The sequence below is a fragment of the Curtobacterium flaccumfaciens UCD-AKU genome, assembly GCF_000349565.1.
Taxonomy (GTDB): Bacteria; Actinomycetota; Actinomycetes; order Actinomycetales; family Microbacteriaceae; genus Curtobacterium; species Curtobacterium poinsettiae.
This window is the reverse complement of sequence record NZ_KB714631.1, coordinates 430683-475064: the sequence shown is the minus strand read 5'-3', so window position 1 is coordinate 475064 and position 44382 is coordinate 430683. Positions and strand designations below refer to the sequence as shown.

General features: G+C 70.1%; 40 protein-coding genes and 2 tRNA genes. 11 read left to right on the top strand and 31 right to left on the bottom strand.

All coding sequences use genetic code 11. The features are described 5' to 3' along the window. Positions 1 to 218: 218 nt before the first annotated feature. Both H489_RS35845 and H489_RS35840 read left to right on the top strand, forming a co-directional pair. Complete coding sequence (locus H489_RS35845) at positions 219 to 434, top strand: helix-turn-helix domain-containing protein (protein ID WP_017888718.1); 216 nt, start codon at positions 219 to 221, stop codon at positions 432 to 434. A 7-nt stretch (positions 435 to 441) separates the two neighbouring features. After that, positions 442 to 2295 carry an ABC transporter ATP-binding protein gene (locus H489_RS35840; protein WP_017888717.1) on the top strand — a complete coding sequence of 618 codons (1854 nt, stop codon included), beginning with the start codon at positions 442 to 444 and terminating at the stop codon, positions 2293 to 2295. A gap of 52 nt (positions 2296 to 2347) precedes the next feature. Here the strand turns inward: H489_RS35840 and H489_RS35835 are convergent, their stop codons facing one another. The 16 genes from H489_RS35835 to H489_RS35765 form a co-directional block, all read right to left on the bottom strand. Then, entirely contained in the window at positions 2348 to 3826 is a 1479-nt protein-coding gene (locus H489_RS35835; RefSeq protein ID WP_031260549.1) for an NAD-dependent succinate-semialdehyde dehydrogenase, read from the bottom strand. A gap of 56 nt (positions 3827 to 3882) precedes the next feature. Beyond that, positions 3883 to 4503 (bottom strand): isochorismatase family protein, encoded by a 621-nt coding sequence (locus tag H489_RS35830; protein ID WP_040420065.1) that lies wholly within the window; start codon positions 4501 to 4503, stop codon positions 3883 to 3885. A gap of 23 nt (positions 4504 to 4526) precedes the next feature. Further along, positions 4527 to 6038, bottom strand: coding sequence for a D-alanyl-D-alanine carboxypeptidase/D-alanyl-D-alanine-endopeptidase (dacB, locus tag H489_RS35825; RefSeq protein ID WP_017888714.1), 1512 nt, complete (start codon positions 6036 to 6038; stop codon positions 4527 to 4529). 73 nt (positions 6039 to 6111) lie between these two features. Beyond that, positions 6112 to 7107, bottom strand: a complete 996-nt coding sequence (locus H489_RS35820; protein WP_017888713.1) for a Gfo/Idh/MocA family protein — start codon at positions 7105 to 7107, stop codon at positions 6112 to 6114. 113 nt (positions 7108 to 7220) lie between these two features. Continuing rightward, positions 7221 to 7781: a BLUF domain-containing protein gene (locus H489_RS0119995; protein ID WP_139179790.1), complete on the bottom strand. Its 561-nt coding sequence runs from the start codon at positions 7779 to 7781 to the stop codon at positions 7221 to 7223. 68 nt (positions 7782 to 7849) lie between these two features. Then, the gene (locus H489_RS35815; RefSeq protein WP_017888711.1) at positions 7850 to 8647 is read right to left on the bottom strand and encodes a glycoside hydrolase family 16 protein; all 798 of its coding nucleotides are present in this window, start codon (positions 8645 to 8647) and stop codon (positions 7850 to 7852) included. Positions 8648 to 8828: 181 nt separating this feature from the next. Then, positions 8829 to 8901: transfer RNA gene (locus tag H489_RS35810), tRNA-Thr, on the bottom strand. A gap of 44 nt (positions 8902 to 8945) precedes the next feature. Next, positions 8946 to 9581 (bottom strand): TetR/AcrR family transcriptional regulator, encoded by a 636-nt coding sequence (locus tag H489_RS35805; RefSeq protein ID WP_017888710.1) that lies wholly within the window; start codon positions 9579 to 9581, stop codon positions 8946 to 8948. A gap of 24 nt (positions 9582 to 9605) precedes the next feature. Next, a complete protein-coding gene (locus H489_RS35800; protein WP_017888709.1) occupies positions 9606 to 10748 on the bottom strand; it encodes a DNA polymerase III subunit delta' in 1143 nt (380 codons plus the stop codon). Positions 10749 to 10773: 25 nt separating this feature from the next. After that, a complete protein-coding gene (tmk, locus tag H489_RS35795; protein ID WP_017888708.1) occupies positions 10774 to 11409 on the bottom strand; it encodes a dTMP kinase in 636 nt (211 codons plus the stop codon). Next, the gene (topA, locus tag H489_RS35790; protein WP_017888707.1) at positions 11406 to 14228 is read right to left on the bottom strand and encodes a type I DNA topoisomerase; all 2823 of its coding nucleotides are present in this window, start codon (positions 14226 to 14228) and stop codon (positions 11406 to 11408) included. The genes tmk and topA overlap by 4 nt, the downstream gene beginning before the upstream one ends. Further along, positions 14204 to 14683 (bottom strand): Rv3654c family TadE-like protein, encoded by a 480-nt coding sequence (locus H489_RS35785; RefSeq protein WP_017888706.1) that lies wholly within the window; start codon positions 14681 to 14683, stop codon positions 14204 to 14206. Before H489_RS35785 ends, topA begins: the two co-directional genes overlap by 25 nt. A 1-nt stretch (position 14684) precedes the next feature. Beyond that, positions 14685 to 14990 carry a TadE family type IV pilus minor pilin gene (locus H489_RS35780; RefSeq protein WP_017888705.1) on the bottom strand — a complete coding sequence of 102 codons (306 nt, stop codon included), beginning with the start codon at positions 14988 to 14990 and terminating at the stop codon, positions 14685 to 14687. Positions 14991 to 15000: 10 nt separating this feature from the next. Then, positions 15001 to 15240 (bottom strand): DUF4244 domain-containing protein, encoded by a 240-nt coding sequence (locus H489_RS35775; protein WP_017888704.1) that lies wholly within the window; start codon positions 15238 to 15240, stop codon positions 15001 to 15003. An 84-nt stretch (positions 15241 to 15324) separates the two neighbouring features. Next, positions 15325 to 16158, bottom strand: coding sequence for a type II secretion system F family protein (locus tag H489_RS35770; protein WP_031260537.1), 834 nt, complete (start codon positions 16156 to 16158; stop codon positions 15325 to 15327). Beyond that, complete coding sequence (locus H489_RS35765) at positions 16155 to 17084, bottom strand: CpaF family protein (RefSeq protein WP_017888702.1); 930 nt, start codon at positions 17082 to 17084, stop codon at positions 16155 to 16157. The genes H489_RS35770 and H489_RS35765 overlap by 4 nt, the downstream gene beginning before the upstream one ends. Before the next feature lie 760 nt (positions 17085 to 17844). On the opposite strand from H489_RS35765, the gene acs reads away from it, so the two are divergent. Next, positions 17845 to 19797: an acetate--CoA ligase gene (acs, locus tag H489_RS35760; RefSeq protein WP_017888701.1), complete on the top strand. Its 1953-nt coding sequence runs from the start codon at positions 17845 to 17847 to the stop codon at positions 19795 to 19797. A gap of 79 nt (positions 19798 to 19876) precedes the next feature. Here acs and H489_RS35755 read toward each other — a convergent pair whose 3' ends face one another. After that, positions 19877 to 20338, bottom strand: coding sequence for a RidA family protein (locus tag H489_RS35755; RefSeq protein ID WP_017888700.1), 462 nt, complete (start codon positions 20336 to 20338; stop codon positions 19877 to 19879). Next, positions 20335 to 20493, bottom strand: a complete 159-nt coding sequence (locus H489_RS37925; RefSeq protein WP_017888699.1) for a DUF4177 domain-containing protein — start codon at positions 20491 to 20493, stop codon at positions 20335 to 20337. Before H489_RS37925 ends, H489_RS35755 begins: the two co-directional genes overlap by 4 nt. 50 nt (positions 20494 to 20543) lie before the next feature. Here H489_RS37925 and H489_RS35750 point away from each other — a divergent pair, with 50 nt between their 5' ends. The 3 genes from H489_RS35750 (at position 20544) to H489_RS35740 (ending at position 24225) form a co-directional block, all read left to right on the top strand. Further along, on the top strand, positions 20544 to 23105 hold the full coding sequence (locus tag H489_RS35750) for a transglycosylase domain-containing protein (RefSeq protein ID WP_017888698.1): 2562 nt from the start codon (positions 20544 to 20546) through the stop codon (positions 23103 to 23105). Next, complete coding sequence (locus tag H489_RS35745; RefSeq protein ID WP_017888697.1) at positions 23102 to 24058, top strand: metallophosphoesterase; 957 nt, start codon at positions 23102 to 23104, stop codon at positions 24056 to 24058. The genes H489_RS35750 and H489_RS35745 overlap by 4 nt, the downstream gene beginning before the upstream one ends. Positions 24059 to 24151: 93 nt before the next feature. Beyond that, positions 24152 to 24225 (top strand) — tRNA-Pro (locus H489_RS35740). A 263-nt stretch (positions 24226 to 24488) separates the two neighbouring features. Here the strand turns inward: H489_RS35740 and H489_RS35735 are convergent. After that, positions 24489 to 24938 (bottom strand): hypothetical protein, encoded by a 450-nt coding sequence (locus H489_RS35735; protein ID WP_152427353.1) that lies wholly within the window; start codon positions 24936 to 24938, stop codon positions 24489 to 24491. Between the two features lie 177 nt (positions 24939 to 25115). Continuing rightward, positions 25116 to 25655 carry a hypothetical protein gene (locus tag H489_RS35730; protein WP_152427352.1) on the bottom strand — a complete coding sequence of 180 codons (540 nt, stop codon included), beginning with the start codon at positions 25653 to 25655 and terminating at the stop codon, positions 25116 to 25118. Positions 25656 to 26258: 603 nt separating this feature from the next. Between H489_RS35730 and H489_RS35725 the strand changes: the two genes are divergently transcribed. The 5 genes from H489_RS35725 (at position 26259) to H489_RS38425 (ending at position 32727) form a co-directional block, all read left to right on the top strand. Beyond that, entirely contained in the window at positions 26259 to 30023 is a 3765-nt protein-coding gene (locus tag H489_RS35725) for a GDSL-type esterase/lipase family protein (protein WP_152427351.1), read from the top strand. A gap of 98 nt (positions 30024 to 30121) precedes the next feature. Beyond that, positions 30122 to 30520 carry a hypothetical protein gene (locus H489_RS35720; RefSeq protein ID WP_017888693.1) on the top strand — a complete coding sequence of 133 codons (399 nt, stop codon included), beginning with the start codon at positions 30122 to 30124 and terminating at the stop codon, positions 30518 to 30520. A gap of 264 nt (positions 30521 to 30784) precedes the next feature. Next, positions 30785 to 30991 (top strand): hypothetical protein, encoded by a 207-nt coding sequence (locus H489_RS35715; protein ID WP_017888692.1) that lies wholly within the window; start codon positions 30785 to 30787, stop codon positions 30989 to 30991. Between the two features lie 96 nt (positions 30992 to 31087). Beyond that, complete coding sequence (locus H489_RS35710) at positions 31088 to 32113, top strand: sensor histidine kinase (protein ID WP_017888691.1); 1026 nt, start codon at positions 31088 to 31090, stop codon at positions 32111 to 32113. Beyond that, positions 32110 to 32727, top strand: a complete 618-nt coding sequence (locus H489_RS38425) for a response regulator (protein ID WP_017888690.1) — start codon at positions 32110 to 32112, stop codon at positions 32725 to 32727. Before H489_RS35710 ends, H489_RS38425 begins: the two co-directional genes overlap by 4 nt. An 85-nt stretch (positions 32728 to 32812) precedes the next feature. Here H489_RS38425 and H489_RS35700 read toward each other — a convergent pair whose 3' ends face one another. The 11 genes from H489_RS35700 to H489_RS38420 all read right to left on the bottom strand — a co-directional run. After that, complete coding sequence (locus H489_RS35700) at positions 32813 to 33874, bottom strand: LLM class flavin-dependent oxidoreductase (protein ID WP_017888689.1); 1062 nt, start codon at positions 33872 to 33874, stop codon at positions 32813 to 32815. A 449-nt stretch (positions 33875 to 34323) separates the two neighbouring features. Beyond that, positions 34324 to 34950, bottom strand: a complete 627-nt coding sequence (locus H489_RS35695; RefSeq protein WP_017888688.1) for a thymidine kinase — start codon at positions 34948 to 34950, stop codon at positions 34324 to 34326. Beyond that, on the bottom strand, positions 34950 to 35576 hold the full coding sequence (locus H489_RS35690) for a response regulator (protein WP_017888687.1): 627 nt from the start codon (positions 35574 to 35576) through the stop codon (positions 34950 to 34952). The genes H489_RS35695 and H489_RS35690 overlap by 1 nt, the downstream gene beginning before the upstream one ends. Before the next feature lie 61 nt (positions 35577 to 35637). Beyond that, positions 35638 to 36891, bottom strand: coding sequence for a hypothetical protein (locus H489_RS35685; protein ID WP_017888686.1), 1254 nt, complete (start codon positions 36889 to 36891; stop codon positions 35638 to 35640). Further along, entirely contained in the window at positions 36888 to 38108 is a 1221-nt protein-coding gene (locus H489_RS37915; protein ID WP_017888685.1) for a sensor histidine kinase, read from the bottom strand. The genes H489_RS35685 and H489_RS37915 overlap by 4 nt, the downstream gene beginning before the upstream one ends. Before the next feature lie 170 nt (positions 38109 to 38278). Beyond that, positions 38279 to 39409 carry an Rv2578c family radical SAM protein gene (locus H489_RS37910; protein ID WP_017888684.1) on the bottom strand — a complete coding sequence of 377 codons (1131 nt, stop codon included), beginning with the start codon at positions 39407 to 39409 and terminating at the stop codon, positions 38279 to 38281. Between the two features lie 58 nt (positions 39410 to 39467). Beyond that, a complete protein-coding gene (locus tag H489_RS35680; protein WP_017888683.1) occupies positions 39468 to 40955 on the bottom strand; it encodes a malate:quinone oxidoreductase in 1488 nt (495 codons plus the stop codon). A 98-nt stretch (positions 40956 to 41053) separates the two neighbouring features. Continuing rightward, on the bottom strand, positions 41054 to 42106 hold the full coding sequence (locus tag H489_RS35675; RefSeq protein ID WP_017888682.1) for an aspartate-semialdehyde dehydrogenase: 1053 nt from the start codon (positions 42104 to 42106) through the stop codon (positions 41054 to 41056). 43 nt (positions 42107 to 42149) lie between these two features. After that, positions 42150 to 43415: an aspartate kinase gene (locus H489_RS35670; RefSeq protein ID WP_017888681.1), complete on the bottom strand. Its 1266-nt coding sequence runs from the start codon at positions 43413 to 43415 to the stop codon at positions 42150 to 42152. A 116-nt stretch (positions 43416 to 43531) separates the two neighbouring features. Then, on the bottom strand, positions 43532 to 44131 hold the full coding sequence (recR, locus tag H489_RS35665; protein WP_017888680.1) for a recombination mediator RecR: 600 nt from the start codon (positions 44129 to 44131) through the stop codon (positions 43532 to 43534). Beyond that, on the bottom strand, positions 44131 to 44382 hold a 252-nt coding region (locus H489_RS38420; protein WP_031260528.1), incomplete at its 5' end, for a hypothetical protein. The genes H489_RS38420 and recR, both read right to left, overlap by 1 nt.

Genomic DNA, 44382 nt, shown 5'->3' with positions numbered 1-44382 from the left:
CGGGCCTCCCGTCCGTCGTGTGCGTGCCTCGCGCCCCCGCCCTGCGCAACACGCCGTCGTACCGGCAAGGCGCCGCAAGCCCGCCGAGACGCCGCCGAATCCGGCGGCGTCTCGCGCGCGTGGCGGCGTCGAACGAAGACGCCGGCGTCTGCGCACCTCACCCGGCACTCGTCAACCCAGATTGACGAGTGTCGGTGCGTCAATGTACGTTGACAGGCGTGGACCGACCGACCATCACGAGCCTCGCGGCCGGAGCCTCGGGGGACGACCCGTTCTCCGCCCTCGCCAGCGTGCGGGAGCTGCGTCGTGAGCTCGACCGGGCCGAGGAACTCGCCGCACGCCGTGCACGCACCGCCGGCGCATCGTGGCAGGAGATCGCGACGCTGCTCGGTGTCAGCCGACAGGCAGTGCACAAGAAGTACGGCAGAAACTAGGAGCACGATGAGCTTCCCCTTCGCACGCCCGAAGACCTCCGACGGCCCCCGCGCCACGTTCGGTCGCCTGCTGTCCTACCTGTTCGAGAACAAGCCCGCGATGGTGGTCATCATCGTGCTGAGCGTCCTCGGCGCGGGGGCGTCGCTCGCCCAGCCGCTGCTGGTCAACCAGGTGATCACGGCGGTGCAGCAGGGCAACACCCTCAGCACGCTCGTGTGGCTGCTGGTCGGGCTCGTCATGATCGCGGGCGTGCTGAACGGCGTGCAGCACTTCCTGCTGCAGCGCGCGGGTGAGGGCGTGGTGCTCTCCACCCGCCGCAAGCTCATCGCGCGCATCCTCAACCTGCCCATCTCGGAGTTCGACACCCGCCGCACCGGCGACCTGGTGTCCCGCGTCGGCAGCGACACCACGCTCCTGCGCGCCGTCCTGACCCAGGGGCTCATCGAGTCGATCGGCGGCGCGCTGACGTTCGTCGGCGCCGTCATCGCGATGGCCGTCATCGACCCGCTGTTGCTCGTGATCGTCGTGGTCATCGTCCTGGTCGCGATCGTCGTCGTCGGCGGACTGAGCCGTCGCATCCGGGTCGCGTCGAAGCGCGCGCAGGAGAAGGTCGGCGACCTCACCGCCGCGGTCGAACGCGGGATCGGCGCGGTCCGCACCATCCGTGCAGCCGGCGCGACCGAGCGCGAGGTGCACGAGGTCGACGGCCACGCGACCGAGGCGTACAAGCGGGGGCTCGACATCGCCAAGATGTCCGCCTTCGTCGTCCCCGTCGCGAGCATCGTCATGCAGGTCGCGTTCATCGCCGTCCTGGGCGTCGGCGGCGCGCAGGTCGCGGCCGGCACCATCACCATCGCGACGCTCATCACGTTCATCCTGCTGCTCTTCATGATGATCATGCCGCTCGGCCAGGCGATGGGCGCGGTCGTCGCCGTCGCCCAGGCGCTCGGCGCCCTCGGCCGCATCGAGGAGATCCTGCACCTGCCGACCGAGTCCCAGGACGACGCGTCCGTCCGGCCGGCTGCGGCGGTCGCGACCGACGACGCCATCGCGTTCGAGCACGTGTCGTTCCGGTACCGCGGCCAGGCGGACGCCTCGGGTGCCGACGGCGCGGTCGCGTCCGACGCCGCGGATCACCCAGGAGGCCCGGATCGCGTCGACGACGAGCGACCGGTCGACGACGTGGTGCTCCACGACGTGTCGTTCCGCGTGCCGCGCGGGTCGCGCGTCGCACTCGTGGGTCCGTCCGGTGCCGGCAAGTCGACGACCCTGGCGCTGATCGAGCGGTTCTACGACCCCACCGACGGCGTCATCCGCCTGGGCGGCATCGACGTGCGCGGCATGGACCGCGACGAGCTCCGTGCCCAGATCGGCTACGTCGAGCAGGACGCACCCGTGCTCGCCGGCACGATCCGCGCCAACCTGCTGCTCGGGTCGCCCGACGCCACCGAGGACGACTGCGTCCGCGTGCTCGAGGCGGTCAACCTCGGCGAGGTCCTGCACCGCGACCCCCGCGGCCTCGACGCGCAGGTCGGTGAGGACGGCGTGATGCTCTCCGGCGGGGAACGGCAGCGCCTGGCCATCGCCCGTGCGCTGCTCGCCGCTCCCCCGATCCTGCTGCTCGACGAGTCGACGTCGTCCCTCGACGGGGTCAACGAGCAGAAGATGCGGCTCGCGATCGACGCCGTCGCCGAAGACCGCACGCTCCTCGTCATCGCCCACCGGCTGTCGACCGTGGTCGACTCCGACGTGATCGTCGTGCTCGAGCGCGGCCGCGTCGTGGGCAGCGGCACGCACTCCGAGCTCGTGCAGTCGACCCCGCTCTACCGCGACCTGGCGAAGCACCAGCTGCTGGTGTGAGCGTCGGTGCGGCCGCGTCCACCGCGGCCGCACCGTGGGACCACGCGCAGGCTCAGGCGGCGAACGGGTCCGGGGTGAGCACGTAGACGGTCTCGAGGTACTCCTCGATGCCCTCGTGTGCCCCCTCACGACCGAGGCCCGACGACTTCACGCCGCCGAACGGGAACGCCGCGTTCGACACGACGCCCGTGTTCAGGCCGAGCATGCCGGTCTCCAGGCGCTCGGCGAGCCGCTGACCACGCCGGAAGTCGGTCGTGAAGGCGTAGGCGACGAGGCCGTACTCGGTGTCGTTCGCGAGCCGGATGCCCTCGTCCTCGGTGCTGAAGCGCGTGACCGACGCGACCGGTCCGAATATCTCCGTCGTCATGATCTCCGAGCCGGGCTGCACGTCGTCGATCACCGTCGCCTCGTAGAACGTGCCCGGACGGTCGATCCGGTGTCCGCCGGTGACGAGCCGCGCACCCCGGCCGACGGCGTCGTCGACGAGCCCGGCGGCCTTGTCCACGGCGCGGTCGTCGATGAGCGGTCCGAGCGTCGTCCCGTCCTCGGTGCCCCGGCCGACGCGCAGTGCGTCGACCTTCGCGGTGAGGGCTGCGACGAACGCGTCGGCGATGCCGTCCTGCACGAAGAACCGGTTCGCAGCGGTGCAGGCCTCGCCCGTGTTCCGGAACTTCGCGAGCATCGCGGCGTCCACAGCCGTGTCGAGGTCGGCGTCGTCGAACACGAGCAACGGGGCGTTGCCGCCGAGCTCCATGCTCGTCTTGAGCACGTTGTCGGCCGCCTGCTTGAGCAGTGCCGACCCGACCGGGGTCGAGCCCGTGAACGTGAGCTTGCGCAGGCGCGGGTCGGCGATGATCGGTCCGGACAGTCCCTTGGCGTCGCTCGACGGGATCACGTTGAGCACACCGTCCGGCAGCCCCGCGCGGCGGAACAGCTCGACCAGGAACAGGGTCGTCAGCGGGGTCAGGTCGGCAGGCTTCGCGACCACGGTGCAACCGGCGGCCAGCGCCGGGCCGATCTTCCGGGTCGCCATCGCGAGCGGGAAGTTCCACGGCGTGATGGCGTAGACGGGGCCGACCGGACGCTTCAGCACGATCGCCCGGCCGGTGCCCTCGGGGTTCGTGCGGTAGTCGCCGGTGATGCGGACGGCCTCCTCCGAGAACCAGCGCAGGAACTCGCCGCCGTAGACGACCTCACCCCGGGCCTCGGCCAGGGGCTTGCCCATCTCGAGCGACATGAGGGCCGCCAGGTCGTCGGTGTGCTCGTGCACCAGGTCGAAGGCCCGGCGGAGGATGTCGGAACGCGTGCGCGGGGCCGTTGCCGCCCAGGACTCCTGCGCTGCGGCCGCGGCGTCGAGCGCGGCGATGCCGTCCTCGGCGCTGGCGTCGGCGACCTCGGCCAGCACGGCGCCGGTCGACGGGTCGTGCACGGCGAAGGTGGACCCGCTCGACGAGGCACGCCAGGTGCCGCCGATGAACAGGCCGGTGGGGACGCCCTGGACGCGGACGTGTTCGTCCGCGACGGTCGTCACGAGACGCGCGTCGTCCGCGGCGTCGGTGGTGGGGGTGTCGTTCGTGGTGGTTTCGGTCACAGTCGTGCTCCTCCTGGGTTCGCGAGGCCCTCGTCCATGTCGCTGCGGTCGACGTGTCCGCCGGCCGCCCGGATCTCGTCCAGCGCCCGGGCACTGCGCTCAGCGTCGACGCCGGCCACCAGGTCCTGGTACACGGCGACGTCGAGGCCCGCGGCACGGGCGTCGAGTGCCGATGCCCGGACACAGTGGTCGGTCGCCATCCCGACGACGTCGACCGTGTGCACGCGGCGTTCGGCGAGTACTGCGGCGAGCGGGACACCCGCCTCGGTCCGGGCCTGGAACGCCGAGTAGTCCGGCGTGCCCTGGCCCTTGAAGACCTCGACGTCGACCAGAGCGGTGTCGAGATCGGGATGGTAGTCAGCACCCGGCGAGCCGGCGACGCAGTGCACCGGCCAGGTGTCCACGAAGTCGGGTCCCTCGGGTCCGGCGAAGTGCCCGCCGTTGTCGTCGTCGCCGTGGTGCCAGTCACGGGACGCCACGATCAGGTCGTACTCGTCCCCGTGCCGACCGAGGAACGCGGTGATGCGCTCCGCGAGCGCCGCTCCCCCGGTGACCGCGAGCGCACCGCCCTCGGTGAAGTCGTTCTGGACGTCCACGACGAGCAGTGCTCTTGCCATGGATCCATCCAACACCCGTCGGCTCAGGAGCCGGTGAGCTTGCTCCCGCACGAGTAGGTGGCGGCCGTCACCGCGTCCAGTGCCGGCAGGGCGGCCGCGCGTGGTGAACCGATGGCGTAGAAGGCGAAGGTCAACCGGGAGCCGTCAGCAGCGTCGATGTAGCCGCCGAGGGTGTTCGCGCTGTCGATCCAGCCGGTCTTCGCGTGCACCTTGCCGCGCGCGACGGCGTTCGCCCCGGTGAACCGGCTGGCGAGGGTGCCGGACTGCCCGGACACCGGCAGGGCGTTCGCGAGCGTCCCGAGGCCCTTCGCGCCCGAGGCGACCTGCACCATGAGGTGCGCGACGAACTCCGGCGACACGGCGTTCGCGGCGCTCTCGCCCGAGCCGTCCTTGATCGTGATGCCGGCCGGGTCGAGGCCGTACGAGCGGAGCGCCGACTGGTACACCGATGTCAGTGAGGCCGCCGAGCCGTTCGACCCCGACTCCTTCGACGAGATCCGGGCGAGCATCTCGGCCAGGGTGTTGTCCGAGTTCGGGATCATCTGCCCGATGAGCGTCGACACCGGCTGCGAGTTCACCGTCGCGATCGTCTCGGTACCCGTGGTCGCACGCTTGACGATCTGCGCGGAGCCCGCGCCCGCGACGCCCGCGTTGGCCAGTGCCGTCCGGAACGCGGCGCCGGCACGACCGACGGGGTCCTCCGACCGGGGCGAGGTCGCCGCGGCGGGGTTCGCCCGGTCACCGTCGACCATCAGCGCGGTGACCTCCGGCTGGTACCCGATGGTGCGCTCGGACACCGGCCACGTGGGGTCCCAGGCGTCGGCGTCGCTCCAGTAGGAGTCGTCGGTGACGATCGTGGTGATCGGGGTGTCGCCGACCTTGGCCTTCACCTGCTGCGCGAGCTGCGCGAGGGTCGGGGCGCCCGGGTAGACGGTGCCACCACCGGCGGACAGGGTGGCGTCCCCGTGGCCGACCAGGGCGACGGTGTTCGCGGACTCCCGTGCGACGGTCGTCGGGATGCGGTGGTCGCCCCCGAGCACCGAGAGCGCGGTCGCCGAGGTGAGGGTCTTCATGACGCTGCCGGTCTGGGCAGCCCGCTCCCCGTTCTTCGAGAACAGGACCTTGCCCGTCTTCGCGTCCATCACGTACCCCTCGAAGTCACCGAGGCCGCTCGCCGACGCGGCGGTGGCGATCGAACAGGTCCGGAGTGCGGACGGGCCGGCCAGGTCCTTCGGCACCGCACGGGCGGCCGCGGTCGGGGTCGGGGACGGCTTCGTCGCCGGGCGCTTCGTGGTGGTCGTCGAGTCCGGCGCCGAGGACCCGCTCCGGGTCGGGCTCGGCGCGGCGGCCGACCGGGAGTCCGAGGTCGTGGCCGCCGCGACGGCGACGGCCCCACCGGAGCCGACCACCAGGAGCGCCGCGAGCCCACCCGCGATCCAGGGCACCGGGCGTCGCGCCGCGGAGGCACGCACCGCGGCGACGGCGGCGCGGAACCGCTCCGGGACGGAAGGCGGGGTGGGCTGCTGCTCGGACATCTCGACCGATCCTACGGAACTGCGGCAGGAGCCTCCAGGCCGGATGCGGGATCCGTGGCGGACGGGAGCCGGATCAGGGCGCCGTGGCGGGACCGTCGGCCGGGTAGTGGACCCCGACCTGGCGACGTGCCTCGTCCAGCACGGCCATGATCGCGACCGTCTCGGCCGGGTCCATCGGGCCGCCGTCGTGGCGGCCGGACGTGATCATCGACTCGAAGGCGTGGGCCTCGTGCGCGTAGCCGGCGAGCTCCTCGCGACCGTCGAACTCCTCGACCACGACGCCGTCTCGATCGCGGATCCGCCAGGTGGTCGGCGTGTACCAGGTGGAGTCGATGTCGATGCGGCCGGTCTCGCCGATGACCGACGCCGTGTTCGGGCTGCGCAGGTCCATGCCGAAGTGGATCACCGACTGTGCGCCGCCCTCGTGCGTCATCACCAGGCCCATCTGCTCGTCGACGCCCTGCTCGCTCAGCGTGCCCGCCGCGACCAGCGCTGTCGGCACCCCGAGCACGTCGACCGCGAAGGACACCGGGTAGATCCCGAGGTCGAGCATCGCTCCCCCACCGAGTGCCGGGTCGCGCAGCCGGTGGTCGGGGTCCGTCGGCAGGGCCTGGTGGTGGGTCGCCTCGACGACCATCGGGCGGCCGATGCGGCCCTCGGCGACGACCTCGCGGATCATCGCCATCTGGGGCAGGAACCGCGTCCACATCGCCTCCATCACCGCGACACCCGCCTGCCTCGCGGCGTCGACGACCGTCCGGGCCTCGGCCGCGGTCATCGTGAAGGCCTTCTCGACCAGGACGTGCTTGCCCGCGCGGATCGCGAGCAGGGCGTCCTCGGCGTGCCGGACGTGCGGGGTCGCGACGTAGACCGCGTCGACCTGGTCGTCCGCGACGAGGTCCGCGTACGACCCGTGCGCCCGCTCGACGCCGAACTCGGCGGCGAAGGCCTCGGCGTGCGCGCCGGTGCGACTGCCCACAGCCGTGAACACGACGCCTGCCGCGGTGCAGTCACCCACGAAGGAGCGTGCGATGCCGCCTGTACCGATGACTCCCCAGCGAACCGTCATGGGTCCTGTCTACCAGCGCCGCGGCGGTGGCGCCTCGCGGTGCTGGGCTGCTGCGCGGGGCTGCCGGTGCTGCGCGGTGCTGGGCTGCTGCGCGGTGCGGCCGGTGCCGTGCGTCAGCGGCGGTGTTTGCCGAGCGCGGCGTCGGGAGCGGCCAGCGGGTGGTTCCGGAACCAGCGCAGGAGCTCGCGCGCGCGGCTGGTGTCCGCACTCGCGTCGCCCTGGGCGAGGAACGTGTCGAAGCCGTCGGGCAGGTCGCCATCGACCTCGCGGTGGAACGCCATCTTCCACTCGCCGAAGCGCCGGGTGTGGATGCGCTCCTCGACCAGCAGGCCGATCTCGGTGTGCCGCGGGTCGTCGGTGATCCGCCGGTAGGTCTCGAGCACGGCCGCTTCGGGACCCTCGAGCAGCTGCATGAACCGGCCGTCCTTGTAGACGAGCAGGCCGGACAGGTCGGACGCGGTGTTGTGCTCCCGCGCGTGCTCGAGCAACGCGTCGAGCAGCTCCTGGTCGAACACCTGGTTCGCCGCGCTCATGTAGACCAGGGACAGCAGCATGACGACCTCTCGGTGACGACGGAACGGGTTCCCACTCATCGTGGACCGCCCCGACGACGACGGGCAGCCCCAGAACGGGGAACGGCCCCACCCGCGCACCCGCGTCGAGGTTCGGGTCATCGACGCGAGCACACGGGTGTCGGGTCGTACGACCGGACTGATTCGGAGCCCCCGTCCGGGGGGTTTGGTCACTCCGCGTCGTAAGTGCGGACCCAGTCGATCTGGACGTGCCCCGGGGCGCCCCAGTTGCCGATCTGGAACATGTAGCGGTGCGGGGTGGTGGGCACGTTCCGCGGCACCGTGAACACGAGCTTGCCGTCGAGGTAGTACCGGATGATCTTCCCCGGCACCCACTCCGTCGTGTAGGTGTGCCAGTCGTTCCAGGACACCCGGGTGTTGTAGTGCTCGGTGCGGCGTTCGAGTCCCTGGAGCATCGAGTGGTGGAAGACCCGCGGGGAGCCGTCGAACTGGCCCTCCGGGTAGTTCAGCTCGCCGTCCGCCCAGGCGTTGGACGTCGGCCAGAGCATCACCGCGATCCCGTTGCCGTCGCCCCCGGTCGCCCGCGCACGGATGCTGAAGGTGCCGCCGACGTGCGACCAGGCGCCGGTGGGGGTGCCGAAGGTGCCGGCGGCGCCCCGCTCACCGTCCAACGCGACGTCCAGGTAGCTGTCGTGCGCGCTGATGAGCTCGTCCGAGTAGTACTTGCCGCCGGCGCCGTCGGGGTAGGGCTGCCACGAGTTCCGGTACGTCTCGGCGAAGGGACCACCGGCCGCAGCGGGGGTGTCGAAGTCTTCCGAGAAGGTCGGCTCACGGTCGGCCAGGTACGCCGGCCCGGTCGAGGACCCCGTCGGCGTCGCGGACGATGGGGCACCCGGCGACGCGGTCGACGCAGATGTCGCCCGCGACTCGGGCACGGCCGCTGCGGTCATCGCAAGCGCTCCGGCGGTGGCGGCGACCAGGACGACGACCAGCACACGCTTCAACACGGCGTCACTGCCGTCGGTGCGATGAGCTGGCGCTCGGTCATGGTGTCCCCCGTATCGCGGACAAGGTTAGTCCGCGCGAACGCCAGGGGTCTGTCCCTCGGGTGAGGGACACGGATTTCGTCCGGAATACGAAAACCCCGGTCAGAGCCACTTCGAGCAGGCCTGACCGGGGTGTTCACGGAGCCGCCTGTCGGAATCGAACCGACGACCTATTCATTACGAGTGAATCGCTCTACCGACTGAGCTAAGGCGGCGCACACTCCATGTCCGGAGTGGCACGAGCAATGACTATACAGGTTCAGACGAGTGAACGCGAAACCAGCACGCCGAGCTCGGAGAAGGACCGTTCGAGTTCGTCGACCAGGTGGGTTCCGGCCTCGGAACCCGACCACTCCCACCACGCGTGGCGCAGGGCGGCGAGGGCGACGATGGCCGCGAGACCGGCGCGGCGACGGAGCGCATCGGCGTCCGCGGCGAGCTCGGGGTCGGCGCGCTCGAGCCGACGTGCGACGGCAGCCTGCAGTTCCGCCTGGAACTCCTTCATCGACGCCATCCGCCGGCTGAACAGCTCCGGGTTGGCGCGGAGGACCTGCTGCCGCTCCTCGATGAGTCCACGTTCCTCGATCAGTTCGCGCGTGGAGTGCACGAGCAGGGTGCCGATGTCAGCGAGCAGTTCACCGTTCGGCCCCCCGGCGACGAACGTCTGCAACGCCTGGTCGTCCGGCAGCTGCGGGTCGTCGCCGAGGATCGCCTGTTCCTTGCTCGGGAAGTAGTTGAAGAACGTCCGGGGCGAGACGTCGGCACGGCGGGAGATCTCGTCCACCGTCACCGCGCCGAGGCCGTCCTCGATGGCGATCCGGAGCGCAGCCTGCTGGATGGCGCGCCGGGTGGCGCGGCGCTTCCGTTCGCGCAGGCCGGGTTCAGCGTCGGGCATGCCGTGATTCTCGCATGCCCGGCCTCAGCGGCGGGCGCGTGCGATCGTGACGAGCAGCGCTTCGAGGGCCAGCAGTGCCGCGACGTTCGCAGCGATGCGCTGACGCGCCAGGGCCACGGCGTCCAGCACCTGGAGCGCGGCGGCGGGCGGGGTCGTCGGCAGTGCGTGCTCGAGCTGCTCACGCATGGCCAGGTTGACCGGTTCCGCCGGAGCACCGAGCCCCATCAGGAGCAGGTCGCGGTACAGGGACGAGACGTCCACCAGGATCCGGTCGAGCCCGTCGCGCAGGCTCCGGGTCGCTCGGCGTTTCTGGTCGTCCTCGAGCGCACGGAGCTGCGACCGGAGTGCCGGCGGGATCGTCCCGCCCGGCTCGACACCGAGCGAGCGCAGGGCCGCGTCGCGTTCTTCCGAGTCGCGCTGCTCGGTGATGGACTTGGCGTCTTCGTCGGCGACGGCGAGGAGCTCGGCGGCAGCCATGACGGCGTCACCGACGCTCCGCACACCGAGCACGGTGGTCAGGGTCCGGCGTCGACGATCACGGGCCGGCTCGCTCGTGGCCAGGCGCTGCGCCATGCCGATGTGGCTCTGCGCCTGACGAGCGGCGTCCATCGCGAGAGCACGGTCGACACCGGTCCGGGCCACGAGCAGGTCGGCGACGGACTCGATGCCGGGCACACGCAGGCGGACCGAACGGACGCGCGACCGGATCGTCGGCAGCAGGTCGGCTTCACTGGGCGCGCAGAGGATCCACACCGTGCGCTCCGGTGGTTCCTCGAGCGCCTTGAGCAGCAGGTTCGAGGTCCGCTCGGTCATGCGGTCGGCGTCCTCGATGATGACGACGCGGTAGCGCCCGACCGACGGCGAGTAGTACGACGAGGTGACGAGCTGCCGGATCTCGTCGATCGTGATGATCACGCGCTGGGTCGTGAGCACCGAGACGTCGGGGTGGGTCTTCGCGGTGATCTGCCGCAGGGTGTGGTCGTCGTCGGGGCCGTTGCCCACGAGCGCAGCCGCGAAGGCGGTCGCCACGTTCGACCGACCGGACCCGGGCGGGCCGGTGATGAGCCACGAGTGGGTCATGCCGCCGGTACCGTCGGTCGACTCGGCTGCATTGCGCAGCGATGCGACCGCTTCTTCCTGCCCGGTCAGGCCGTCCCACACGCTCACGGGACCATCCTGTCAGTGACCACCGTCACGCTGCGTCGATCCCGACGAGCGGGGCGACCGCGCGACGGACTGCGTCCTGCACGGCATCGGTCGGAGCTGCGGCGTCGACCACGAGGAAGCGTGCGGGCTCGGCGTCCGCCATGGCGAGGAACGCCTGCCGGACGGACTCGTGGAACGCCGCGGCCTCGGATTCGAGGCGGTCGAAGGTGTCCCCCCGTGCCGCGGCCACCCGGGCACGCCCGAGCGTGACGTCGAGGTCGAGCAGGATCGTGAGGTCCGGTGCCAGGCCGTCGGCGGCCCATTCCGAGACCGAGCGGACCTGCTCGGCGCCGAGCCCCCGCGCGACACCCTGGTAGGCGACGGACGAGTCGATGTAGCGGTCCTGCAGCACGACGTCACCGCGTGCGATCGCCGGACGGACGACGGTCTCGACGTGCTGGGCGCGATCAGCCGCGTACAGCAGCGCCTCGGCCCGGGGCGCGATGTGGCCCCGCTCGTGCAGGACCATCTGGCGGATCCGGACGCCGAGGTCGGTGCCACCGGGCTCGCGGGTGCGCACCACCGTCCGGCCGTGCGCACCGAGCCACGCCGAGAGCAGCTCCGCCTGGGTCGTCTTGCCCGCGCCGTCGCCGCCCTCGAGCGTGATGAAGCGACCGGTCACTTCTTCTTGGCCGCCGTCCGACGAGCCGGGGTCTTCTTCTTGACGGGCCCCTTGGCGCGCTTGTCCGCGATGAGCTGGACGGCGCGGGCGTGGTCGACGGCCTCGACGTCCTCGCCCTTCGGGATGGTCGCGTTCGTCTCGCCGTCGGTGACGTACGGACCGAACCGGCCGTCCTTCATCTTGATCGCCTTGCCGGACACCGGGTCGGCGTCGAACTCCTTGAGCGCGGCACTGGCGGTGCGGCCGCCGTACTTCGGCTGTGCGAACAGCTCGAGTGCGCCGGGCAGGTCGATGTCGAAGATCGCGTCCTCGCCGGGCAGGGTCCGGGTGTCGGTCCCCTTCTTCAGGTACGGACCGTACCGGCCGTTCTGCGCCGTGATGTCGTTGCCGGTCTCCGGGTCCTGACCGACGACGCGGGGCAGGTCGAGGAGCTTCAGCGCGGTCTCGAGGTCGACCGTCTGCGGGTCCATCGACTTGAAGAGCGAAGCGGTGCGTTCCTTCGGAGCCGCGGCCTTCTTCGTCGTCTTCTTCGCGGGGGCCTTCTTCGGGGGGGCCTTCTTCGCCGTCGCTGTCGCCGTCTCGCTCGTCGCGGTCGCAGCAGCCGCCTCGTCCGCCGGGGCCTCTGCCGGTGCAGGCGACTCGACGACCTCGCCGGTCTTCGGGTCCACGGTGGGCTCGGGCTCCGGGGCGCGCTCGGTGACGTACGGACCGAAGCGGCCGTCCTTCGCCAGGACTTCCTTGCCGGTCTCCGGGTTGATGCCGACGACGCGGTCGCCGATCACCGGAGCGTCGACGAGTTCCTTCGCCTTCGCGACGGTCAGTTCGTCGGGAGCGAGGTCCTCGGGGACGTTGACGCGCCGGGGCTTCTCGGGGTCGTCGCTCGGCACCTCGATGTAGGGACCGTACCGACCGATCCGGAGCGTGAGGCCCGGAGCGAGCTCGACCGAGTTGATCTCGCGAGCGTCGATCTCACCGAGGTTGTCGATGACCGTCCGCAGGCCGCGCTGGTCGTCGTCGCCGCCACCGAAGTAGAAGCCCTTGAGCCAGTCCACCCGGTCGGCGTCGCCGCGGGCGATGCGGTCGAGGTCTTCTTCCATCTCGGCGGTGAAGTCGTACTCCACGAGCTCGCCGAAGTACTCCTCGAGCAGGCGCACCACGCTGAAGGCGATCCAGTTCGGCACGAGCTGCGTGCCGCGGAGCGAGACGTAGCCGCGGTCGATGATCGTCGGGCTGATCGTGGGGTAGGTCGACGGGCGTCCGATCCCCAGCTCTTCCAGCGTCTTGATCAGGCTCGCCTCGGTGAAGCGCGGCGGCGGGGTGGTGTCGTGCCCCTTCGCCTCGACGTCGGTGACGGCGAGGTGCTCGCCCTTGGCCACGTTCGGCAGGGCGACGTCCTGGCCGGCGCGATCGCTGGACTCGTGCCGGTCCTCGTCGCGGCCTTCTTCGTACGCGCTGAGGAAGCCGCGGAAGGTGATGACGGTGCCGGAGGCGGTGAACTCGGCGTCGGTGCCGTTCGCGGTCGACGCGATGCCCTCCACCGACTCGGCGGAGGCGATGCCGAGCACGATCGACGCGGTCGAACCCTTGGCGTCGGCCATCTGTGACGCGATCGTGCGCTTCCAGATGAGGTCGTAGAGACGCCACTCGACACCGGTCAGGGTGCCCTGGAGGTCCTGCGGGGTGCGGAAGGAGTCGCCTGCGGGACGGATCGCCTCGTGCGCCTCTTGCGCGTTCTTGCTCTTGCTCGCGTACAGGCGGGGCTTGTCGGGGACGGTGGCCGAGCCGTACAGGTCGGCCGCCTGCTTGCGGGCCGCGTCGATCGCCTGCTTCGAGAGCGAGACCGAGTCGGTACGGATGTAGGTGATGTACCCGTTCTCGTACAGCGTCTGCGCGGCACGGGCGGTCTGTCGCGGCGACAGACGGAGCTTGCGCGCGGCTTCCTGCTGGAGCGTCGACGTGGTGAACGGAGCGGCCGGGCGTCGCGTGTAGGGCTTCGAGTCGACGCTGCGGACGGTGGCGTCACCGGCGCGCTCGAGGACGGTCGTCAGCGACGCGGCAGCGGCCTCGTCGAGGCGGACGACGTCGCCGCTGAGCGCGCCGCGGTCGTCGAAGTCACGGCCGGAGGCGACGCGGGTGCCGTGGATCCGGGCGAGTCGCGCGGAGAAGGAGGACTCTCCGGCCTTCTCGAACCGGGCGGACAGGTCCCAGTAGTTGGCGGACACGAACGCCAGGCGCTCGCGCTCACGGTCGACCACGAGACGGGTGGCGGCGGACTGCACACGGCCGGCCGACAGTCCGGGGGCGACCTTGCGCCACAGGACCGGCGAGACCTCGTACCCGTAGAGACGGTCGAGGATGCGGCGGGTCTCCTGTGCGTCGACGAGGGCGGTGTCGAGCTCACGGGTGGCTTCCTGCGCGCGCTGGATCGCCTCCTTCGTGATCTCGTGGAAGACCATCCGCTTGACGGGGACCTTCGGCTTCAGGACCTGCAGCAGGTGCCATGCGATGGCTTCGCCCTCGCGGTCTTCATCTGTTGCGAGGTAGAGCTCGTCGGCGTCCTTCAGGGCGCGCTTCAGCTCGGAGACGGTCTTCTTCTTGGCGTCGGACACGACGTAGTACGGCTCGAAGCCGTTGTCGACGTCCACCGAGAACTTGCCGAGGGAGCCCTTCTTGAGCTCGGGCGGCAGGTTCTTCGGCTCGACGAGGTCGCGGATGTGTCCGACAGAGGCCTGGACTTCGTATCCGTCACCGAGGTATTGCGCGATCGTCTTCGCCTTCGCAGGGCTCTCGACGATCACGAGCTTCTTCGTGCCTGGCACGTGTCTCCTTGATCGATGGTGCTGATCGGCCCTGTCCACGAGCGTGTCCGGGTCGACCGGGACATCGGTGACCGCGGGCCGACAGGCACACCATACACATAGTGTTCGGGCGGGTTGCCTGCCGGACCGGCCACCGCGAGCGCGCCGGTGACGAACGGACCGGTGCCCACGACCACGCGGACCCGGGCCGTGGTGGCGAGGAGTTCGCAGGTGTCGAGGGTGGCCCCGTTCGCCGTCGCGATCCGGGTGGCGACCGCGCACGGCTCCCCCGGGACCAGCCCGGTGGCGGCCGCAGCGGTCCCGACGGCCGCGGCGTCGGCGGCACCCTGTGCGCGGAGGGCCTGCGTGCGGTGGCCGGCTGCGGCGAGCGCCGTCGACCCGACGAGGACCCCCACGCCGAGGACCGCCACGAGCAGCACGGTCGCCGAGCCCCGTTGACCGTCGGGACGCACCACGTCAGCCCCCTCGGGCCACGGCGCACCCCGTCGCGGTCAACGGGAGCGCCGCGAAGGGACCGGTCCCGCCGCGCGTGGCGTCGACGCACACCAGGTCGCCGTCGGCCCGGACGACGATCGAGGCCCCCGGGGCGATCCGTTCGGCCGCGGACAGCCCCTGGGAGTCGTCGTCGCGACCGATCGCCCGCGCCGCGGTGGCGGCGGCGAGTTGCAGCCGACCCTGCGCATCGACGACGAGCACCGCCGCGACGAGCGCGGTCAGCACGAGGGCCACCACAGGGAGCGCCACCGCGAACTCGACCGTCACCGAGCCACGCTCACAGCGAGAGCGCGCCACGGACGAGGTCGGTGAGGATGGTCTGGACCTCGCCCGAGCGCATCACCGCGACGAGCACTCCGGCGAAGGCCACGGCGGCGAGGATGACGACCGCGTACTCGGCGGTGGCCGATCCCCGGTCGTCGCGCAGTCGGGCGCGCCACCGTGCGACGAGGGAACGTTGGCGACGGTGGCGGATGGCCCGACGGATGCGGTGGTCGGGAGGTGACGTGGTGCTCATGGAGTCCGTCCTTTCTGTTCGGTGGGACCAGCCTGTCCGGGCTGCGGTGGCGACGACGGCGTTCCGACCGCATCTGTGGAGAGGTCACCCCGATCCGCCCACCGTGGAGGAGAGGACCCCCACCACCACGGGCACCACCCCCACGAGCACGAACGCCGGCAGGACGCACACCCCGAGCGGCAGCACCAGGCGCACGGCCAGGCGTTCCGCCGCCACGAGCCCGTCGGCAGCGGCTTCGTCGCGGACGTCCTCGGCAGCGCGTCGGAGCAGCCCCGCGGCGGGGACCCCAGCGCGCCGGGCGAGGTCGAGCACCTCCCGCAGACGATCGACGTCCCCCGCGGGTGGGACAGCTGCGGCGGACGCCTCGGCGACGGCCTGCCCGGCGGTGGTCCACGATCCGCCTCCGGCCACCGCCACGGCCCAGGCGTCGAGGAGCACCCCGGGGACATGGCCGTCGGGCGTCGCGGAACGGACCAGCCGCGCCGTCCACCGTCGTCCGGCGAGGACGAGGGCTGCGGCGGTGCCCGAGCACACCCAGCCGGCCGGCGAACCGACCAGGACCTCGACGGCGCCCGCACCCCAGGCCGCCCCGAGGCCCAACCCGAAGAGCGGCAGCGCGAGGACGACGCGGGCGCTCGTCCGCGGACCGGCCAGGGCGACCCGGATCGCGCGGTCCGAGGCGGCGGCGCGCCGGAGCGCGCCGGCGAGCCCGCGGAGGGTCTCGGCGACGGGTGCTCCCGTCCGGTCCGCGACGCGCAGGACGACGGTGACGTCCTGCTGGGCCGGTCCGCCGGCGCCGGGCAGCCCGCCGACGAGCTGCCACGCTCGCGGCGGCGGGACACCCGCCGCGACCAGCGTCGCCACCCGGTCGAGCACCCCCGCCACCCGAGCGGGGCCGTCAGCGGTGTGTCGGCTCACCGCAGCCCGTCCACCTGGCGCACCTCGAGCCTCCCGTCCGGACCGACGTGCAACGTGCCCACGCCGCCGAGCCGCCGCTGTCCGGCTCGTCGCTCCACGTGCAGGACCAGGTCGAAGGCGCTGACGGCCTGCCGGGCCAGCGCCTCGGCACCGAGGCCGGCGAGCGCTCCGAGTGCTTCGAGGCGCGCAGCGACGTCGGCGATGCCGTTGGCGTGCACCGTGCCCGCTCCGCCGTCGTGCCCGGTGTTCAGCGCGGAGAGGAGTTCGCGGACCTCGGCGCCACGGCACTCCCCCACGGCGATCCGGTCGGGCCGCATCCGGAGCGCTTCGCGCACGAGTCGGTCGAGACCGAGCGCGCCGACCCCCTCGGCGTTCGCCTGCCGCGCTTCGAGCGCGACGACGTGCGGGTGGGCGATCCGGAGCTCTGCGACGTCCTCCACCGTCACGATGCGCTCGTCGACGGGGACGCTCCCGAGCATCGCCGCGAGCAGGGTGGTCTTGCCGCTGCCGGTCGCACCGGTGACCAGGACGTTCCGGCGCGCGGCGACGGCGTCCTCGACGACCGACCGCGGAACGAACGCGAAGGTCCCGCCGCGTTCGAGGGCGGCGAGCGAGGGTCGGTGGACCTGTGGCAGTCGGATCGACACCGCGGTGCCCCCGACGGACACCGGGGCCAGGACGACGTGGACCCGGACACCGTCACCGTGCCGGACGTCCGCGCACGGCGTGGTCTCGTCGACGTGACGACCACCGAGCGCGACGAGACGGGTCGCGAGTTCGCGGGCACGCGTCTCGGTCAGCCGAGGCTGGACGGCTTCGAGTCCGGTGCCGCGGTCGACCCACGTCCCCACGCCGCCGAGCACCAGGACGTCCGTCACGGCGGCGTCCGCCACCAGGGCCGCGAGTTCCTCGAACTCGACGACCACGGCCGCACGGCGACGTGCCGGCGGTGCGGCGCCGGGCAGGAACGGGGCGGAAGGAGGGGGCGGTGGCGAGAGCGCTGCCGACGCGGACGCAGACGCAGACGACGTCAGCGCGTGCGACGCCGACGTGGACGCGGACGAACCACGAGCAAGCGGAGAAAGCGGAGGAGCACGGTGGAGTGGCATACCGCCGACGGTAGGGAACGCTCGAGGGCGCCGATCGGCCGGTCCCCACTTCTGTGGACAACACCGAGCTGCCCCACCAATGGACCGGTTTGTCCCCCGAAACGGAAAGCCGTACCCCGGTCGATGATCGGACACCGAGGCCACCAGGATCACCCACCACCCCTGCTCCCGGCGTCCGGACTGGACGTAGCACCTGCTACGCAAGAACATGCAGAATGCATGCACGAGCATGGACCGGTCTGTCCACGCGACCGGCGTCCCTGTGCGGATCGGGGCACATGCCAGAGCCCGACGAGCGGCCGATGCTCGAGTCAGACCCCGGGAAACAGAAGAGGCGGCACCGGTTGGGGGGAACAGGTGCCGCCTTGACATCGAGGGATTGGGGGGAATCCGATTCGATGCCGCCGGAAACGAGTCCAGCGAGAACTACTGTACCCCACGATCACCCCTCCGGGGCAACCCCGGACACGACCTCCGGGCGTGCCGCACCCCGACCCGGCCGAGGGGTAGTCTCCGGATGCACGCAGGCACCGGCGACGGATGCCACCAGAGGCCGCAACGACGCGAAAGGACATCGATGTCCACTCCGACCCAGACCGACCCCCGAGGCGACGACGGAGCGACGTTCGCGCCGCCACCCGAGTTCGTGGCCGACGCGGTCGCCGGCGAGGACCTCCACCACGCAGCATCGGCCGACCGCGAGGCGTTCTGGGCCGAACAGTCCCGCTCCCTGCTCGACTGGCGCACCCCGTTCACGCAGACCCTGGACTGGTCCGGCGCCCCGTTCGCGAAGTGGTTCGCCGACGGCACGCTCAACGTCGCCGAGAACTGCCTCGACCGGCACGTGCGGGCGGGCAACGGCGACCGTGTCGCGATCCACTTTGAGGGTGCCCCGGGCGACACGCGCCGGATCACCTACGCCGAGCTCACCGCCGAGGTGCAGCGCGCCGCGAACATGCTCACCGACCTCGGTGTCGGCCAGGGCGACCGCGTGGTCGTCTACCTGCCGCTCATCCCCGAGGCCGTCGTGACGATGCTCGCCGTCGCCCGCATCGGCGCCGTGCACTCGGTCGTCTTCGGTGGGTTCAGTGCCGAGAGCCTCCGTGCCCGCATCGAGGACGCCGGCGCGAAGCTCGTCGTCACCGCGGACGGCGGGTGGCGGCGCGGTGCCGTCTCACCACTCAAGCCCGCAGTCGACGAGGCGCTGACCGGCGAGGGCACCGACACGGTCGAGCACGTCCTGGTCGTCAAGCGCGGCGGCAACGACATCGCGTGGAACGACCGCGACGTGTGGTGGCACGAGGAGCTGGCGAAGGCGGCACCGACCCACGAGGCGCAGGCGTTCCCCGCCGAGACGCCGCTGTTCATCTTGTACACCTCGGGCACGACCGGGAAGCCGAAGGGCATCGTGCACACCTCCGGCGGCTACCTGACCCAGGCGGCGTACACGCACAAGAACGTCTTCGACATGCACCCGGAGAAGGACGTGTACTGGTGCACCGCCGACATCGGCTGGATCACCGGTCACTCCTACGTCGTCTACGGCCCGCTCACCAACGGCGTCACCCAGGTGCTCTACGAAGGCACGCCGGACGAGCCGAAGCCCGGCCGCTGGTGGGACCTGGTCGACGCGTACGGCGTCACCGTCCTGTACACCGCGCCCACCGCGGTCCGTGCGGCGATGAAGGCCGGCCGGCAGATCCCGGAGGCCCGCAGCCTCGAGACCCTCCGCCTGCTCGGCAGCGTCGGCGAGCCGATCAACCCCGAGGCGTGGCAGTGGTACCGGCAGGTCATCGGCCACGACCGCACGCCGATCGTCGACACGTGGTGGCAGACCGAGACCGGCGCGATCATGATCTCCGCCCTGCCCGGCGTCACGAAGCTCAAGCCCGGTGCCGCGCAGACACCACTGCCCGGCATCGTCGCCGAGATCGTCGACGACGACGGCAACCGCGCAGAACCGGGCGAGAGCGGCTACCTCACGATCACCGAGCCGTGGCCCTCGATGGCGCGCGGGATCTGGAACGACCCGGACCGCTTCGTCGAGACCTACTGGTCACGGTTCCCCGGCCGCTACTTCGCCGGCGACGGTGCGCGGCTCGACGGCGAGGGCGACATCTGGGTGCAGGGTCGCGTCGACGACGTCATGAACGTCTCGGGACACCGCCTGTCCACCGCTGAGATCGAGTCCGCCCTGGTCGGCCACGAGGGCGTCGCCGAGGCCGCCGTGGTCGGCGCCGCCGACGAGACCACCGGGCAGGCCGTCGTCGCCTTCGTCATCCTGACCGCCGAGGCCGCCGCCGACGTCGACCGTGACACCGCCGCCGCAGAGCTCCGCAACTGGGTCGGCAAGCGGATCGGCGCGATCGCGAAGCCGCGCCAGGTCGTCATCGTGCCGGAACTGCCGAAGACACGTTCCGGCAAGATCATGCGGCGACTCCTCCGCGACGCAGCCGAGGGCCGTCGCATCGGCGACACGACGACGCTGGCCGACCCGACGATCATGGCGACCATCGCGGAACTCATGTAGTCCGTGTCACGCAGGTGGGGCCTCCAGTCCATGTCGGACGGGAGGCCCCACCTGCGTTCGCTTCACTGCTGACGGTCCGTCAGGACGTCAGTTCCACCACCAGCTCGACCTCGACCGGTGCGTCCAGCGGGAGCACCGCGACGCCCACCGCGCTCCGCGCGTGGACGCCGGCGTCGCCGAAGACCTCGCCGACCAGGGTCGACGCGCCGTTCGCGACACCGGGCTGGCCGGTGAACGACGGGTCCGACGCGACGAAGACGGTGACCTTGACGACCCGGGCAACGCGGTCGAGCGAACCGGCGACCGACTGCACGGCAGCCAGGGCGTTCAGCGCGGCGACGCGTGCCTGGGCGGCAGCGGTCTCCGCGTCGACGTCGGTACCGACCTTGCCGGTCACGGGCAGGGTGCCGTCGACGAAGGGCAGCTGACCCGCCGTGTAGACGTACTGGCCCGTCACGACGGCGGGCACGTAGGCGGCGACGGGCGCGGCGACCGCGGGGATCGTCAGGCCGAGTTCGGCGATTCGGTCCGAGACGGTCATGCGTCGGCCTTGGGGCGCTTCAGGTAGGCGACGAGGCCACCCTCGGGTCCGGTGACGATCTGGACCAGCTCCCAACCCTCGTCCCCGTAGTTGTTGAGGATCGCGGTGGTGTTGTGGATCATCAGCGGCGTGGTGAAGTACTCCCAGCGAGTCATGCGGTTCCTTGCCAGCCTTTCAGTCGGGGGTGTCGTTTAGGCTGCATCCTATGTCTGCCCAGAAGACGTCTGCATCGCGGACCAAGCCCGTCTCAGCAGTCGGCGCCTTCATCGGATTCGTCGGGTTCAGTGCCCTCGCCGGCCTGCTCGTCACGATCGGCGTCACGCCGGCCATCGCCGTCGCCGGTGTCACGACGACGTCCACGATCGGCGTGTTCGAGTCCCTGCCGGAGTACATCGAGATCGGTGACCTGCCGCAGCGCAACGAGCTGTACGCGTACTCGGGCGGCAAGTCCGTGCACTTCGCGACCCTGTACGACCAGAACCGCCAAGAGCTGAAGTTCGACCAGATCAGCGACCAGCTGAAGAACGCGGCGATCGACGGCGAGGACAAGCGCTTCTACGACCACGGCGGCGTCGACATGACGTCGCTCATCCGCGCCGGTGTGGGCAGCATCGCGGGCGGCCTCGGCGACTCGGGCGGTGGGTCGACGCTGACCATGCAGCTCGTCCGCAACATCAAGATGAACGAAGCCCTGAACCTCCCCACCAAGAAGGAGCAGGAGAAGGCCTACAACGAGGCCGTCGAGCAGACCATCCCCCGCAAGCTCGAGGAGATGAAGCTCGCGATCGGGCTGGCGAAGAAGTACTCCAAGAAGGAGATCCTCACCGCCTACCTGAACATCGCCTACTTCGGCGACCAGACGTACGGCGTCCAGGCCGCGGCGCAGCACTACTACAACAAGAGCGCCACCGACCTGACCCCGGCCGAGGCCGCGTCGCTCATCGCGATCGTGCAGTACCCCGAGGCGCGCAACCTGTCGAACCCGAAGAAGTACGACGCCAACGTCGCCAGACGCAACGTCGTGCTCCGATCGATGTACGCCCAGAAGAACCTCACCGAGGCCGAGTACCGCAAGGCCCGCCTGTCGAAGCCGGCGGACTACGTGCACCTGACGCAGCCCTCGCAGGGGTGCCGGTCCTCGGTCGGCGACGGCTCGCAGTTCTTCTGCGACTACGCCAAGAAGGTCGTGCTCGAGATGTCGCAGCTCGGCTCCTCGCAGAAGGCCCGCGACACCGCGTGGCGCAACGGCGGCTACAAGATCCAGACGACGCTGAACATCGATCTGAACGCCGAGCAGAAGCGCCTGCTGAACACCTACGACAACAAGGCCGAGACGAACCTGGCCCTGGGGTCGACGCTCAACTCGATCGAGGCCGGTTCGGGGCGCATCATCACGATGGCGCAGAACAAGGACTTCGACGAGTCGCTGAAGTCCGCACCCACGTCGACCAGCATCAACTACAGCGTCGACTACAAGTACGGCAGCTCGGGCGGCTTCCAGACGGGCTCAACGTACAAGCTGTTCACCCTGCTCGACTGGGTCAAGGCCGGACACGGCTTGAACGAAACCGTGAGCGGCGCGGAACGGACCATTTCCCCTTGGACCATTTGTGGGGAAACCGTTGGAACCCCCTTCCCGGTGTCGAACGACGCTCCGGGCGAGGGCGGCAACTGGAGCGTGATGGGAGCCACTGCTGGCTCGATCAACGGTGCGTTCGCCTCGATGGCCCAGAAGCTCGACCTCTGCGACATCCGTGACATCGCGCAGTCGCTCGGTGTCCACCGGGCGGACGGCGGAGAGCTCCAGTACCAGAACCCTTCCGCGATCCTTGGCACGAACGAGATCGCTCCGATGACCATGGCAGCTGCCTACGCCGCCGTCGCGAACAACGGCATCTACTGCAAGCCGATCGCCATCGACGAGATCACCTCCCCGTCCGGCAAGAAGCTGGGCGGTCAGACCAAGGACTGCCAGCAGGCCGTCGATCCGGCCTTCGCCCAGGCGGCCATCTACGCGATGAAGGGCACGATCAGGAGCGGAACGGCAGTGGGCGCGCAGACGCCCGACGGAACCCAGCTGTTCGGCAAGACGGGTACCACCGACGAGGCTGACCAGATCTGGCTCGTCGGTGCGAGCTCGCGAGTCGCCACCGCCTACTGGCAGGGCAACACCGACGGTAAGAAGAACAACCTCCGTCACTACAGCAACGGTGTCGGCGGTACGTACGCCGGAGACCGCGCCAAGGTGTGGCGCGAGGCCATGACCCCGATCAACGCGATCTACCCCGCTGGCCCGTTCACGGACCCACAGCAGACCGCGATCCGCGGCAACGCCAAGGCCCTGCCGAACCTGCAGGGCAAGACGGCGGACGAGGCCCGCGCGGCGATCTCGGGCGCCGGGTTCACCTACGTCGACGGCGGAGCACGCCCCGGCCCGGGGAACCCCGGTTCCGTGACCTCCACCTCCCCGGCGGCGGGTGCGCTCCTGTCCTCGGGTTCGAGCGTCACCGTCTACACGTCGGACGGCACCCAGGCGACCGTTCCGGAGATCGGCGGCAACTCCCTCGGGGATGCCCGCTCGGCCCTGAACGACGCCGGCTTCACCAACGTCAGCATCACCGATGACTACGCCAAGGGCGGCGGCGGCAAGACCTGCAAGGTCGCCGCGGTCGACCCGGCGATCAGCGCCACGGCGAACAAGGACGACCAGGTGCGGATCAAGCTCTACGGCGACAAGGACGGCAAGGCGCCCAAGGACTGCAAGTGACCCGCAGCCGCGCCGCACTCGGCGTCCTCGCTGCAGGCGCGGCCGTCGGGGCTGCTTCGGCAGCGTGGGGCTCGCTCGTCGAACGTCGCCGCTTCGGGATCCGGTGGGAGACCGTCCCGGTGCTCCCGCCGGGTTCCCGTGACGTGACCGTCCTGCACCTGTCCGACATCCACATGGCCCCGTGGCAGGCCGACAAGCAGCAGTGGCTGCGCGACCTGAGCCTGGTCGAGCCGGACTTCATCGTGAACACCGGCGACAACCTCGGCCACGCGACCGCGAACGCTGCCGTGGAGTACGCGCTCGAGCCGTTCCGCGGGGTCCCCGGGGTGTTCGCCTACGGGTCGAACGACTTCTTCGGGCCGTCCCCGCGCAACCCGCTCAAGTACTTCTCGGGCCCGAGCCGGATGCACAAGGCGGCGGAGCCCGTCGGTCTCGACATCGACCGGCAGACGGCGTTCTTCGAGTCGCTCGGCTGGCTCGACCTGAACGACCAGGCGCACGCGATCGAGCTCCGCGGCTCCCGGTTCGAGCTGTTCGGCACCTCGGACGCGCACCGCGACTGGGACCGCCTCGACCTGCTGCCCACCAACGTCGACGAGATGCGCAGTGACGTGCCGTGGTCCGAGGACGAGGACGGCCCCGCGCCCGTCGCGATCGGTGTCACGCACGCCCCCTACCGTCGCGTGCTCGACGCGTTCGTGACGCAGGGCGCCGACATCATCTTCGCCGGTCACACCCACGGCGGCCAGGTCGCGGTCCCCGGGGTCGGTGCGCTCGTCACGAACAGCGACCTCCCCCGCCGGTACGCCAGCGGGCTGCACAAGTGGGAGCACCGCAACCACTGGTCGTGGCTCGAGGTCTCGGCCGGCCTCGGCACCTCGATCTACGCGCCCGTCCGGTTCGCCTGCCGACCCGAGGCCGTCGTGGTCACCCTCACCGCACGGGCTTCCTGAACCGACGCGCCCGGGAGTTCGCCGGATGGTCGTGAGCACCCTGGATCATCGGATAGTATTGTCTGGTTGCTCCGGTACGGAGTGATCACACCGCGGGGTGTGGCGCAGCTTGGTAGCGCGCCTCGTTCGGGACGAGGAGGTCGCAGGTTCAAATCCTGTCACCCCGACACTGTGTTGAGACAGTGGACAGCGAAGGCCCCGATCCATCAGGATCGGGGCCTTCGCTTGCATGGCTGAAGTTCGAGACCCATAGGGCATCGAGGGGCACCGACTGGTTGCCCAGGAGACTCCACTCGACGGATCCGTTGCGATCAGTCGGAGAACCTCTTCTCGCGGGCTGCAGTAGCGATGATCGGCTCCCCTGTGCTCGGTGCGTGCGGCGTTCCGCCGGCGTTGTGTCGGCCGCCGTAGGAGCACCGCACGCATCAGATCAGGGGGTCCAGCGCACGTTGTAGGTGAACGAAGCCGACCAGGAATGCCCCTGCGCACAAGTCGACGAACCGCAAGCACCATTGATGCCCGCGTTGATGTAGAAGGTTCCCGCTCCCACCCAGTACTTGCCGTTGTCAGCCTTGATGGCGACGGTCTTGCCAGAGTTCGCCGTCCCACGAGCGAAAGTCGAACCGGAAGAGTTGCGGAGAGCAAGCGTCAGCGGTGCTCCGCACCCACCGGTGTTCGTCGGACGGAACGAGACCGCGTTCTGCGCGTTGCTGTTCGTCCGCGCGACGCCGTACTTCAGCGTGAAGTTGCATTCGGAGATCGGCCCACTGAGCGTGGTGGTGGTTGCCTGGGCCGGAGCCGCCGTCAGTACGAGGCCGAGCGTCCCGACGATGGCGGCGAGCGTCATCATTGCCGAACGACGGCCGAATTTCTTGAACATGTTTTCCCCTAGGTGATGGTCGAGGTAGCACTGGTGAGCGATACCTCTTGTACTAGGCGTCGGAGCAGTGGCTCCGACACCTTCCAACCGCTCGATTGGCGGATGCTCTGGCCCGCGAACAGCGGGATGCCGTCGACGAGCACCAACGGCTCATCGTGCCGCCCAGCGGGGCGGCGATTAAGACTCCGGCGTGTAAACTAACTTCCCGCAGTCGAGTTCGTATTCGAGGGCAAATGGGGTCTTGCCCGCTTCGCGAGCTGCCGACGCCATGCGCGCGTCGTAGTCGACGAACGCTTCGTTCCCCCGCATGCCAGGCATGTCGTTCCACTCGTCCACCACCGAACGAGCTTCTTCCGGCGCGACAGTCGCCCTACTGGATCCGGGGTGCAGCGACGCGTCGATCCAGGCGCAACGCCACCACCGAGCTGCGATCTGCGCAGGAAGCATCGGCGAGTAAACCGGTTCAGGGCCGCTCGCTTCGTCGTCAAAGAAGGGCGGCGGGTCCGTCTGGAACTCCATGCCATTGGGCAGCGGCTGCCGGATCGCGGCAGTGGCAGCTGTCCATGCCCCCGTAACGTCGTGCTGAGTGATGATCGACGGCTGGGCTGATGGAGCAGCCTCGGCGGCCGAGCGTTCCTGTGAACGCACCGCACTGAACCCGACCGCGACGACCAACAGCGCTCCGAGCGCGAACATGAGTTTCGTCGATTTCTGCACGCCAACCCCCTGGCCCGGCAACGGTGCGGGAAAGGTTTCCCCGCTCAACCTTGCGTTTTCCTGGGCTCAACCTAGTGAACGGCCGAGGAAGTGCGCTGTCGGTTCTTCGCAGGACTCTCCTGTCCCCCGATCACTCGCCGCATCACGACGAGGCCTCCGGGGGGTCTGCGCCACCGAAGATTCGCGCTTCACCAGAAGCTCGCTTGCGACGCCCTTTGGTCGATGTAATGACCCCGCCGCGCTCGTCGACTGACCTCGAGCCCTTCGCAAATAGAACCGCGGTACCGTCCGCCGAAGAGAGGACAGACATCGCGCTTTGCGCGCCGCTAGCGTGAGCGAGCATCGGAGAATACACAGCGGATTCACACCGCTAACCTGGGGGAAATCTTGCGCTCGACTCGATCGTTATACGCCGCTGCGTTGGTCGCTGCCATCACCGTGAGTACGCTCACCTTGCAGCCCGATACGGCGCAAGCCGTCGCGGATCCATCCGCGGATCTCCCGGTCCCGCGCAGCGACAGCAGCGCAGCCGCACCTTCGGCGCTACCCGAGCGATCCCGTGACTCATTTTCCGGGAAGAGTTGGAAGCGGAGCACCGACGCCGTGGTGACTTCCACCGGGGATGCCGACGGCTTCTCGGTACTGCGGGGCACGGCGAAGAGCGGGTACGCGATGCAAACATTGACCACGCTTGCAGTGCCGGGGGTTGAGACCGACCAGTGGATCGGGAACACGTGCGTCACTGAGAACGGCGAGTACGTCGGCGTGGTTTACGGGCCGCGTGAGTTCACGAACGACGACCACGCGTTTAACGAGGGTGGATGGGCCGCCATCGTCGACACCGCAGACGGCTCTGTCCAGTCGCTCGGTCGGGGCTACTCGATGGCGTACTTCAACCCTGGTTGCAGTTCGACCAGCACCGTGGCGTTCTCACGCTTCGACGGCATCCGCACGCACATCGGTGCCGCCGACGCCGCGACCGGACGGCATCTCCTCGACGTCGCAGTCGATGGTCAGGTGACCTCGCCGATCGCACAGGAAGGCGGGCGCGTGCTCGCCGCTGGCCCTCACGGCATCCTGGACATCAGCGAGGACGGCGCTCGGTCGCTGGTGAAGACGCAGGGTGTTGCGTACGACCTCTCCCTCGCCGAGGACGGTGCCCTCTCCTGGATCGACCGGAAGGGCGACGTCGCCACGGTCCGGCGGCTTCACGACGCCGTCGATCCGTCCGGACCTGCCACACCGGAAGTAGTTGCGTCCGGAACGGTCAATCGAGTCGGCGTCCGTTCCGACGCTGCGGGTCGCACGTGGGTATTGGGCGCATCGAACGACCGACGCTCGGCCACACACACTTCACTGCGTTTCGCTCCTGATGTCGCCCCGACGAGCGAACTGTCCACCGAGGGAGCGGTAGCTTCCGAGACTCCGGAGGCTCTCGAAACGAACGGCGGGGCGCAAGTAGTTGTCCCACTCACGAGCACTGCCAGCGGGGCAACCGCGGAGGTCCGCGCGACCACGACTCCTGACGGGGTCCCAGCAGTCACTCAGAGCATCGACGGCACCCGCATCGACGGTCCGCGCCGCTCCGTCGCAACTCCCGCGCGCACCGCTCGCGTCACGCCGGCGGCAGCCACCGGTCTCGCCGCGACAACTGTCGGTTCGGCGAGCAACCCAGCCGAGGCCGAGCGCACCTGTGCTGTCGCGCGGAACGACGTCCGCATGCAGGCCGCACAACCTATGCCACGGCAGGTGGAGTGGGCGGTGAACCGGGCCGTGCGCGGCGAACTCACCGAAGCACGACCGGCGAACTGGCGTAACCTCGCGATGTCCGCGTACACGCCACAGGGCATGTTTCCCCGCACCGCGTTGACGGGCGGTGGCCAGATCCCGGATCAGGTGCTGCTGGGCGTCCTCATGCAGGAGTCAAACCTGTGGCAAGCATCGAGATACACGAGCCCCGGGGAGACCGGGAACCCGCTCATCGGGAACTTCTACGGTACTGACCGCGACGCCTCGACCAGCGAGGCCTCGTTCTGGAAGGTCGCGTTCGACAATGCCGATTGCGGGTACGGCGTGGGCCAGATCACGGACGGGATGCGCGTCTCGAGCTCGTCGCCGGCGAACAACCCGGCGATGCCCGCAGCGAAGCAGCAGGCGGTCGCGGTGGACTACCAGGCGAACATCGCACGTGCGCAGCAGATGCTGGCGGCCAAGTGGAATCAGCTCCAGGCCAAGGGCATCACGATCAACAACAACGACCCCTCGAAAATCGAGAACTGGTTCGGGGCAGTGTGGATCTACAACACTGGCTACCAGGGCCCGGATGACAAGGGGTATGAGGGTCTCGGCTGGTCGAACAACCCGGGCAACCCCAACTACCCGCAGAACCGACTACCTTTCCTGGACGGACGTCCGTCCGACGCCTCCAAGCCGCAGAACTGGCCGTACCCCGAGAAGGTCATGGGTTTCGCCGCCTTCTCCCAGGGCCTGATCGAACGACAGACGGCGCGCGGTGGCCCTGAGGAGGTCGGTGGGTTTCGGACTGCATCGTGGAACGGTGGCGATGTGGAAGGCCCGCGCAACCGCAGCAAGGTGAAGCCTCCGCTGGATACTTTCTGCAACCCGAAGGTTAACGCGTGCAACACCGGCGCCGCTCCCGGATGCACCCGGGTCGACTCGCACTGCTGGTGGGAGGCCAAGGCGGTCTGGAAGCAGGACTGCGCGACCACCTGCGGCGTCGCGTTCCACCGCTTCTCGCCGGCATCGTCCTATATGACCGAGGCAAGCGCGTCCGTCGGCAAGTCGCCGAGCTTCCCGCCGGCCTGCGCGAGGACCGCCGAGCTGCCGTCCGTGGCAAAGATCGTGGACGACCTCAGTCTCTCGGTCGAGAGTTCGACTATGTCCCAGAAGCCCGTGAACCCAGCATGCGGGAGCCCCGTCGCGTCGCAAGGATCATTCCGGTTCGACTTCGGTCGTGCCTCCGACGGGTCATACCCATCGAAGATCGACACGCATCAGCTCGGCGGCGGCTTCAACGGGCATTTCTTCTTCACGCATACGAGGGCCGACGCCGCTGGTTACCCGTCCCGAGTCAGCGGGACATGGAACCTCGGCGAATCGATGGCTGGGAAGTGGGGACGCGTTTACGTCCATACTCCGGACCATGCCGCCTGGACGCAGCAAGCCGTCTACCAGGTGGACCGCGGGGACGGGAAGCCGGTGAGTCGTGCGCTCCCCCAACGGACCTACGCCAACACGTGGCGGTCCATCGGTGTCTTCCAGTTCAGTGGCACGCCGAAGGTCACACTGACAAATCTGACCGCTGACGGAGAAGACTACCTCGACGACATCGCCTGGGATGCGGTCGCGTTCGAGCCACTCAGCGCCAAGCCGAAGGACATCATCGTCAGCATGGGCGACTCGTTTTCCTCGGGTGAGGGCGCGCGGGGCACGAAGAACGGCAACCCCTACTACGCGGAGACAGACAACTTCGGCACCGAGGAGCGTTCCAGGAACGCCTGCCACCGCTCGGATGCGTCGTGGTCGCGCAAGGCAGCCGTCTCAACGTCGACGATGTCCATTGGTGCCCGGGCTGACGCGAATGACCCCACACTCGACTACCATTTCATCGCCTGCAGCGGCGCTGTCGCAGCCGATGTCAGCGCTAATGCGGCCGGAGAGCGAGGCACGAAGACCAGGGAACTCCCGCAGATCGAACAGGGCTACCTGGACGAGAACACGACCCTCGTCACGATCACGATCGGTGGGAACGACATCGGGTTTTCCGACGTGGTCCGACAGTGCGTCGTCGCGGGCAAGCTTCAGACCCCATGCCGCGAGCTCCCACAGCTATCGAACGGCAAGAGCTTGGAGAACAAGACCAAGGACCTCACGGACGCGTCCGAAGACAAGGTCCTTGAGGTACTTTCCTCGATCCAGCAAGCCGCGCCCAATGCGAAGATCGCAATCCTCGGGTACCCGCCGATGTTCTCGAACGGCGTTTCCTGCGTGAGCATCAAGGCCGTCGACCAAGAGTGGCTCGATGCCGCGGCCGAACACCTCAACGCGACGGTGAAAGCCGCCGCAGCACGGGCTAACCGAGCGGGACATGCCGTCTACTTCGGCGACCCCAAGACCACCTTCTCCGGCCGGAACATCTGTTCGAGCAGCCCTGCGATCAACGGCCTCGTAGAGTACGACGCGAAGAATGGGGGTACCCCTTGGAACGGGGACAAGCCCTTGGTCGACTTCCCTTGGCCCGGTGACAACGTGCAGTGGGGTGTGTCGCAGCAGAGCTTCCACCCAAATACCGTCGGCACAGGGCTGTACGCCACCGTCCTGCAGGACACACTCAGGGGACGCTATTGACAACTCAATCGCAGGCTCGTTCCGCCAGGGCTGGTTTCGCCCTCGCATTCCTCTTGTCCGTGACAGGATGCAGCGCTGAGGCGAAGGTCACTTCTAACATGGACGACGCCGCACGGCAGGTGCGGGAGCGCGTGGCGGTCGTGGCCGACGAGAGTGGGAGCCTCACCGAGCTGCGCCGTCGGGTAATAGCTGGCGAGGCCTACACGCTGCTCCTCCCGGACGCCAACCCCGAAGACATCCGGACGACCGAGCCCTTCCCGACGACGGCCATCACCGCGCTGCACTCAACCGGTGGCCGACTCGAGCTCGAGCTGTTCACCACCGGCCACGGGTCACGCCAGACCGGTTGGTTCGGTGACGAGGCGATCAACGTTTTCGGGTGCGCCCGGGTGACAGCGGAGCCCGGTGGGGGCGCCTCGGCGCGCGGCACGACCTGCGGTCGCACAGTGCTGGAGGTGTTCCCCGAACCATGGGAACAGGTCAGACTTCACCCCTGACGTCGCGAGGACGTGGAAGCCTGCATGCTCCTAGAAGACCGGGCGCCGCACCCCGTCCGGCTCGTGGCCGGTCAGGCCAGGGACCCAACGCCCGTTGCGGATGCTTGAGGCCTTCCAAGGCTCCCCCCTAAAAAAATGTTCAGAGTCAGAGGCTCCGCACGGGCCGTTGGACGACGCTCCGATGGAGAACGTGACCGCACCGGGTCAACGCTGCTCCTGCTCGACACGACTCCGGAGGAGATCCGGACGACGGAATCGTTCCCGGTGACGGTGATTACGGACCTCCGCCGTGACGGCAACCGCGTCAACGTCAACGTCAACGTCAACGTCAAGATGTACACGACCGGGCAGGGCTCGTTCGGCGCGAGCTCGTTCGGCGACGAGTCCGTCAACGCATCGGGCATGCAGCGCGGCGACACCGTGTGGGCGGTGGTCGCCGCCCCCTGGGTCGAGGTCCGACTCCGTCCGTGATCGGGGCGCTCATCGTCGCGGCGATGTGTCCGGTGGCCCATCGTGCGGCGTGCGACACATCCGCGCGGCACCACGGCCGATACGCTCGCGACCGTCATGGACATCCCCGATCGACTCACTGCCCTCCTCGCGCAGATCGCCGCGCAGTTCCCCGACATCGCCGACGACCCGGTGCTGACGCAGAACCTGGTCGAGAACGTGACGTCGATGATCGCCGAGGCGCACGAGCGCTACGCAGCTGGAGCCGAGGCCAGCGTGGTGAGCAACGCCTACCTGGATCCCGACCACCTGGCGACCGGCAGTCTGCACGCCGAGCAGGCGCAGCACCCGGCCGGTGCCATGCTCGCGGCGGAGATGCTGTTCGACGCCTACCTGCCGGTCTTCGTCGACGAGGTCGGTGCGACGTCCACCGCCGAGGTCCTGCGGGCCACGAGGGCCCTGCACGCCGGCATCTGGAGCCGGTTCCCGGCCGGGGCAGTCGCGTACACGGAGGCACTGCGCCAACGCCTCACCACGGCGCACCTGGACTCCCGCACCCGGATCGCGCGGGACCTGCACGACCGCGTCGCCCACGGCATCCTCGCCGGGTTGCAGCGCCTCGACCTCGTCCTGCTGACGGACCCGCCGTCCGACGAGCGCGCCGACCAGCTCGAGGACGCCGCACGGCTGCTCCGGAGCGCCCTCGGCGACGTGCAGGACCTCGCGGTGAGCCTGCACGCCCGGGTCGGGGATGCCCTGCTCGACGATGCGCTCCGACGGCACGTGCGCGACCTGTTCCCCGACGACGACCGGCTGTCCATCGAGTCGACGGGGACGCCCGCTGCGCTGCCGAACTGGCAGGCCGAGGAAGCGCTGACGATCCTGCTCGAGGCGCTCACGAACCGCAGCAAGCACGCCCCGGGCTCGACGACCTCGGTGCGCTTCGCGTGGTCCGCCGCCGCCGTGGTCGTGACGGTCGCCGACGACGGCCCGGGCTTCGACGTGCAGGGCGACGCCGGCGGCCGCCTCGGGCAGCAGACGATGCGCGAGCGCGCCGCGGTGATCGGCGCTCGGCTCGCCGTCGAGAGTTCCCCGGGCACCGGCACCACCGTCCGCCTGACGATCCCGAAGGGCACCCTGTGACCGTCACCCACGTCGCCATCGTCGACGACCACCGGCTGTTCCGCGAAGGACTCGCCACGATCCTGGCCGCCGTCCCCACGATCCGCGTCGTCGCACACGGCGAACGACCGTCCGACGTCCTCGACTCCCCCGAGGCCGCCGCCATCGACGTCCTGCTCCTCGACGTCGAGCTCGACGGCCCGCCGGCGCGCACCACGATCGCCACCGTGCGCCGCACCCGCCCGGACATCCGCGTCGTGGTGCTCACGATGCACCGCGACGCCGTTCTCCGTCGTACCCTGCTCGACGCCGGTGCGGTCGACTTCGTCACGAAGGACACCCCGAGCCGCGAACTCGTCGACCGCATCGCCCGGGCAGCCCAGGCCGATGCGGCACCCGTCACGTTCCCCGTCGACCTGGTCACCGAGGCCCGTGCCGGCTCACCGTTGAGCGACCGCGAGCTCGAGGTCCTGCGACTCCTCGCCGCCGCGCGCACCAACGCCGAGATCGCCGCCGACCTGCAACTCGCGATCGGCACCGTCAAGCGGCACGTCTACAACGTCTTCCGCAAGCTCGACGTCGGGTCCCGCGTCGGGGCGGTCGCTGCAGCCACGCGCCTGGGCCTGCTCACCTGAGGCACCACACGAACGAGTGAGCAGAAGAAGTCGAGTCACGAGCGGTGGCCCGACATCTTCTGCTCACTCGACGAACGAACCCGGACTAGCCGACGGACGACGCCCCGGCGCCAGCTGACGCACCCGCGGGCACGAGCTTGCCGGCGGCGTGCAGCCCGGCCACGACGTCGAGCGCCTGGTGCCGGTACCGCGCCTGCGCAGCGCCGGGCGACACGATCACACCGTTCGCCCCCGTCGACGCCACGAGCGCGTTGATCTTCTCCGCGACCTGTTCGGCGTTGCCGTAGGCCTGACGCTCGGTGCGAGCCGCGATGAACCGACGCTCCAGGTCGTTGAACTCGTACGCACGCGCCTCGTCCATCGACACCGGCTCGGGCTTCCGGCCGGAGCGCATCCGGATGAAGGAGATCATGCCCGGCGCGCTCTGCTCCTCGATCACGGCAGGGTCCTCGTCGGTGACGACCTGCACGCCGATCAGCGCGTTCGGCGTCTGCCGGAAGCGCGACGGACGGAACGAGTCGCGGTACAGGGCGAGCGCCGCCTCGGTGTTGTCCGACGCGAAGTGGTGGGCGAAGGCGAACGAGATGCCGAGCGCACCCGCGACCTGGGCGCTGTAGCCGGAGGACCCGAGCAGCCAGAACTCCGGCACGTCCCCGTACCCGGGCACGGCGCGGATGCGGGACAGCGGGTTCGCCTCGTCCATCCCGGTGAAGAAGCCGATGAGGTCGGCAAGCTGCTGCGGGAAGTCGTCGACGTCGAGTCGGTCGGTTCGGCGCAGCGCCATGGCGGTCGCGCCGTCGGTGCCGGGAGCGCGCCCGAGCCCGAGGTCGACCCGGTCGCCGTACAGGGCACGGAGGGTACCGAACTGCTCGGCGACGACGAGGGGCGCGTGGTTCGGCAGCATGACGCCACCGGATCCGATGCGGATCGTCGAGGTGGCCGCGCCCACGGCGCTCAGCAGCACCGCCGGGGCCGAGGACGTGATGCCCGGCATCCCGTGGTGCTCGGCGACCCAGAACCGCTCGTACCCGAGCTGCTCGGCGTGCACGGCCATGTCGATGGACCCCTGCAGGGCCTCGGTGTTGGACTGGCCGTACTCGCGGGTGGCCAGGTCGAGGACGGACAGGTGCAGGGTGTCGTCGGTCATGTGGTCACCAACGCGCTCCGGCGCACCTGCATTCCACGCGGCACCGGGACCTCGACCGGTCAGGACATGCCGCCGCACCGCCGCCGACCGGTCACCAGGTGACGCTTGGAGGTTGCGGCACCGACAGTCCGCGACCACTCGGCTGACGCACGCGGCGTGCCCTGGACGCGCGATGCGACGGCCGGGAGGCCCGTGGCGGGGCCGCGCCGCGCCTCCCGGCCGGCCTTCGGTTCCGTCTCGGACGCCGAGCGGTCACGACGTGCCGCGCGCGCCTTTCGGACCGGTCACGGACGGTCGCTCGACGGGCGCACCGCCGACGCGGCGTGACCGCGCGGCGAACCCAAGCGGGGTGTCGTGACCGGCAAGTGGACACGATCAGGGCGCATCATCGACGGGACGCGACCACTCGACGAATCCGACGTCGTGTCGTCGCCAGCCGGCACGAGCGGTCAGGCGCCGTCGAGGCGGCCGCCGGACTCCGTCAGGTAGCAGTTGGCGCAGAGCGACTCGTAGGCGACGTCGACACCGTCGATCGCGACCTGGGAGCCGTCGAAGACGAAGCGGCCGTCGACCGTGCGGGCGTTGAAGACCGCCTTGCGGCCACAGCGGCAGATGGTCTTGAGTTCCTCGAGGGAGTGCGCGACCTCGAGCAGGCGGGCGCTGCCGGGGAACGCCTCGGTGCGGAAGTCCGTGCGGATGCCGTAGGTGATCACGGGGACCTGGTCGAGGACCGCGATGCGCAGCAGGTCGTCGACCTGGCGCGGGGTGAGGAACTGCGCCTCGTCGACGAGCACGCAGCTGACCGGACGCACCATGCCGTCCAGGCGGTCCGACTCGGGGTCGACGGCTCCGGCGGCGGTGACGGCGTCGCGGACGTCGGCATCCGGCGAGAACACGATGTCGACGGTCCGGGTGACGCCGAGGCGGGAGACGATCTCACGGTCGCCCTTGGTGTCCACCGCGGGCTTGGCGAGCAGCACCCGGTGCCCGCGCTCCTCGTAGTTGTAGGCGGCCTGCAGCAAGCCCGTGCTCTTGCCGCTGTTCATCGCGCCGTAGCGGAAGTAGAGCTTCGCCACTACGCGAGGAACCCGTCCTCGGCGGCCCGACGGATGAGGTCGGACTTCTTCGAGGCGGGGCGGCCCACCTTGCTGTACTTCTCGCGCACGCGACGCAGGTAGGTCTTCGCGGTCTCGTACTGCACGTTCATCTGCGCGGCGACCTCGTTCGTCGAGTAGCCGGACACGTAGAGCCGCAGCGCCTCTTCCTCACCGGCGCTGAGCTTCGGCCGCTGGTGCGCGGTGGCCCCCGTCGGCAGCGGACGCCACTCGCGGGGCTGCGGGGTCTCGCGGGCGACGCCCATGATCTCGCGCGCGACGTCCATGACCTCGCGCATCGGCAGCGACTTCGACAGGAACGCCGCGGCGCCGGCGGCCAGGGCGCGGTCGCGGGACTCACGGCTGTCGACGCTCGAGAGCACGATCACCTTCGCCCCGGCGGCACGGCAGGTGCGCACGCGGGCTTCGATGGAGACGGGTTCCTTGAGCTGGAAGTCGAGGAACACCAGGTCGGTCGGGAAGCTGTCGCTGTGGACCATCTCGAGCCAGGTGTGCGCGGTCAGGGCCAGGTCGAAGTCGAACGCGTTCACCGCGATCCAGCTCGACAGGCTGTCCAGCAGCACCTCGTGGTCGTCGAGGATGGCCAACCGAACACGTCGTGCTCCCGGGTTCGGGAGGGACGGCGACCCCTCCGAGAGCCTGTTCGGGTCAGTGCTGGTCATAGGAGAACCTTAGTGCGAGGGCGGAAGGACGGACTGCGACGTCGAGGTCGGGGAACGTCACGCGGAGGACGGCGAAGTACGGGTCGAAGGTGCGGTGGATGCCGATGTCGGAGTCCGCGACGGCGAGCTCCATCACGACCTCCACGCGGGCTGGTGGCGTGGCCGGCGTCGGCGCGCCAGCCGGCGACGCGGGGCCCGACGCGGGGCCTGACGCGGGGCCTGACGCGGAGCCTGACGCAGCGTCGGCTCGTCGCACCGTCGTCCGGAACCCGGCGGGGTCGACCGTCGAGGCGCGCAGGGCCGCTCGGACGAAGGTGCGGACCACCGTCCGCTGGTCGGTGTCGAGCGTCGCGATGAGGCCGTCGGGGTCGTCGACCAGCGGTGCTGCACCGCCGTCCACCCGGACGGCGAGCTCGAACCAGGTGCGGTCCGCGTCGGCGACCATCGACGCCCGGATGCCGTCGGCGATCGCACGCGCACGGGCACGGTCGGCGTCGGTGATGACGTCGCGCGTGCGGAGCTCGGCGAAGAACGGGGCGACGTCACGGGACAGGATGGTCGAATGGTCCTGCTGCACGCTCGCCGCGATGCCGTCCCGCTCGGCGCGAGCGACGGAGTACGACCCGGCACGGATCTGCACCCGCTCGGCGAGCCCCGCGAAGGTCCGTGCGAACACCGCCGCAGCAGCGGTCAGCACGAGTGTCGGGGCCGCGGCCAGGAACGCCGCGACGGCGACCGGCACCTCGTGCGGGAACTCCGCTGCGCCCGCCCCCCAGGCGACGGCGTTGACCGCGGCCAGGACGAGCCCGCCGATCGTCAGGTCGGTCCACGGTCGGTACGGGGCGACCATCACGATGCCCGTCGCGGTGAGCAGGGACATGAAGTCGTTCAGGGCGCTGCGGTCCGGCCCCCACTGCGCGGCGATGCTCGCGACCGAGGCCAGGCCGAGCAACCCGACGTGTGCGATGAAGGCCCAACGGGGGAACGGCGCGCGGAACGGACTCGAGGCGGTGAACACCACCACCGCCGAGGCCGCGACGAGCAGCACCGTGAGGGCGCTCAGCGTGGGGCTGCCCACGACGTCGCGGTCGAAGATCGACACGAGCAGGGCCCAGACGACGCTGCCCGCCCCGAGCACGACGACGAGCGGGCGGGACCCCATCGCGCCGAGCGGGTCGTACTGCTGCGCGGTGCGGCGGGGACCAGGGCGGGTCGCCCGGCCCGGACGGACCGCGGTCACCGCACAGCCCCTCGGTCGTCGGCGGCGGCCGGCACGGTGACGGCACCGGTGACCGGCACGTACGGCACCGTCATCATCACGCTCGTCCCGGAACCCGGCGACGACCAGATCTGGACGTCACCCCCGACCCGTCCGATGCGGTCGCGGACCGACCCGCGGAGCCCCATCCGGTCGGCGCCGGTGGCGTCTTCGTCGAACCCACGACCGTCGTCCACGACCATGACGGTGCAGGACGCACTGTCGTCGAACACGCTGACCTCGGCTGCGTCGGTGCCGGCGTGCTTCCGCACGTTCGCCAGGCACTGCGCGACGGCCCGGACGATCGCCGACAGTGCGCGTTGGTCGAGGCGGTCGAGCGCCGAGGTGTCACCGGACACGGTGACGTCGAGTCCGAGCGCACGGTGCTCGTCGACCATGCTGCCGAACGTCTCGGCCGCCGCACCCGGGCGCGGACGGGCGGCCGGGGCGAGCCAGCCCTTGCCGGTGAGCACCGCGACGTCCGCGTCGACGGTCTCGGCGAGGTGCGGGTCCATCGGACCGTCCGGTGCCAGCGCGATGGCACCGAGGTGGTTGAGCACCGTGTCGTGCAGGATCGCGGACGCCTCGGCCTCGACCCCGGCACGGTAGGCGGAGACGTGCTCTTCGCGGGCCGAGCGCAGGAGCTCGGGCTGCACCCGTTCGCTCCGTCCCGTGCTGCGAGTCGTGAAGAGCACGAGCGAGACCACGAAGCCCAGGGTGATCCAGGCCAGGATGAGCGGCCGGGGCGGCGCACCGTCCTGCGCGATGGCGATCCAGGTGGCGAGTCGCCCGGTCAGGAAGCCCACGAAGGACCACAGCACGACGCGGCGCGGCACGGCACCGGCTCCCCCGACCAGGATGAGCGGGATCACCACGAGGGACATCAGGTACGAGGTCACCCAGCCGGTCGGGACCTGCTGCTGGACCCCGACGGCGAACCACCAGGCGCAGACGCCGCCGACCGCCAGGAACGCGATCGCCGAGAGCCGGGTGCCGAACTGCACGTGCACGCCGATCATGGCGAGCATGGGGACGACCGCCAGCGCGGTGCCGACCACCTGCACCCCGGGCTCGGACAGGCCGTAGAGCACGAGCGTGATCACCGCGGCCACCAGGGACCCGACGGCGCCGGCGTGGAAGGCGCGCACGGTCGACCACGCGTTCACTCGCGGCGCGAGGTGCGTGGGGATGCCGAGCACGAGGTGAGTCCTTTCGGGTGGCGAGGGCGCCGTCCACGATCCAACCACCGGAGCAGCGGCCGTGTACCCCGAAACCCGGGCCGTACGGCGACCCGCTCGATGATAGCCACCCGACCTCGGGTCTTGCTGTCCCCCGAACGTGGACCGGCCAGCGCCCGGCGGATCACCGATCAGAAGAGCGTCTGCGACACCTGGGGCCGGAGCAACCGTCGGTCGAACCCGGGGTCGGCACGCTTCAGCGGCGAGACCGTCGGCACCGACTGCTCCTGCGGCGGGCCGTCCGGCACACCCGGCGGCAGCGCACGCGGCCCCGAGAACCCCATCGACCCCGTGGCCGGGTCCACCCGCCCGAGCCCCACCCCGTGCGCCGCCAGGATCGGCCGGATGCGCTCCGACAACCACCGCCGGTAGTCCTTGGGTGCGTAGGTGTTGTCGAGGTACATCGCGCGGTACCGCTGCACCAGGTCGGGCCGTTCACGGCCGAGCCACTCGAACCACCACGGCTTCACACCCGGCCGCAGGTGCAGCGCCGAGTACGTGATGCTCGTCGCTCCGGCCGCGACCGACCGACCGACGGCGTCGTCGAGGTGCGCCCGGGTGTCGGTGATGTAGGGCAGCACGGGCATCAGGAACACGGAGCAGTCGAGCCCCGCGTCACGGATGGCACGCACGGTCGCGAGCCGCGCCGACGTCGTCGGGGTGCCCGCCTCGACCGACTGCTGCAACGAGTCGTCGTACACGGCGATCGACATCGCGAGGTCCACCGGCACGACCTTCGCCGCCTCGGCCAGGAGCGGCAGGTCGCGCCGCAGCAGCGTGCCCTTCGTCAGGATGCTGAACGGGGTGCGCGACTCCGCCAGCGCCTCGATCACCCCGGGCATCAGCCGGTAGCGTCCCTCGGCCCGCTGGTACGGGTCGGTGTTCGTGCCGAGGGCCACCGGGTGGCGGTCCCACGTGGGCTTGCCGAGCTCACGACGCAGCACGTCGGCGACGTTCGTCTTCACCACGATCTGCTGGTCGAAGTCGGCGCCGCCGTCGAACTCCAGGTACGTGTGCGTCGGGCGGGCGAAGCAGTACACGCAGGCGTGGCTGCACCCGCGGTAGGGGTTGATCGTCCAGCCGTACGTGCCGGACCCGTCTGCGCTCGGCACCCGGTTCAGGGCGCTCTTCGCCAGGACCTCGTGGAAGGTCACCCCAGTGAACTCGGGCGTCGTCACGCTCCGGACGAACCCGCTGTTCGATTCCATCCCGGGCAGCGCGTCGCTCTGCTCCGCGTCGATCGCCTGTCCACTCCACCGCATGTCGTCATTCGAACACACGTTCGAACGGACTGCAAGCCGGAGCGGATCGCTGCAGGCCTCAGTGGTGCAGGCCGAGCACCTTCGCCGTGCGCTCGAGCGTGGCGTCGGCCAGCTCCGGGTCGTCACCGAGGTCCTGCCCGTACGTCGGCACCATGGCGCGGACGTCGTCCTGCCAGCCGTCCCACCGGTCGGGGAAGCACCGGTGCAGCATCGTGAGCATGATCGGCACGGCCGTCGACGCACCCGGTGACGCCCCGAGCAGCCCCGCGATGGAGCCGTCGGCGGCGGTGATGACCTCGGTGCCGAACTGGAGCACGCCGCCCTTGTCCTTGTCGGGCTTGATCACCTGGACGCGCTGCCCGGCCGTGATGCGGTGCCAGTTCTCGGGCTCGGCGCTCGGCATGAAGTCACGGAGCGCCTCGAACTTGGTGCGCTTCGAGGCGAGGAGCTGACCGACCAGGTAGCGGACCAGGTCGAAGTTCGAGAACGCCACGCTCAGCATCGGGCGGAGGTTGTGCGGTCGGATCGAGCGGAACAGGTCGAGCACCGATCCCTGCTTCAGGAACTTCGGGCTGAACCCGGCGTACGGGCCGAACATCAGCGACGAACCACCGTCGACGATGCGGGTGTCGAGGTGCGGCACCGACATCGGCGGGGCACCGACACTCGCCTTGCCGTAGACCTTGGCCGAGTGCTTCTGCACCACCTCGGGGTCGTCGGTCCGCAGGAACTCCCCCGACACCGGGAAACCGCCGTAGCCGCGGATCTCGGGGATGCCGGACTTCTGCAGCAGGTGCAGGGCGCCACCACCGGCGCCGACGAAGACGAACTTCGCGGCGATCCGCTGCGTCGACCGACCGATCTCGTTGCGGACGTTGAGCACCCAGCCCTCGGACACCTTCGAGCGGGTCAGGTTGGTGACCTGGTGCGAGGGCTCCATCTCGACGCCGTCGAGCTCGAGCTGGTCGAAGAGCTGGTGGGTGAGCGACCCGAAGTCGACGTCCGAGCCGGCCGCCGAGTACGTCGCAGCGATCGGCTGGTCCTTCTTGCGACCGGGGATGAGCGCCGGTGCCCACTGCCGGATCTGTGCGGGGTCGTCGGAGAACTCGATGCCGGCGAAGAGCGGGTGGTCGCGCATCGCTTCGTACCGCGCACGCATGTAGGCGACGTTGGCCTCGCCCCAGACGAAGGAGATGTGCGGCGTCGGGTTGATGAAGTTCGTCGGTTCCGGCAGCACGCCGGTCTCGACCAGGTGCGCCCAGAACTGTCGCGAGACCTGGAACTGTTCGTTGACCGTGACCGCCTTCGCGATGTCGACGCGGCCGTCCGGCAGTTCGGGCGTGTAGTTCAGCTCGCACAGCGCCGAGTGCCCGGTCCCCGCGTTGTTCCACGGGTTCGAGGACTCCTGCGCGACCGTGCCGAGCCGCTCGTACACGCGGATCTTCCAGCTCGGTTCGAGCTTGTGGATGATGGCCCCGAGCGTGGCACTCATGATGCCTCCGCCGATCAGGACGACGTCGATGGGGTCCACCTGCTTCTCTGCCACCCGTCGATCCTACCGGCGTCCCCCGACAGACGGACGGGAGGCCCGTGGCGGTGTCGCCACGGGCCTCCCGTCCGTCTGCTGGTCGCGCTCGGCGCGCGCTACGCGTCGACGGAGCGACGCGCGACGATGGTCTCGGCGATCTGCACCGCGTTGAGCGCGGCGCCCTTGCGCAGGTTGTCGTTGCTGACGAACAGCACCAGGCCGCGGCCCTCGGGCGCGGACTGGTCGGCGCGGATGCGGCCGACGAACGCCGGGTCCTGGCCCGCGGCCTGCAGCGGGGTCGGGACGTCGGACAGCTCGACGCCGGGCGCGCTCGACAGGATCTCGGTCGCGCGCTCGGGCGACAGCGGACGCTCGAACTCGGCGTGCACCGAGATGGAGTGACCGGTGAACACGGGGACGCGCACGCACGTGCCCGCGACGAGCAGGTCGGGGAGCTCGAGGATCTTCCGGCTCTCATTGCGGAGCTTCTTCTCCTCGTCGGTCTCGCCCAGACCGTCCTCGACGATGCTGCCGGCGAGCGGCACGACGTCGAACGCGATCGGGCGGACGTACTTGACCGGCTCGGGGAACGTCACGGCGGATCCGTCGTGCGTCAGCGCAGCGGTGTCCTGCTCGAGGGCGGCCTTCGCCTGGCCCAGGAGTTCCTCGACGCCGGCGAGCCCGGAGCCGGAGACCGCCTGGTAGGTCGTGGCGACGAGGCGACGGAGCCCGGACTCGGTGTCGAGCACCTTGAGCACCGGCATGATCGCCATGGTCGTGCAGTTCGGGTTCGCGATGATGCCCTTGGGCGCCTGGTCGATGGCGTGCGGGTTCACCTCGCTCACGACGAGCGGGACGTCGGGGTCCATGCGCCAGGCGCTCGAGTTGTCGACGACGAGCGCCCCGGCAGCGGCGAACTTCGGCGCCAGGGCCCGCGAGGCGGTGGCCCCGGCGGAGAACAGCGCGATGTCGATGCCGGACGGGTCGGCGAGCTCGGAGTCCTCGACCACGATCTGCTCGCCGCGGAACGGCAGCGTCGTGCCGGCGGAACGAGCGCTCGCGAAGAAGCGGACCCGGTCGGCCGGGAACGCGCGCTCCTCGAGCAGGCGGCGCATCACGGCGCCGACCTGGCCGGTGGCGCCGACGACGGCGACGGTGAGGGTGGTCATGCGGTGCTCCTGGTGGTTCAGCGGATCAACGAGCCGGCGGGCGTCAGCGGCCGGTGCCGGCGTAGACGACGGCCTCGGCGTCGGCGTCGAGGCCGAACGCGCTGTGCACGACCCGCATCGCCTCGTTCAGGGTGTCGGCGCGGGTCACGACCGAGATGCGGATCTCGGACGTGGAGATCATCTCGATGTTGATCGACGCGTCGTGCAGGGCGCGGAAGAGCTGCGCCGAGACACCGGCGTTCGTGCGCATCCCAGCGCCGACCAGGGCGAGCTTGCCGATCTGGTCGTCGTACTGGATGCTCTCGTAGCCGATGTCGGCCTTCGCGACCTCGAGTGCCGTCAGCACCGTCTGGCCCTGGTCCTTCGGCAGGGTGAACGAGATGTCCGTCCGCCCGGTCGACGCAGCCGACACGTTCTGGACGATCATGTCGATGTTCGCCCCGGCGCGCGCGACGTTGGTGAAGATCTCAGCGGCCTTGCCCGGCTGGTCCGGGACCCCCACGACGGTGATCTTCCCCTCGGAGAGGTCTCCGGCGATCCCGGTGATGATCGGTTCTTCCACGGTTTCCCCCTCGGCAGGGTTGTAGACGATGGTGCCCTCGTTGTTGTTGAACGAGGACCGGACGTGCAGCGTGACCCCGTGCCGACGGGCGTACTCGACGGCGCGGATGTACAGGACCTTGGCACCCGAGGCTGCGAGCTCGAGCATCTCCTCGCTGGTGACGCGGTCGACCTTGCGGGCCTTCGGCACGACACGGGGGTCGGCGGTGAAGATGCCGTCGACGTCGGTGTAGATCTCGCAGACGTCGGCGTCGAGCGCTGCGGCGAGGGCGACGGCCGTGGTGTCGGAGCCGCCGCGACCGAGCGTGGTGATCTCGCCCGTGGTGCGGTTGAAGCCCTGGAACCCGGCGACGATCGCGACGTGGCCGGAGTCGAGCGCCTCACGCACGCGCTTCGGGGTGACGTCGACGATGCGGGCCTTGCCGTGCTGGGCGTCGGTGAGCATGCCGGCCTGGCTGCCGGTGTACGACGACGCTTCGACCCCGAGGCTCTTGATCGCCATCGCGAGCAGCGCCATCGAGATGCGCTCCCCCGCGGTCAGGAGCATGTCGAGTTCACGGCCGGCGGGGATCGGCGTGACGGAGTGCGCCAGGTCGACGAGTTCGTCGGTGGTGTCGCCCATCGCCGACACCGCCACGACCACGTCGTTGCCGGCCTTCTTCGTCTCGACGATCCGCTTCGCCACGCGCTTGATGCTCTCGGCGTCCGCGACGGATGAACCACCGAACTTCTGCACGATCAAGGCCACTGGCTGGTACTCCCGGAGACGGCGACACCGCGAGGTCACGCGGTCTCACAATGGTAGAGGGTGTTTCGGGGATGTTGCGTGCGAGCGGGCCCCGACGCAAGGATCCTGCGTGGGGGTCAGCCGCCGACGACGCGGCGGCCTTCGAAGGCACGACCGAGCGTGACCTCGTCGGCGTACTCCAGGTCGCCACCGACCGGCAACCCCGACGCGAGCCGCGTGGTGCGGATGCCCATCGGGACGAGCAGCCGGCTGAGGTAGGTCGCCGTCGCCTCGCCCTCGAGGTTGGGGTCGGTCGCGATGATGACCTCGGCCACGGTGCCGTCGGCCAGGCGCGTCATGAGCTGCTGGATGCGCAGGTCGTCCGGGCCGATGCCGTCGATCGGGCTGATCGCCCCGCCGAGCACGTGGTACAGCCCACGGAACTCGCGGGTCCGCTCGATCGCCGCGACGTCCTTCGCCTCTTCCACCACGCAGATGGTGGCGGGCGAACGACGCGGGTCACGGCAGATGCTGCACTGCACGTTCTCGGTGACGTTGCCGCAGATCTCGCAGAAGCGGACCCGCTCCTTGACGTCGGCGAGCAGCTCGGACAGTCGGCTCGGGTCGAACGACTCGGTCTGCAGGATGTGGAAGGCGATGCGCTGCGCCGACTTCGGGCCGATGCCGGGCAGGCGGCCGAACTCGTCGATGAGGTCCTGGACGATCCCGTCGTACATCAGGCACCGTCCTGGTGGAGGGCGGTCTCCTCGATGAACTGAGCGTTGAGGATCTCACGCACGACCGCCTCGCCGTACCGACCCGCGACCGGCGCGCGGCGCGCGGGCGGCGCGGTGCGCGGAGCAGCGGCGGCAGGTGCCGACGGCTGGGACGCGCGCTGCGGCGCGGCCTGCTGCGCCGGGGCCGCCGGCGCGGCGGCTGCGGTCGCCGCGCCGCGACCGATCCCCGGGTCGGGGAACGGTGCGCCGTC

What these genes read in the sequence shown, in the direction of transcription:
- H489_RS35840 (WP_017888717.1), top strand. Translation starts at nt 442, where the DNA reads ATGAGCTTCCCCTTCGCACGCCCGAAGACCTCCGACGGCCCCCGCGCC.
- H489_RS35830 (WP_040420065.1), bottom strand. Translation starts at nt 4,503, where the DNA reads ATGGCAAGAGCACTGCTCGTCGTGGACGTCCAGAACGACTTCACCGAG.
- dacB (WP_017888714.1), bottom strand. Translation starts at nt 6,038, where the DNA reads ATGTCCGAGCAGCAGCCCACCCCGCCTTCCGTCCCGGAGCGGTTCCGC.
- H489_RS35820 (WP_017888713.1), bottom strand. Translation starts at nt 7,107, where the DNA reads ATGACGGTTCGCTGGGGAGTCATCGGTACAGGCGGCATCGCACGCTCC.
- H489_RS0119995 (WP_139179790.1), bottom strand. Translation starts at nt 7,781, where the DNA reads ATGACCCGAACCTCGACGCGGGTGCGCGGGTGGGGCCGTTCCCCGTTC.
- H489_RS35805 (WP_017888710.1), bottom strand. Translation starts at nt 9,581, where the DNA reads ATGCCCGACGCTGAACCCGGCCTGCGCGAACGGAAGCGCCGCGCCACC.
- H489_RS35775 (WP_017888704.1), bottom strand. Translation starts at nt 15,240, where the DNA reads ATGAGCACCACGTCACCTCCCGACCACCGCATCCGTCGGGCCATCCGC.
- acs (WP_017888701.1), top strand. Translation starts at nt 17,845, where the DNA reads ATGTCCACTCCGACCCAGACCGACCCCCGAGGCGACGACGGAGCGACG.
- H489_RS35755 (WP_017888700.1), bottom strand. Translation starts at nt 20,338, where the DNA reads ATGACCGTCTCGGACCGAATCGCCGAACTCGGCCTGACGATCCCCGCG.
- H489_RS37925 (WP_017888699.1), bottom strand. Translation starts at nt 20,493, where the DNA reads ATGACTCGCTGGGAGTACTTCACCACGCCGCTGATGATCCACAACACC.
- H489_RS35750 (WP_017888698.1), top strand. Translation starts at nt 20,544, where the DNA reads ATGTCTGCCCAGAAGACGTCTGCATCGCGGACCAAGCCCGTCTCAGCA.
- H489_RS35735 (WP_152427353.1), bottom strand. Translation starts at nt 24,938, where the DNA reads ATGTTCAAGAAATTCGGCCGTCGTTCGGCAATGATGACGCTCGCCGCC.
- H489_RS35720 (WP_017888693.1), top strand. Translation starts at nt 30,122, where the DNA reads ATGGACGACGCCGCACGGCAGGTGCGGGAGCGCGTGGCGGTCGTGGCC.
- H489_RS35710 (WP_017888691.1), top strand. Translation starts at nt 31,088, where the DNA reads ATGGACATCCCCGATCGACTCACTGCCCTCCTCGCGCAGATCGCCGCG.
- H489_RS35700 (WP_017888689.1), bottom strand. Translation starts at nt 33,874, where the DNA reads ATGACCGACGACACCCTGCACCTGTCCGTCCTCGACCTGGCCACCCGC.
- H489_RS37910 (WP_017888684.1), bottom strand. Translation starts at nt 39,409, where the DNA reads ATGCGGTGGAGTGGACAGGCGATCGACGCGGAGCAGAGCGACGCGCTG.
- H489_RS35675 (WP_017888682.1), bottom strand. Translation starts at nt 42,106, where the DNA reads ATGACCACCCTCACCGTCGCCGTCGTCGGCGCCACCGGCCAGGTCGGC.
- recR (WP_017888680.1), bottom strand. Translation starts at nt 44,131, where the DNA reads ATGTACGACGGGATCGTCCAGGACCTCATCGACGAGTTCGGCCGCCTG.